Origin of the sequence: Abiotrophia sp. HMSC24B09 (genome assembly GCF_001815865.1) — a bacterium.
In the GTDB taxonomy this organism is placed as follows: domain Bacteria; phylum Bacillota; class Bacilli; order Lactobacillales; family Aerococcaceae; genus Abiotrophia.
This window is the reverse complement of record NZ_KV822214.1, coordinates 1-57,671: the sequence shown is the minus strand read 5'-3', so window position 1 is coordinate 57,671 and position 57,671 is coordinate 1. Positions and strand designations below refer to the sequence as shown.

General features: G+C 45.4%; 49 protein-coding genes (1 of these 49 running past the window's edge). 37 read left to right on the top strand and 12 right to left on the bottom strand.

Annotated features, from left to right (window positions below; translation table 11 throughout):
* From rpoC to tuf, 17 genes are all read left to right on the top strand, one after another.
* Positions 1-1,651 carry the final stretch of a DNA-directed RNA polymerase subunit beta' gene (gene rpoC, locus HMPREF3093_RS09005; protein ID WP_070756701.1) on the top strand. The gene continues 1,985 nt to the left of window position 1, outside the view, so only the last 1,651 of its 3,636 coding nucleotides appear in the window; the start codon falls outside the window, past its left edge; its stop codon occupies positions 1,649-1,651.
* Between the two features lie 255 nt (positions 1,652-1,906).
* Positions 1,907-2,698, top strand: a complete 792-nt coding sequence (locus tag HMPREF3093_RS09000) for a hypothetical protein (RefSeq protein ID WP_070756698.1) — start codon at positions 1,907-1,909, stop codon at positions 2,696-2,698.
* Positions 2,699-2,903: 205 nt separating this feature from the next.
* Positions 2,904-4,412, top strand: a complete 1,509-nt coding sequence (gene lysS / locus HMPREF3093_RS08995; protein WP_070756696.1) for a lysine--tRNA ligase — start codon at positions 2,904-2,906, stop codon at positions 4,410-4,412.
* A gap of 225 nt (positions 4,413-4,637) precedes the next feature.
* Positions 4,638-5,474 (top strand): glycerophosphodiester phosphodiesterase family protein, encoded by an 837-nt coding sequence (locus HMPREF3093_RS08990; protein ID WP_070756694.1) that lies wholly within the window; start codon positions 4,638-4,640, stop codon positions 5,472-5,474.
* Positions 5,475-5,485: 11 nt separating this feature from the next.
* The gene (locus HMPREF3093_RS08985) at positions 5,486-6,514 is read left to right on the top strand and encodes an extracellular solute-binding protein (RefSeq protein ID WP_023392505.1); all 1,029 of its coding nucleotides are present in this window, start codon (positions 5,486-5,488) and stop codon (positions 6,512-6,514) included.
* A gap of 39 nt (positions 6,515-6,553) precedes the next feature.
* The gene (locus HMPREF3093_RS08980; protein ID WP_023392504.1) at positions 6,554-7,561 is read left to right on the top strand and encodes an ABC transporter ATP-binding protein; all 1,008 of its coding nucleotides are present in this window, start codon (positions 6,554-6,556) and stop codon (positions 7,559-7,561) included.
* Between the two features lie 11 nt (positions 7,562-7,572).
* Positions 7,573-9,279 carry an ABC transporter permease gene (locus HMPREF3093_RS08975; protein WP_070756691.1) on the top strand — a complete coding sequence of 569 codons (1,707 nt, stop codon included), beginning with the start codon at positions 7,573-7,575 and terminating at the stop codon, positions 9,277-9,279.
* Between the two features lie 109 nt (positions 9,280-9,388).
* Positions 9,389-11,452: an extracellular solute-binding protein gene (locus HMPREF3093_RS08970; protein ID WP_070756689.1), complete on the top strand. Its 2,064-nt coding sequence runs from the start codon at positions 9,389-9,391 to the stop codon at positions 11,450-11,452.
* Between the two features lie 34 nt (positions 11,453-11,486).
* A complete protein-coding gene (locus HMPREF3093_RS08965) occupies positions 11,487-12,131 on the top strand; it encodes an MgtC/SapB family protein (protein WP_070756781.1) in 645 nt (214 codons plus the stop codon).
* A gap of 130 nt (positions 12,132-12,261) precedes the next feature.
* Positions 12,262-12,735, top strand: coding sequence for an ASCH domain-containing protein (locus tag HMPREF3093_RS08960; RefSeq protein WP_070756686.1), 474 nt, complete (start codon positions 12,262-12,264; stop codon positions 12,733-12,735).
* An 80-nt stretch (positions 12,736-12,815) separates the two neighbouring features.
* Positions 12,816-13,100, top strand: a complete 285-nt coding sequence (locus tag HMPREF3093_RS08955) for a GNAT family N-acetyltransferase (protein WP_070756683.1) — start codon at positions 12,816-12,818, stop codon at positions 13,098-13,100.
* A 4-nt stretch (positions 13,101-13,104) separates the two neighbouring features.
* Positions 13,105-13,629, top strand: a complete 525-nt coding sequence (locus tag HMPREF3093_RS08950) for an NUDIX hydrolase (protein WP_070756682.1) — start codon at positions 13,105-13,107, stop codon at positions 13,627-13,629.
* A complete protein-coding gene (locus HMPREF3093_RS08945) occupies positions 13,626-14,264 on the top strand; it encodes an MmcQ/YjbR family DNA-binding protein (protein WP_070756680.1) in 639 nt (212 codons plus the stop codon). Before HMPREF3093_RS08950 ends, HMPREF3093_RS08945 begins: the two co-directional genes overlap by 4 nt.
* 260 nt (positions 14,265-14,524) lie before the next feature.
* Positions 14,525-14,938, top strand: coding sequence for a 30S ribosomal protein S12 (gene rpsL, locus HMPREF3093_RS08940; RefSeq protein ID WP_070756678.1), 414 nt, complete (start codon positions 14,525-14,527; stop codon positions 14,936-14,938).
* Positions 14,939-14,976: 38 nt separating this feature from the next.
* Positions 14,977-15,447 (top strand): 30S ribosomal protein S7, encoded by a 471-nt coding sequence (gene rpsG, locus HMPREF3093_RS08935; protein WP_023392495.1) that lies wholly within the window; start codon positions 14,977-14,979, stop codon positions 15,445-15,447.
* A 92-nt stretch (positions 15,448-15,539) separates the two neighbouring features.
* Complete coding sequence (fusA, locus tag HMPREF3093_RS08930; protein WP_070756675.1) at positions 15,540-17,630, top strand: elongation factor G; 2,091 nt, start codon at positions 15,540-15,542, stop codon at positions 17,628-17,630.
* Positions 17,631-17,792: 162 nt separating this feature from the next.
* Entirely contained in the window at positions 17,793-18,980 is a 1,188-nt protein-coding gene (gene tuf, locus HMPREF3093_RS08925; RefSeq protein WP_070756672.1) for an elongation factor Tu, read from the top strand.
* A gap of 112 nt (positions 18,981-19,092) precedes the next feature.
* On the opposite strand, the gene HMPREF3093_RS08920 is transcribed toward tuf, so the two are convergent.
* The gene (locus HMPREF3093_RS08920) at positions 19,093-19,815 is read right to left on the bottom strand and encodes a lantibiotic ABC transporter permease (protein WP_070756670.1); all 723 of its coding nucleotides are present in this window, start codon (positions 19,813-19,815) and stop codon (positions 19,093-19,095) included.
* The gene (locus HMPREF3093_RS08915; protein WP_070756667.1) at positions 19,808-20,740 is read right to left on the bottom strand and encodes an ABC transporter ATP-binding protein; all 933 of its coding nucleotides are present in this window, start codon (positions 20,738-20,740) and stop codon (positions 19,808-19,810) included. The genes HMPREF3093_RS08920 and HMPREF3093_RS08915 overlap by 8 nt, the downstream gene beginning before the upstream one ends.
* Before the next feature lie 252 nt (positions 20,741-20,992).
* On the opposite strand from HMPREF3093_RS08915, the gene HMPREF3093_RS08910 reads away from it, so the two are divergent.
* From HMPREF3093_RS08910 to HMPREF3093_RS08900, 3 genes are read left to right on the top strand one after another with little or no spacing between them, the layout of a single operon-like run.
* Entirely contained in the window at positions 20,993-21,739 is a 747-nt protein-coding gene (locus tag HMPREF3093_RS08910; protein WP_070756664.1) for a DeoR/GlpR family DNA-binding transcription regulator, read from the top strand.
* 5 nt (positions 21,740-21,744) lie between these two features.
* Positions 21,745-22,662, top strand: a complete 918-nt coding sequence (pfkB, locus tag HMPREF3093_RS08905) for a 1-phosphofructokinase (protein ID WP_070756661.1) — start codon at positions 21,745-21,747, stop codon at positions 22,660-22,662.
* A gap of 28 nt (positions 22,663-22,690) precedes the next feature.
* Positions 22,691-24,637, top strand: a complete 1,947-nt coding sequence (locus tag HMPREF3093_RS08900) for a PTS fructose transporter subunit IIABC (protein WP_070756659.1) — start codon at positions 22,691-22,693, stop codon at positions 24,635-24,637.
* A 107-nt stretch (positions 24,638-24,744) separates the two neighbouring features.
* Here the strand turns inward: HMPREF3093_RS08900 and HMPREF3093_RS08895 are convergent, their stop codons facing one another.
* Positions 24,745-25,704, bottom strand: coding sequence for an L-lactate dehydrogenase (locus tag HMPREF3093_RS08895; RefSeq protein ID WP_023392487.1), 960 nt, complete (start codon positions 25,702-25,704; stop codon positions 24,745-24,747).
* A 181-nt stretch (positions 25,705-25,885) separates the two neighbouring features.
* Between HMPREF3093_RS08895 and pth the strand changes: the two genes are divergently transcribed.
* The 10 genes from pth to dusB all read left to right on the top strand — a co-directional run bounded on the left by pth (position 25,886) and on the right by dusB (position 37,918).
* Positions 25,886-26,446 carry an aminoacyl-tRNA hydrolase gene (pth, locus tag HMPREF3093_RS08890; protein WP_070756657.1) on the top strand — a complete coding sequence of 187 codons (561 nt, stop codon included), beginning with the start codon at positions 25,886-25,888 and terminating at the stop codon, positions 26,444-26,446.
* A gap of 124 nt (positions 26,447-26,570) precedes the next feature.
* Positions 26,571-30,122 carry a transcription-repair coupling factor gene (mfd, locus tag HMPREF3093_RS08885; protein ID WP_070756654.1) on the top strand — a complete coding sequence of 1,184 codons (3,552 nt, stop codon included), beginning with the start codon at positions 26,571-26,573 and terminating at the stop codon, positions 30,120-30,122.
* A 1-nt stretch (position 30,123) separates the two neighbouring features.
* A complete protein-coding gene (locus tag HMPREF3093_RS08880) occupies positions 30,124-30,414 on the top strand; it encodes an RNA-binding S4 domain-containing protein (protein ID WP_070756651.1) in 291 nt (96 codons plus the stop codon).
* A gap of 138 nt (positions 30,415-30,552) precedes the next feature.
* Positions 30,553-30,918, top strand: coding sequence for an FtsB family cell division protein (locus tag HMPREF3093_RS08875; RefSeq protein WP_070756648.1), 366 nt, complete (start codon positions 30,553-30,555; stop codon positions 30,916-30,918).
* A gap of 62 nt (positions 30,919-30,980) precedes the next feature.
* A complete protein-coding gene (locus HMPREF3093_RS08870; protein ID WP_070756646.1) occupies positions 30,981-31,481 on the top strand; it encodes a S1 domain-containing RNA-binding protein in 501 nt (166 codons plus the stop codon).
* 99 nt (positions 31,482-31,580) lie between these two features.
* Entirely contained in the window at positions 31,581-33,044 is a 1,464-nt protein-coding gene (gene tilS / locus HMPREF3093_RS08865; RefSeq protein WP_070756643.1) for a tRNA lysidine(34) synthetase TilS, read from the top strand.
* A 29-nt stretch (positions 33,045-33,073) separates the two neighbouring features.
* The gene (hpt, locus tag HMPREF3093_RS08860; RefSeq protein WP_070756641.1) at positions 33,074-33,619 is read left to right on the top strand and encodes a hypoxanthine phosphoribosyltransferase; all 546 of its coding nucleotides are present in this window, start codon (positions 33,074-33,076) and stop codon (positions 33,617-33,619) included.
* A 168-nt stretch (positions 33,620-33,787) separates the two neighbouring features.
* The gene (ftsH, locus tag HMPREF3093_RS08855; protein ID WP_070756639.1) at positions 33,788-35,839 is read left to right on the top strand and encodes an ATP-dependent zinc metalloprotease FtsH; all 2,052 of its coding nucleotides are present in this window, start codon (positions 33,788-33,790) and stop codon (positions 35,837-35,839) included.
* Between the two features lie 134 nt (positions 35,840-35,973).
* Positions 35,974-36,885 carry an Hsp33 family molecular chaperone HslO gene (hslO, locus tag HMPREF3093_RS08850; protein ID WP_070756636.1) on the top strand — a complete coding sequence of 304 codons (912 nt, stop codon included), beginning with the start codon at positions 35,974-35,976 and terminating at the stop codon, positions 36,883-36,885.
* Position 36,886: 1 nt separating this feature from the next.
* Positions 36,887-37,918, top strand: a complete 1,032-nt coding sequence (dusB, locus tag HMPREF3093_RS08845; RefSeq protein WP_035364950.1) for a tRNA dihydrouridine synthase DusB — start codon at positions 36,887-36,889, stop codon at positions 37,916-37,918.
* A 61-nt stretch (positions 37,919-37,979) separates the two neighbouring features.
* On the opposite strand, the gene HMPREF3093_RS09860 is transcribed toward dusB, so the two are convergent.
* The 4 genes from HMPREF3093_RS09860 to HMPREF3093_RS08830 form a co-directional block, all read right to left on the bottom strand.
* Entirely contained in the window at positions 37,980-38,147 is a 168-nt protein-coding gene (locus HMPREF3093_RS09860; protein ID WP_180363304.1) for a hypothetical protein, read from the bottom strand.
* 77 nt (positions 38,148-38,224) lie between these two features.
* Positions 38,225-39,244 carry a galactose ABC transporter substrate-binding protein gene (locus HMPREF3093_RS08840; RefSeq protein ID WP_070756634.1) on the bottom strand — a complete coding sequence of 340 codons (1,020 nt, stop codon included), beginning with the start codon at positions 39,242-39,244 and terminating at the stop codon, positions 38,225-38,227.
* Positions 39,245-39,350: 106 nt separating this feature from the next.
* Positions 39,351-40,385, bottom strand: a complete 1,035-nt coding sequence (gene mglC / locus HMPREF3093_RS08835; protein ID WP_070756632.1) for a galactose/methyl galactoside ABC transporter permease MglC — start codon at positions 40,383-40,385, stop codon at positions 39,351-39,353.
* Positions 40,386-40,398: 13 nt separating this feature from the next.
* Positions 40,399-41,907, bottom strand: a complete 1,509-nt coding sequence (locus tag HMPREF3093_RS08830; RefSeq protein WP_023392473.1) for an ATP-binding cassette domain-containing protein — start codon at positions 41,905-41,907, stop codon at positions 40,399-40,401.
* 166 nt (positions 41,908-42,073) lie between these two features.
* On the opposite strand from HMPREF3093_RS08830, the gene tyrS reads away from it, so the two are divergent.
* A complete protein-coding gene (tyrS, locus tag HMPREF3093_RS08825) occupies positions 42,074-43,342 on the top strand; it encodes a tyrosine--tRNA ligase (protein ID WP_070756630.1) in 1,269 nt (422 codons plus the stop codon).
* 506 nt (positions 43,343-43,848) lie between these two features.
* Positions 43,849-45,324: a C40 family peptidase gene (locus HMPREF3093_RS10000; protein WP_070756628.1), complete on the top strand. Its 1,476-nt coding sequence runs from the start codon at positions 43,849-43,851 to the stop codon at positions 45,322-45,324.
* A gap of 118 nt (positions 45,325-45,442) precedes the next feature.
* Here the strand turns inward: HMPREF3093_RS10000 and HMPREF3093_RS08815 are convergent, their stop codons facing one another.
* The 5 genes from HMPREF3093_RS08815 to HMPREF3093_RS08795 all read right to left on the bottom strand — a co-directional run bounded on the left by HMPREF3093_RS08815 (position 45,443) and on the right by HMPREF3093_RS08795 (position 52,332).
* Complete coding sequence (locus HMPREF3093_RS08815; RefSeq protein WP_070756626.1) at positions 45,443-46,396, bottom strand: substrate-binding domain-containing protein; 954 nt, start codon at positions 46,394-46,396, stop codon at positions 45,443-45,445.
* The gene (locus HMPREF3093_RS08810; protein ID WP_070756624.1) at positions 46,393-48,120 is read right to left on the bottom strand and encodes a cache domain-containing sensor histidine kinase; all 1,728 of its coding nucleotides are present in this window, start codon (positions 48,118-48,120) and stop codon (positions 46,393-46,395) included. The genes HMPREF3093_RS08815 and HMPREF3093_RS08810 overlap by 4 nt, the downstream gene beginning before the upstream one ends.
* Positions 48,117-49,775 (bottom strand): response regulator transcription factor, encoded by a 1,659-nt coding sequence (locus HMPREF3093_RS08805; protein ID WP_070756622.1) that lies wholly within the window; start codon positions 49,773-49,775, stop codon positions 48,117-48,119. Before HMPREF3093_RS08805 ends, HMPREF3093_RS08810 begins: the two co-directional genes overlap by 4 nt.
* Positions 49,776-49,902: 127 nt before the next feature.
* A complete protein-coding gene (locus HMPREF3093_RS08800) occupies positions 49,903-51,120 on the bottom strand; it encodes a hypothetical protein (protein ID WP_070756620.1) in 1,218 nt (405 codons plus the stop codon).
* Between the two features lie 72 nt (positions 51,121-51,192).
* Positions 51,193-52,332, bottom strand: coding sequence for an acyl-CoA dehydrogenase family protein (locus HMPREF3093_RS08795; RefSeq protein ID WP_070756618.1), 1,140 nt, complete (start codon positions 52,330-52,332; stop codon positions 51,193-51,195).
* Positions 52,333-52,492: 160 nt separating this feature from the next.
* On the opposite strand from HMPREF3093_RS08795, the gene HMPREF3093_RS08790 reads away from it, so the two are divergent.
* The 5 genes from HMPREF3093_RS08790 (at position 52,493) to HMPREF3093_RS08770 (ending at position 57,358) form a co-directional block, all read left to right on the top strand.
* The gene (locus tag HMPREF3093_RS08790; RefSeq protein ID WP_070756616.1) at positions 52,493-53,170 is read left to right on the top strand and encodes a response regulator transcription factor; all 678 of its coding nucleotides are present in this window, start codon (positions 52,493-52,495) and stop codon (positions 53,168-53,170) included.
* The gene (locus HMPREF3093_RS08785; protein WP_070756614.1) at positions 53,163-54,407 is read left to right on the top strand and encodes a sensor histidine kinase; all 1,245 of its coding nucleotides are present in this window, start codon (positions 53,163-53,165) and stop codon (positions 54,405-54,407) included. Before HMPREF3093_RS08790 ends, HMPREF3093_RS08785 begins: the two co-directional genes overlap by 8 nt.
* Before the next feature lie 89 nt (positions 54,408-54,496).
* Positions 54,497-55,579 (top strand): M42 family metallopeptidase, encoded by a 1,083-nt coding sequence (locus HMPREF3093_RS08780; RefSeq protein ID WP_070756612.1) that lies wholly within the window; start codon positions 54,497-54,499, stop codon positions 55,577-55,579.
* A 12-nt stretch (positions 55,580-55,591) separates the two neighbouring features.
* Positions 55,592-56,335: an MBL fold metallo-hydrolase gene (locus HMPREF3093_RS08775; protein ID WP_070756610.1), complete on the top strand. Its 744-nt coding sequence runs from the start codon at positions 55,592-55,594 to the stop codon at positions 56,333-56,335.
* Between the two features lie 15 nt (positions 56,336-56,350).
* The gene (locus HMPREF3093_RS08770; RefSeq protein ID WP_070756608.1) at positions 56,351-57,358 is read left to right on the top strand and encodes a lipoate--protein ligase; all 1,008 of its coding nucleotides are present in this window, start codon (positions 56,351-56,353) and stop codon (positions 57,356-57,358) included.
* Positions 57,359-57,671 lie beyond the last annotated feature (313 nt).

Sequence of the window (57,671 nt, the reverse complement as noted above, 5' to 3'; positions counted from 1 at the left end):
CGTATTACGTCTGGAATCTAAGGGTGAAATCTTAGAGAAAGCCCACAGCCGTGTTGACAACATTACCAAGCAATACCGTCGTGGTTTGATTACAGACGACGAGCGTTACGAATCCGTTATTCGGACATGGGAACAAGCTAAGGATCAAATTCAAGAAGAATTGCGTAAGTCCTTGCCACGCTTGAACCCAATCGCGATGATGTCTGACTCCGGGGCCCGTGGTAACATCTCTAACTTTACCCAGTTAGCTGGGATGCGGGGGAACATGGCGGCGCCATCTGGTCGAATCATTGAATTGCCTATCACCTCTAACTTCCGTGAGGGTTTGTCTGTCTTGGAAATGTTTATCTCGACCCACGGGGCGCGTAAAGGGATGACCGATACGGCCTTGAAGACCGCCGACTCTGGTTACTTAACTCGTCGTTTGGTTGACGTGGCGCAAGATGTCATCATCCGTGAAGACGACTGTGGTACCGACCGTGGTATGACGGTTCGTGCCATTATGGATGGTAACTCCGTCATTGAATCTCTGGAAGAACGTTTGATTGGGCGTTACGCACGTAAAACGGTTCGTCACCCAGAAACAGGCCAAGTATTAGTAGAAGCTAACCACATTATTACGGAAGACATGGCAGATGCCATCGTGGCAGCAGGGATTGAAGAAGTAACCATTCGTTCAGTCTTCACCTGTGATACCAACCACGGGGTATGTAAGAAGTGTTATGGTCGCAACTTAGCGACTGGTTCTGAAGTGGAAGTCGGCGAAGCAGTGGGTACCATTGCCGCTCAATCCATCGGGGAACCTGGTACCCAGCTGACCATGCGTACCTTCCACACCGGTGGGGTTGCGGGTGGTGGCGATATCACCCAAGGTTTGCCACGTATTCAAGAAATCTTCGAAGCTCGTCATCCAAAAGGGCAAGCAACGATTACTGAAGTGGCCGGGATTATTGAATCAATTGTTGAGAAAGAATCCGACCGTAGCCGTGACATCACAGTTAAGGGCGTGACGGATACCCGTACTTACAATGTGCCTTACACTTCCCGTCTCAAGGTTGCGGAAGGCGACAGCGTAGAACGTGGTCAAGCCTTAACTGAAGGTTCAATCGATCCTAAGGAATTACTCCGCGTAACCGATGTCTTGACCGTAGAAAACTACTTGCTCCGCGAGGTTCAAGCAGTATACCGTGGTCAAGGGGTAGAAATCGGCGACAAACACGTCGAAGTAATGGTTCGTCAAATGTTGCGTAAGGTTCGTGTTATGGACCCTGCTTCAACTGACATCTTGCCAGGTGCCTTACTGGATATCTCAGACTTCGCCAAGGCCAACACCAACGCTATTCAAGCCGGTGAAGTGCCAGCGACAGCTCGCCCAGTCCTCATGGGGATTACCAAGGCTGCCTTGGAAACTAAGTCCTTCATCTCTGCTGCATCCTTCCAAGAGACAACTCGTGTCTTGACTGATGCTGCTATCCGTGGTAAGAAAGACGCTCTCCTTGGTCTTAAGGAGAACGTTACAATTGGTAAGTTGATTCCAGCCGGGACCGGGATGACCCGTTACCGTAAGTTGGAAACCAACATTCAACCACCTGTTGTCGAAGCGGAAGACGAAGACATTGAATTAGAAAATCAAGCACCTGCTAAGGCCTAGACCTTCAAGTGCTAAGCCAATAGGCTGGGAATCTTCCCAGCCTATTTTTGTATTGGAAAGGGCCTGAATTTTCCCTAGGAAATCGAGTTTTAGAGACAGGATGTTGTCCGAAAGATAGTGGAACCGATTCTCTAAAAGTTCCAAAAACACGCAACATTATACGGACGATCAGGCAGAAAAATGGCCTAATTTTCGAGTATGTCAGTGTTATTTTGCTAGTGATATGCTATAATAGAGGCAAAGGGAGGTGCTCACATGGTAACAAAAGAGCTGATTCAACAACGCACTGTTTTCCTAAGTACCCTTTGTCGAGATTTGGAGCAGGAGCCCTGGGTGAGAGGTATTTTTCTGGCTGGCCATGCGCTTCAAGATCAGGATGATCCCTGCTCGGATATTGATCTTCGCTTAATTGTCATCGACAAAAAAGCCAAACGCCAAGTCTATGAATGGTTGGCGACCTGGTCACCTGATTTGCTCTTTATTGAAGAGCTAAACGATGTCAATGCCTCCTTTTACTTTGAACATTTTATCAAGTTGAAAGTGCTGGCCTATTATGCTTCAGAACTTGAGCCAAGCATCTGGTTCAAACAAATTCAAGTCATTTGGGACCCGGAAGGCATGATTGAACCGATGCGACAATCTTCCTTGGCCTTGGAATTGTCAGTCAATCAGGCCATGATTGACTACTATCTGACCAAGTACTACGCCCACCTCCATACCTTATGCAGAGGTATGATGCGAGGCGAGATTAACTACTGCATGCAATGTATCTTGATGATGCGCAATATTCTGTCGGCCCTCTGGTGCCTAGAAAAAGGCCACTTGCCCAACGATATTGGCGACTGGTCTCGCTATGAAGGTGCCCGCTCAGTTCTCAGCCAATCCCAACAGCAATGGATGCAGAAGGTGATTTCGCTAGACAAGCAGTCGGTCCGTCATTTCTGCCTGGATGCTAATCAACAAATCAAACAGGTCTTGGTACGATTTGGTTATGATACCCACCAGTTTGACCGGCTGACCCTCCATGTCTTGGAAGAGACTCACTAATTGGCTTATTCTCTTACGCCCACCTAGCTTGCTAGGCCAATCGGATGCCCCCGTATTGGTCTGCAAGCTAGGTGGTTTACTTGTCTCCCGCTATTTTTGTCTGCTTAGGTGAAAAAGTCATGACATTTAGGCTTTTTTCAGGTACAATAAAGACGTATGGGCTTTTTTGATAAGAGCCGTCAAGATAGCACTAGGAGGAAATTAAATGACTGAACAACATCAAGATGTCCAGGCTGAACTTAACGACCAGCTTTTGGTTCGTCGTGAGAAAATGGCTCAAATGGCAGAAGCGGGTGTGAACCCTTTTGCAGCGGGCTTTAGCCGGGATCATTTATCTGCCCAAATCTTGCACGAATACAGTGAGATTGACAAAGAAACCTTAGAAGAAAAGAAAATCCCTGTTCGTGTGGCAGGCCGTATGGTCTCCAAACGTGGTAAGGGTAAGGCTGGTTTTGCCCATCTCTTAGACATGGATGGCAAGATTCAAATTTACGTCCGCCAAGATTCAGTAGGTGAAGATAGTTACCAATGGTTTAAGGCCGCAGACTTGGGCGACATTGTCGGCGTTGTCGGCTATGTCTTCAAGACCAATACAGGTGAGCTTTCGGTCTTCGCCCAAGAATTCCATCCCCTAACCAAGGCTTTACGTCCTCTGCCAGATAAATACCATGGCTTAACCAATGTAGAGCAACGTTACCGCCAACGTTACTTGGACCTTATTAGTAACGAAGAAAGCCGCGAACGCTTTATCTTGCGTTCTAAGATTGTGCGCGAAATCCGCCGTTTCTTAGACGACCAAGGTTACTTGGAAGTTGAAACACCAGTTCTGCATACCATCGCGGGTGGGGCAACCGCTCGTCCATTCGTAACCCACCACAATGCCTTGGATATGGAGCTCTATCTCCGCATCGCGACTGAGTTGCACCTCAAACGCTTGGTAGTTGGTGGGATTGAGAAGGTTTATGAGTTAGGGCGGATCTTCCGTAATGAAGGGATTGATACCACCCACAACCCAGAATTTACCACTATCGAATGTTATACGGCTTACCAAGTTTATACAGATGTCATGGACTTGATTGAAGGCATGCTGAAGAAGGTAGCTGAGCGTGTCCTCAACAAGACTAGCTTGGAGTATCACGGTCACACTATTGAGTTAGGTCAACCTTGGGCTCGTCGCCATATGGTAGACTTGATTAAAGAAGTTACAGGTGTGGACTTCTGGCAAGCCATGGACTTCGACCAAGCCAAAGCTTTGGCTAAGGAACATGGCGTGGAACTCAACGACCACGATACTACTGTGGGTCATGTCATCAATGCCTTCTTCGAAGAGCACTGTGAAGATAAGTGTATCCAACCAACCTTCGTTTACGGCCACCCAGTGGAAGTATCGCCATTGGCACGTAAGAACGAAGAAGACCCACGCTTCACTGACCGTTTCGAGCTCTTTATTGTAGGGAAAGAATACGCCAACGCCTTCACAGAGTTGAGTGATCCAATTGATCAACGCCAACGTTTTGAAGCGCAAATGGAAGAAAAGAACAAAGGGAACGATGAAGCTCAGCCAATGGATGATGAGTTCATTGAAGCGCTAGAATATGGGATGCCTCCAACTGGTGGTTGGGGCTTAGGGATTGACCGTCTGGTAATGCTCTTCACGGGCGCTACTGCTATCCGCGACGTCCTCCTCTTCCCAACTATGCGCCACCATTCATAAAACAAGTGTATCAAAAGAGGACTTATATAGAAGTCCTCTTTTTTACTTGAAGTAAGAGGGCGGTTAACGAATATACTTGGAAATTAGCGCTATAAACACGATAGTTAGGATCTTTACCCGCACTCAAGAATACCCTTACAAAAAATAGTTGACACGAGTCAAAAATACGTGTAAAATGAATTCGTAGACAATTGTTAGCGTTTTCTGTTTTAAGGAGGAGTATTGATGAAGGATACATTATTTCATCAACGGTTAAGAGAAAAAGGATTCTTAATCTTAACCCATCGTGGTATGAGAGGAGGAAACATCCCTGAAAATACGATAAAGTCTACTCAGTTGGCCTATCAGTTAGGTTCAGATTTAGTAGAAGTTGATATTGCCCGTTCTAAAGATGGGGTCTACTATTTGTTCCATCATAACAACGAGAAAAGATTACTGGGGGTAGAAAATGGCACATTAGAAAAATTGACTAGCGCTGAGATTGATGCACTCGCTTATTTGAATGGGATTGGTGATGATTCGGGATATCATCTAGAGAAGCTGAGTGATTTTCTTGCTTGGTTGCCAGCTGATGGGCTGGTAAACATTGACCGTTCATGGTTTTATTGGGACGACCCAGCTTTTATGAGACTATTTGTAGATACACAAACACTAGATCGCGTATTCTTCAAAAGTCCACTAGAAGATGAACTGTTGGATAAGTTGAATTCGCATAGACTCGATGTGTTTTACATGCCGATTTTACGCGAACAAATGGACATGTCCTATTTTGATGCTTATCCTTATGTTCATTGTATTGGAGCGGAGTTATTGCCGACAGAGGAAAATTCACCTCTGCTTGCTGCTGATTGGCGATCTTCGCTCCGTGAAGCTGGATACCTAGTGTTACTTAACGGTATTAATATTGGAGTAAGACACAATCTTTTTTATCAATTTGACGAGGACCAAGCCGTTCTCAATCCATCAGAGGGATGGGGACATATTGTGGCACATCGTCCAGATGTTATTCAAACAGACTGGCCATTTCTGCTCGCAGCTTATCGCCAGAACTGCCAAAAATAAGGAGGATTAAAATGTTTAAGAAGTTAAAGATGTTGTTTGCTGGGTTAGCAGTATTCTCAACGGTTGCAAGTGTTACTGCAGTTCAAGCTGAAGCAGACAAGTCGCAAGAGCTCGTTGTTTACTCGAATGCAGTATCTAGCGGACGTGGCGATTGGTTAATTGAAAAAGCTGCAGAAGCAGGTTTTAAAATTAAAATTGTTGAAGTTCCCGGTGGGGAGATTGCTGATAGATTAATTGGGGAAAAAAATAATTCAATTGCAGATGTAACTTTTGGCTTAAATGTTATCGAATATAATAAGCTTAAAAAAGAAGATGTTTTGAAACCATATAAGCCGGCTTGGGCAGATGAAGTAACTGAGGGGCTCGCAGACCCAGACGGAAACTATTGGCCAATTACGGTCGTGCCATTGGTTTTGATGGGGAATGAATCGCAAACTATGCCGAAAGACTGGACTGATTTAACAGATCCTAAGTATAAAGATCAGTACGGGATTTTTGCTCTCTCAGGTGGGACGCCAAAAATGATTTTGGCTAGTATCCTAGCGCGTTACGCAGACAAAGATGGTGAGCTTGGAGTATCAGAAGAAGGATGGGAAGTAGTTAAGAAATATATTCAAAATGCCCATATCTATACTGAAGGGGAAGATCACCGCACCGCCATTATTGAAGGTAAGTACAAGTACGGTCAAATGTGGGGGAACGGCTTACTTCAACTAGAGAAAGAACGCAACGTTAAAATGCAATTTATGCAACCAGAAATCGGGATGCCTTTCGTTTCTGAACATTTAGGGATTGTTAAAAACTCTAAGAAAGCAGAATTAGCTGAGGAATTCATCAATTGGTTCGGTAGCGCCGAAACACAATTGGCTTGGAGCAATCAATTCGGTACAATTCCTGCGAATAAGAAGGCTTTGGAAAAAGCTCCAGATTACGTTAAAGAGTTTGCTTCAAAGACTAAACAACAAGATATTGACTGGGAATTTGTTGGTCAACACATTGACCAATGGGTAGAAAAGGTTACCCTAGAATTTATCCAATAATCAACGTTTAGGCTATAAACAAGAAGAGGAGATTACACAATGATCAAGTTCACAGATATCCAAATCAGTTATGGTGATTTTGTGGCTGTGGACAACCTGAATTTAGAGATTCAAGAAGGTGAATTTTTCACCTTCTTGGGCCCTTCAGGTTGTGGCAAGTCAACGACCTTGCGCGCCCTGGTGGGCTTTAATATTCCAACGCGTGGTAAGATTGAAGTAGGTGGCCGAGATGTCACGCGATTAGAGCCTGAAGCCCGAGAGATTGGGATTGTCTTCCAGTCATATGCCCTCTTCCCAACTATGACAGTATACGAAAATATTGCTTTTGGTCTCAAAGTCAAGAAGATGAAACCGGAAATTATCCGTGAGAAAGTAAATGAAGTTGCTAAGAAAATTAAAATTACCGAGAAGCAATTGCAGCGCAATGTCTCGGAACTATCTGGGGGACAACAACAACGTGTGGCGCTAGCGCGTGCACTTGTTTTAGAGCCTAAGATTCTCTGCCTTGATGAACCTCTATCCAACTTAGATGCTAAGCTTCGGGTTGATTTGCGTAAGGAACTCAAGAGGCTCCAAAAGGACTTCAAAATTACGACTTTGTATGTTACGCATGATCAAGAAGAGGCCTTGACACTTTCTGACCGCATAGCCGTTTTCGATAACGGGAAAATTGAACAAGTCGGGACACCGAGTGAAGTTTATAACGCATCTCAAACAGAGTTTGTTTGTGACTTTATTGGAGACAACAATCGTCTTGATGAGGGCACTATGCTGATGCTAAGCCAATCTTCAGGCCATACCTTTAAGGATAAGGCCGGCTATATTAGATTGGAACGTGTACGTTTCAATCGAGACTATCCAAATGATGTGGAGACTAAAGGGGTTGTCTTGGATATGGAATTTGATGGTATTCTTCTCAAGTACACCGTCAAGTTAACCAATGGGAAGCATATTCATATTATTGATAAAAATGATGGATTCTCTAAACGTGAGATTGGGTCTGAAATTTCTGTCTTTATGAATCCTGCAGATATTCTGCAGTTTTAGGAGGTACTCCTATGAAATTCGACCGTAAAATCGTACAGAAGATTGCTTTGCGCTTATTGCTAGTTTGGCTGATTCTGGCCTTTATTGTCTTGCCTAACTTTAATTTGCTCTATACAGTCTTCGTCAATAACGGACAAGTATCCTTTAGAGCGATTGAAAAAGTCCTGAAATCTGAACGAGCTCTAAAGAGTATTTTTAATAGTTTTATTTTAGCGTGCTCTATGGTGGTCACTATTAATGTGGTAGGGACTTTAGTAGTTCTATTTACCGAGTACTGGGATCTGAAAGGGGCAAAAATGCTTAAGATAGGCTATATGACCTCTTTGATATATGGTGGAGTAGTCTTGGTTACGGGCTATAAATTCCTGTATGGGGATACTGGCTTCTTAACTAATGCGATGGCAAGCTTTATTCCGGGATTTAATCGGCAATGGTTTGTAGGATTCGCAGCTGTACTCTTTGTAGCAACTTTTTCTAGTACTTCCAACCATATTATGTTTTTAACTAGCGCAGTTCGAAACGTAGACTATCACACAATTGAAGCAGCGCGAAATATGGGGGCTAAGCCTTTCACAGTTTTCTGGAAGATAGTTTTACCAACCCTGAAACCAACTCTCTTTGCCTTGACGATCTTTACTTTCTTATCGGGGCTATCGGCTGTTTCGGCGCCGCTGATTGTAGGGGGAGCGGACTTCCAAACTATTAACCCTATGATTATCACTTTTGCTAAGTCTAGTAGTTCAAAAGATATTGCAGCGGTTTTAGCAATTTTCTTAGCTATTATGACAATTACACTTCTAGTAGTACTAAGTCGTATTGAACGGAATGGGAATTACATCTCAATAAGCAAGACGAAGGCTCGGCTCAAAAAGCAAAAGATTGAATCTCCTCTGTGGAATGTAATTGCTCATTTAGTGGCATATGTTCTGTTCTTAATCTACATGCTACCGGTGGTGTTAATTATCTTGTTCTCCTTCCAAGACCCAGTGGCTATTGAAAAAGGGCAACTTGATTTTAGTAATTTCACCTTAAAAAATTATAGCCAACTCTTTACCAATGCGGAATCCTTTATGCCATATGTAGTCAGCATTGTGTATGCTGCTTTGGCTGCAGTGATTGTGACGCTCTTGGGGGTTGTTATTGCCCGGTTAGTTCATAAGGCTGAGTACAAAGTAGACAAGCTATTTCAATGGGGCGCTTTAATGCCATGGATTTTGCCAAACACCATGATTGCTGTAGCCTTTCTCTTTTATTTCAATAACCCGCAAGCTGTTGTTTTCAATCGAGTGCTGATTGGAACCTTGGCGATTATGCTAATTGCATATGTAGTAGTGAAAATGCCATTTTCATATCGGATGACGAGGGCTGCTTTTTTCAGTATTGATAATAATATGGAAGAGGCCGCTAAGAGCATGGGGGCATCAACCTTCTATACCATGACGCGGGTGATTATTCCATTCTTGCTACCGGTGCTCATGTCAGTGATGGCGCTCAATTTTAATTCTCTGTTAGCGGATTACGACCTATCCGTTTTCCTTTACCATCCGCTTTTCACTCCGTTAGGGATTGTCGTGCGGTCGGCAAGTACGGAAACGGCTACAACTAGTGCCAAGGCCATGATTTTTGTCTATACAGTGGTCTTAATGATTATGACATCAACCTCATTATACTTAACGCGTACTAAGGATCGGAAAACTCCGAAGAAAGAAAGTAAGTAATTGGTGATTGATTCAGTAATATGAGCGATAAATCGGCATAACTGCAGCTGTAGTTATGCTGATTTTTTCATAAGGGCGTGCTATAATTTGTGTTAGTGAGGTGATGGGAATGGCAACGATGGATGATATTGCGCGAAAAGCTGGCGTATCACATGGAACGGTTTCAAATGTCTTAAATAAGCGCGGAAATGTGAGCGCTAAGAAAATTAAGCTGGTTGAGGATGCTGCTAGAGCATTAGGATATTATGTCAACGAGTCAGCGCAAACCTTACGTAAGGGGATGTCAAAGGTTATCCATTTGATTATCCCATTTGAATTGAGACGAAAATATGATTCCTTTGTTTCTGGTGCCTATCTCGCTATAAGTGGCACCGACTATAAAATTGAATTGACCTATTTTCGGATGCGTCAAGACTTAGATAACCTTGTAGAACAGTTGGCTACTGCAATACCGAGCGCAATTTTTTGCCTTGGGGCGGCGCCGAAGCAGGCAATTTTGGATAATTATAAAGCTGACACCCCGTTACTTTTGGTAGACTGTCTAATAGCGGAGCAACCTCTATCCTCTCGCGTATACTATCTCGATTTTAATCAGGAGATGGTTGGTCATATGCTAAGAGCTTGGGTTGATGGGAACCAGCGAGTGGTTGTATTGAGTGATCGTCAGGGCTTTCAATTCGCCTATGAATCTTTGATTCAGTCACTTTTACCTGAAAGTGAGATAACTGTCATTGGAATTGAAGGAGATTATAAGTGGATTGAACTAGCCGATATACTTGACGACTTGACAGAAAATGACATAGTAGTTGCATTGAGCCCTAGTTACAAGGAGCAGCTGGAAGAGCTGAGTAATTGGTTGTATTTACCGCTTAAGTGCTCTGTGATTGTGTTAGGTGAACCTACGCCCTTTCATGAGTGCCCAGGTGGTGCATTAAACTTGAAACAACTGGGATATCGCGCTCTACAACAGGTATGCCGACAAGTTTACCAATCCGAAATTTTGCCAGTTGATATTTCAGTTGTATCTAGCCCGTCCATATTAAAAGAAAGCAAGCCATTGCGTTTTCTGACCATTGGAACGCCCATGACTCAAGCAATTAAGAAGATTGCCCAACGCTATAAGAAAGTGTATGGGGTTCCTGTTCAGGTTGAAGAATTGGGCTACGAGGCTATGTATGCTCTCCTAAATCAATATGGACCGATTGATGCAGATATTGTCCGTTTGGATATAGCGGGAATGCGAAGTGTGGATTGGTCCGCTTTTGCTCGCTTAGATTCTATACCTCAAGTGGCAAGGATTAACCAATCTCTAATAGAAGGGATCCCTAAGGAATATACCCATGTGTCGGGATATCAGTACGCCTTGCCGCTAGATATCAGTTTGCAAATGTTGTTCTACCATAAGCAGTTTTTTGAAGATAAATTAATACAACGAGAGTATTTTGAACGTTATCGAGAGCAATTAGCAGTGCCAACGACTTTTGCGGCTTTTGACCGAATTAGCCAATTCATACAGGAAGCTCAATTTAAGAAAGGGCTCGTTGGGCATTCGCTTATCCAGGGTGGCCCCCTAATTACCTATGCAGACTTCGTTCCGCGTTTACTAGAGAAAGCCCATCAGTTAGATGAAACCACACCTGAGACGGAAATCTTCTTAGAGTGTTTAAAAGCATATCAAGAGAGTCTTGCGAATAGCGCACAGGTTTTCGATGGTTGGTGGGGAGATGCGGCAGCAAACTTTGCCAGTGGGAATTCTGTTATGGAAATCATTTTCTCCAACTACGGGAGTGATTTAGTAGGGAGTGCGTCGCATTTCCATTCGAGTGATATTGGTGTTTCAGCCATTCCAGGAGGGCGCCCACTCTTAGGTGGCGGAGTACTTTGCGTGTCTAAACCTGCTATTAAACGTCCAGAAGTAGGACACTTTCTTGAGTGGCTCTATAGTGATGAAGTAGCCAAACCTCTTGCATTACTAGGTGGGCTATTGCCAACTAGTTCAGTTGTCGATAATCCTGTTATCCAAGCTGAATATCCGTGGTTAAGTCAATTAAGGGCCAATCTTCAGACTGGTTCTCGCTTTGGTATATGGGCAGAAGAATATGCCTTACAAAATGAAGTGAATCTAGGTGCTGCGGTAGCGCAAGCCATAGAAAAGCAAAGAAAGAAGGAATAAAGTGGATTATCAAGTGGTTAGTCTGCGACTTTTTATGGCGATTCTGTGTGCCGGATTAATAGGATATGACCGGCAGAAGAAGAACCGTCCAGCTGGTTTGCGGACACATATTTTGGTATGTATTGGTGCAGCAGCAATTTCGATGATTCAAGCAGCTGTTTTCTATGAAAAATTACAAGTGCATCCAGAGATTAGAGTAGACCAAGTGAGACTCTTAGCACCCATTGTCAGCGGGATTGGTTTCCTTGGTGGCGGGACTATTATCGTTACTAAGCAACGTGTAGCAGGATTGACTACGGCAGCCTCATTGTGGACGACAGCCGGAATGGGGATTGCGATCGGCATGGGATATTATGAGATTGCTCTTTTGACTTGTGCGGCAGTTATGTTTTCGCTTACAATTATTCGACGTATTGTTCATATGCCCAATGTTAAGCGACTAGAAATAAAATACATTCATCGAGTGGCAACCAAGGAGTTTCTGACTCAGTTCTTTGAATCACGAGGAATTGAGGTGACAGATATTCTATTTGATGTAGAAAATTCAGAAGGGCGCCGACTTTATCGTAATATTTTTACGGTTCATGTCCCTGAAGAATTATCTTTGCCCCGATTAATTGAAGAACTAGCTGCCCACCCAGATATCCGGAAAATTCGTTTGGTATCTATATCGGAATAAGCCATTTACCGACTAAGTGCATCGCGCTTAGTCGTTTTTGTGAGATTGAATGAACAGATTTGAAGTAGTTATGGATATTTACAATGTAAAACATGCTATAATAAGAGAAAAGAATCAGGAGGCGAGCGAGATGCGCAGTGAAGTCATGTGGCAGGATTTTTGTAGGCGTCAGGGGCTGGCAAAGGATACGCCCTATGAGGCTTTTAGTTTCGGTGGACCGGGCAGTGTCATTGCGGACCCCTTGGCTCAGCTGGTCATGGCGGGCAAGAAGACGGCCACCTGCTCAGCCAAATTGCTCTATGAGGTAGAGGATGAGCCCCTGCCGGAAGTTGGAAGCTATAGCGTGATTCTGAATAGCCGTAACCAGGCTCAATGTGTCATTCAGACCACGGGGGTGGTCACCATGCCCTATGAAGAAGTGACCGAAGCTTGGGCTAGAAAAGAAGGAGAGGGCGACCTTAGCCTAGAATATTGGCGCCAGGCCCATTGGTCTTTCTTTGAAGCAGAATTTCGCTTAGTCGGTCAGGTTTTTACCCCTGAACAGGAACTGGTTTTCGAAGAGTTCCAGGTAGTTTACCGCTTGCCAGAGGCGAGCTTAGGCTGATTTACTGGCTCGAAAAATCTAGACAGAAAAAGACCAATATATCATATATGATATATTGGGAAAATAAGGAGGACGTCAGAATGGAATTTGTAAGAACAGAAAGAGGATTTGAAGGCTATAATGCAGCAGGAGAAGTCGTAGCTGAGATTACTTATCGGCCGACAGACGATCCCAAGGTGGTCATTGCCGACCATACTTTTGTGGACGATAGTTTGCGTGGCCAGGGTGTCGCCCAAGAACTCTTGGACACCTTAGTAGCGACTATGAAGGCTGAAGGCAAAAAGATTAAGGCAGAATGCTCTTATGTAGTAGCTAAGTTCCAACGTGACTCGCAGTATGATGCGGTCAATGCCGATAAGGACTAGTCGGATGCCAGAAGTATGGGAACTAGTCGATGTCAATAAGCAATTGACTGGCATCAGACATTTGAGGGGGCAAGAAGCCCTCATCCCACCAGGTCATTATCATCTGGTGGCGCGCGTTTTGGTAATGGATGCAAAGGGTCAGATTCTACTGACCCAGCGTAGTCATGGTAAGGCCCATTATCCTAATAATTGGGAATTTGGCGCCAATGGCTCAGTTTTGGCAGGCGAAAGCTCGGAACTTGCTGCTTGTCGCGAGTTATGGGAGGAGACAGGGATTAAGGTGACGCCCCATGACTTAGTCTGGTTGGAGGACTATCGCTATGACAATTGGTGGCTAGATATTTACGGAATTGTTTTAGCGGATCTGGCGCCCGCCCTTGTTCTGGACCCAGAGGAAAGCCAGGACTGGCTTTGGCTAGCGCCAGACCAGTTGGAGCAATGGCAGGCAAAACTTGTGCCGGGCGACTGGGAACGTTGGCAGGCGATTGCTAGCAAACTGCTAGAACTAAGAGAGGAGACTGACAAATGAAGATAAAACTAGGTCAGCCTTTGAGCCAGGCCACGCTAGCAGAATGGGGTTTTGAAAATGGTCAGGCGCGCCATGTCTTGGCCGAAGGGGAATTTGAGCTTCGAATGACTATGTCAGACCATGAGCTAGAACTGGTGGTCTATGATTTGGCCATGGAAGAACCCTACACCTTATTTGAGGTAGCCAGTGCCAGTGGGGCGCTGGTAACAGCCCTACGCCAGCAGGTGGATGATATTCTCAATCGGATTTTAGGCCAGCAGATTCAAGACAATCCGCTAGTAGAGCGATTGGTGGAGCATGTGAAGGCGACTTACGGGCTGGCACCAGCCCATCCCTTTAAGCGCCATCCGGAAATAATAGGCTTCAAGGTGCCGACGGTCGATAAGCTATTTGGTATCTTTTTGCCGGTCGACTATTGTCGGCTAGATAAAACGAGTTTGCGGACTGACCAGGTGTTGGTGCTTAATCTCAAGGGCAAGCCCGAGCATATTGTGGAGCGCATCGATAACTGCCGCTATTTTCCTGCCTATCATATGAACAAGAAACATTGGTTTAGTGTCTTACTAGATGCACAGACGGATTGGGATCAGCTGACCAGTATGTTAGCGGAAAGCTATCGCTTAGTTAAGAAATAAGGACATAAGAAGCCCTGCTTATGAGTAGGGCTTTTTGCTTTTAACAGGACTGCTCAAAAAAATCAAGCCAATCGCAAAAAAAGTCGCCATACCCCCTTGACGAAAGGGGATTTTATTGGTACATTAGTAGAGGTGTTTTTATACGAGATTCCTGAAATTCAGTCGTGCTGACTGGTATAGAAGCAACATTATTATTTTTCCATAAAAATGGCACACTTGGATGTGTGGACTAGATTAAAGCAAAGGGAGGAGGAGCTTGGATGCCAACTATTAACCAATTAGTTAATAAACCTCGTAAAACCAAAGTCGTTAAGTCAAACTCACCTGCATTAAACAAAGGGTACAACAGTTTCAAAAAGACCCAAACGGACAACAACTCTCCACAAAAACGTGGGGTATGTACTCGTGTGGGGACCATGACACCGAAGAAACCTAACTCAGCTTTACGTAAATATGCCCGTGTACGTTTGTCTAACTTGATGGAAGTGACAGCTTACATCCCAGGGATCGGTCACAACTTACAAGAACACAGCGTTGTTTTAATCCGCGGTGGTCGTGTAAAAGACTTACCAGGGGTACGTTACCACATCGTTCGTGGTGCGCTTGACACTGCTGGTGTTAACGATCGTAAACAAGGCCGTTCTAAATACGGTACCAAACGTCCTAAAGGCTAAGAGCCTCATCATTAAACATTCAGAAAGGAGGATTTTGAATGCCTCGTAAAGGTGCAATCGCAAAACGCGAAGTTTTGCCAGATCCACTCTACAATTCAAAATTAGTTACTCGCACAATTAACCGTTTAATGCTCGATGGTAAACGCGGTAAAGCTGCTACTATCTTATATGCTGCTTTCGATATCGTGCGCGAACAAACCGGTCAAGACCCAATGGAAGTTTTCGAACAAGCAATCGAAAACATCATGCCATTATTAGAAGTTAAAGCTCGCCGTGTGGGGGGTTCTAACTACCAAGTACCAGTTGAAGTACGTCCAGAACGTCGTTACACCTTAGCCATCCGTTGGTTGGTAAGCTACTCTCGCTTACGTGGTGAAAAGACCATGGAATTACGTTTAGCACGCGAAATCATGGATGCAGCTAACAACACTGGTGCATCAGTTAAGAAACGCGAAGACATGCATAAAATGGCAGAAGCCAACAAAGCATTCGCTCATTACCGTTGGTAAGATTTTCAGTCATATCACTAGCTGTTATAAGCTAGTGGTTTTTGACTACTATGCACACTCTCAAAACAACTGAAAAGGGGTAAAACAAAAAGATGGCAAAAAGAGAATTTTCGCTAGAGAAAACTCGTAATATTGGTATCATGGCCCACATCGATGCTGGTAAAACCACCACGACTGAACGTGTCTTGTACTATACCGGCCGTATCCACAAAATTGGTGAAACCCACGAAGGGGCTTCCCAAATGGACTGGATGGAGCAAGAACAAGAACGTGGGATTACCATCACCTCTGCCGCAACTACTGCGCAATGGGCTAACCACCGGATTAACATCATCGACACACCAGGGCACGTGGACTTCACTGTCGAAGTAGAACGTTCTCTCCGGGTTCTTGATGGTGCCGTTGCCTTATTGGATGCTCAGTCTGGGGTAGAACCTCAAACTGAAACCGTATGGCGTCAAGCTACCACTTACGGTGTTCCTCGCTTGGTCTTCATCAACAAGATGGACAAGATTGGTGCGGACTTCTTATACTCTGTAAGAACCTTGCACGAACGCTTACAAGCAAACGCTCATCCAGTTCAATTACCAATTGGTGCTGAAGATGAGTTCTCAGGTATCATTGACTTAGTGGAAATGAAAGCCTACAACTACACTAACGACTTAGGGACTGACATTGAAGAAATCGAAATCCCAGGTGACTTACAAGATTTAGCTGAAGAATGGCGTACTAAGTTAGTTGAAGCAGTTGCTGAAACTGACGAAGAACTCATGATGGCTTACTTGGAAGGCGAAGAAATCGACGTACCTACCTTGAAAGCAGCAATCCGTAAAGCAACTGTTGCAGCGGACTTCTACCCAGTATTCTGTGGTTCTGCCTTCAAGAACAAAGGGGTTCAATTAATGTTGGATGGGGTTATCGACTACCTTCCATCTCCATTAGACGTTCCAGCGATCAAAGGGATTGACCCTGATACTGACGCTGAAGTAGAACGTCATGCAAGCGATGAAGAGCCATTCTCTGCTTTGGCCTTCAAAGTTATGACTGACCCATTCGTAGGTCGTTTAACCTTCTTCCGTGTTTACTCTGGTACTTTACAATCCGGTTCTTACGTTCAAAACGCTACTAAAGGCAAACGTGAACGTGTCGGCCGTATCTTACAAATGCATGCCAACCACCGTCAAGAAATTCCTGAAGTATTCTCTGGGGATATCGCAGCAGCTGTTGGTTTGAAAGACACTACTACTGGGGACACTCTTTGTGACGAGAAGAACGAAGTAATCCTCGAGTCTATGGAATTCCCAGAACCAGTTATCGAAGTAGCGATTGAGCCTAAATCAAAAGCTGACCAAGATAAGATGGGTGTAGCCTTACAAAAATTGGCTGAAGAAGACCCAACCTTCCGTGCTTACACTAACCAAGAAACTGGCGAAACAGTTATCGCAGGTATGGGTGAGTTACACTTGGATATCATCGTTGACCGTATGCGTCGTGAATTCAAGGTAGAAGCTAACGTGGGTGCTCCACAAGTTTCTTACCGTGAAACCTTCCGTGCTGCAACTCAAGCAGAAGGTAAGTTCGTTCGTCAGTCTGGTGGTAAAGGTCAATACGGTCACGTATGGATCGAATTTACACCAAACGAAGAAGGTGCTGGTTTCGAATTCGAAAACGCAATCGTCGGTGGTGTGGTTCCTCGTGAATACATCCCAGCGGTTGAAGCTGGTTTGAAAGACGCTATGGAAAATGGTGTCCTCGCAGGCTTCCCAATGGTAGATATCAAAGCTAAGCTTTACGATGGTTCTTACCACGATGTCGACTCTTCTGAAACTGCCTTTAAGGTAGCGGCGTCCTTAGCACTCCGTGCAGCTGCTAAGAAAGCTAACCCAAGCATCTTGGAACCTATGATGGCAGTTGAAATCACTGTACCTGAAGAATACTTCGGGGACGTTATGGGTCACGTGAACTCTCGTCGCGGTCGCGTTGAAGGTTCTGAAGTACGCGGTAACGCTCAAATCGTTAAAGGTATGATTCCATTGTCTGAAATGTTCGGTTACGCAACTACCTTGCGTTCTGCAACTCAAGGGCGTGGTACCTTCTCTATGACCTTCGACCACTATGAAGATGTGCCGAAGTCAATCGCAGAAGAAATCATCAAGAAATACGGCGGCAAGTCAGAAGACTAATCTGATAGGACTTGCTTGGAATAACGAATAAGCGTTATTCCCAAAGCCTAGAAAATGGTGCAAAATCTTGAATTTTGCCCCATTTCTAGGTATAATACTACTGATAGATTTAATTGAAATCTATAAAACAAACTCAACTATTTTTAGGAGGCAGAAATTAAAATGGCAAAACAAAAATTTGACCGTTCTAAACCACACGTAAACATTGGTACAATTGGTCACGTTGACCATGGTAAAACTACCTTATCAGCTGCAATCGCAACTGTATTAGCTAAACAAGGTTTCGGTGAAGCTCGTTCATACGACCAAATCGATAACGCTCCAGAAGAAAAAGAACGTGGGATCACAATCAACACTTCTCACATCGAGTACGAAACAGCTAACCGTCACTACGCTCACGTTGACTGCCCAGGTCACGCGGACTACGTTAAAAACATGATCACTGGTGCTGCTCAAATGGACGGCGCGATCCTCGTTGTATCTGCTGCTGACGGCCCAATGCCACAAACTCGTGAACACATCCTCTTGTCTCGTCAAGTTGGTGTTCCTTACATCGTAGTATTCTTGAACAAAGTTGACATGGTTGACGACGAAGAATTGCTCGAATTAGTTGAAATGGAAGTTCGTGACCTCTTGTCTGAATACGACTTCCCAGGCGACGACACTCCAGTTATCGCTGGTTCAGCTTTGAAAGCTTTAGAAGGCGACGCTAACTACGAAGCTAAGGTTTTAGAATTGATGGAACAAGTTGATGCTTACATTCCAGAACCAGAACGTGACACTGACAAGCCATTCATGATGCCAGTCGAAGACGTATTCTCTATCACTGGTCGTGGTACTGTTGCAACTGGTCGTGTTGAACGTGGTCAAGTTCGCGTTGGTGACGAAGTTGAAATCGTTGGTATCGAAGAAGAAACTTCTAAGACTACCGTTACCGGTGTTGAAATGTTCCGTAAGTTATTGGATTACGCTGAAGCTGGGGACAACGTTGGTACCTTGTTACGTGGTGTAACTCGTGACCAAATCCAACGTGGTCAAGTATTATCTAAACCAGGTTCAATCACTCCACACACTAAGTTCGAAGCTGAAGTGTACGTATTGTCTAAAGAAGAAGGTGGTCGTCACACTCCATTCTTCTCAAACTACCGTCCACAATTCTACTTCCGTACAACTGACGTAACTGGTGTTGTTACTTTACCAGAAGGTACTGAAATGGTTATGCCAGGCGACAACGTACAAATGGTTGTTGAATTGATCCACCCAATCGCGATCGAAGAAGGGACTAAGTTCTCTATTCGTGAAGGTGGCCGTACTGTAGGTGCCGGTGTGGTATCTAAAGTCTTAGCTTAATTCTAAGCTTAATATGCCTTTCCAAAAGGGTCTCTTCGGAGGCCCTTTTTCTATATCCAAAATAAGCCCCCTGTGTCAGATGACATAGGGGGACTTTATTTGTAGATAGGTTTTAGAGGTCGCGGCGCTTGAAGGTATAGATGCCGGCGAGTGTAAAGATGAGACTTAAGGCCAAGGCGAAAATAGCAGTCTTACTAGTCATACTAAAGCTAGCTGTACTCTCATAGACAAATTCCATGACAATAGCCTTAAACCAATCATTATTTGGGTCAATCAATTCGCCAGGGATTTTCAAGAAGATAAAAACGGTAAAGTAGACAATAAAGACCATACTGTAGTTGCGGGTCAGGAAGAGGACGAAGCTGGTAACGCAGAACCAAGCATAGGTACAAAGGCACTGAATCAGGAAGGTAATCAGAAACTTAGGCCAAAAATCTGCTGGTAGACTACCCATCTGGCCTCCTGACCGTAAGAATTCAATGACGTAACCTGCTGCGTAGAGAAGGAAAAATTGTAAGAGAATAAGACTAGCAATGGTCAGAGACTTAGCTAGGTAATACTGGCCACGGGTTTTGCCAGTAGTCAGATTATTATGGTAGAGTTTGTTGTTAAGGTCGACTCCTAAGAGTAGGGTGGTCACCACATTGCAGGCGATAAAAAGTAGGCCTATGTTATAAGATACGGCATCCATGGCGAAGCAGAAGCCAGAACTAGAAGTAGTAACTCGCGAAGTAAAAATGGCTAGCAGAATGCCCAGGACACAGAAGGCTTGAATGCCCCAAAATCCGACGGAGCGGACTAGACGGTAATAATCAGCTTTGATACTATTAAGCATACTGTTTTCCCCCTTGAACCTGAATTAAATCGGTAAAGTATCGCTCTAAATCTTTATGGGCGTAGTAAATTGCACTGATTGGAATGTCAGCTAAAACTAAGGCCTTAGCAAGTTCTGGTATCTCCTCAGCTTTGCCGATTAACTGTAATTGGTCGGTCTGATGGCTCGATTTAAGTCTAAAACCTAGTTGTTTTTGGACAAAGTCCTTAGCCATCTGAGCCTTTTGGGACTGGAGGATAATATAATCGCCACTTTCGCGGTCGAAGTCCTCCTTGGAAAGCTCTTGGATGAGCCGTCCTTGATGAATGAAACCAAAGCGGCTAGCCACCAAGTATAATTCTGACAAGATATGGCTAGAAATAATCAGGGTCATGCCAAGCTCGCAGTTAAGGCGGAGGACCATCTCGCGAAACTCTTGAATGCCGACAGGGTCCAGACCATTGATAGGCTCGTCCAAGATGAGTAAATCAGGCCGAGATAGAATGGCAATGGCGATACCCAGACGTTGTTTCATTCCCAGAGAGAAGTCCCGAAATTTTTTGGCGCCAGTTTGGCTTAAGCCGACATAGTCCAAGGTTTCCTTAATCCGACTATCTGGTTTTTTGATACCACGATCCAAGCAGTAAAAGCGAAGATTGTCGTAGGCAGATAGATGTTGGTGTGCCACAGGTGTTTCAATGACAGAACCCACATGTTGGAGGGAACTAGTCCATTCTTTAGGGGTTCGAGAGCCCAAAATGGAGACGGTGCCTTGACTTGGTGCGATTATTTGGGTAATTAATTTGATTAAGGTGCTTTTACCCGCTCCGTTTTGACCGATTAGGCCATAGATTTCTCCTTTCTTTAGCTTGAGGCTGAGCGAGTCCAAAGCCACTTGGTCGCCATAATGCTTACTAAGATTTTGAATGACTAAGATATCTTCCATGATCTTACTCCTTTGCTTATTTCTTATCTATAGCTTATCAAGTGAATTTCAAATATCTCTCAAGCAAATCTCAAATCTTTCTAAAGTTTTGGGAGAGAGCAAGAGTGTTTTCTGAAAGCAAAAAATTATACCAAAGTGAGGTGCCGGCAAATTTGCATTTGAATGAAAATGACCGGTTTATGATTGAAAATGACAGAAAACGCTTGAAAGGTGACCGAAAGCGGTGTATAATCTGGGTGTGAGGTGATAAGAGTGTTAACTCAAACGCGACATCAACTAATTCTATCAGAACTAGAGCAAGCGCATGTTGTCAGCCTACAAGATTTGATGGCCAAGCTATCAGTATCAGAGTCCACTATACGGCGGGATTTATCTCAGTTGGAAGAAGCAGGACGCCTGGTGCGAGTTCGTGGCGGTGCCAAACGCGTCTATCATTTGGATCGCGAATCTAGCTATAAGGAAAAGCTAGGGCGGAACAGTAGTGACAAGGCCCTTATTGCTGAGACAGCAGCCGCACAGGTGACAGCAGGCCAGGTCATCTACCTAGACGCAGGTACCACGACCTTGGCTATGATACCGCATTTGGTTGGGCAGGGTGTGACGGTGGTTACCAATGGACTCAGTCAAGCTGACTTGCTGTGTGACTATGGCGAGTCCGTCATCTTGTTAGGTGGCCAAGTTAAGCCCAAGACGCGGGCCATAATTGGAGCGCAAGCTCAGGCTCAATTAGCACGCTATCGTTTTGACCATGTTTTTATGGGCATGAACGGGGTGGATGCGGAATGGGGCTATACGACGCCAGACCAGGAGGAGGCAGCCCTTAAGCAACAAGCCATGCAGCAGGCCAACCAAGTCTATGTTTTGGCGGATGCTTCCAAGATGGGACGGGTCAGTTTCTGTCATGTCGCCAATTTGGAAGAGGCGATTCTTATCACTCATGCCTTAACAGAGGGGCAACGGGCACCTCTTGTGCAAGTCACGACAGTGAAGGAGTGTTAAATTTCGTGATTTATACGATTACCTTTAACCCTGCCGTCGATCTCGTCATCCAGGTTGACCAATGTCAGCTAGGAGAGTTGAATCGATCCAAGGGAGAGGCCTATGTTGCCGGAGGTAAGGGAATCAACGCATCCCTTGTCTTACAGCGCTTAGGGCATGTCAACTACGCGACTGGATTCGTAGGTGGATTTACCGGTCAATATATCAAAGACACCCTCATTCAAGAAGGTGTCAAACCACTTTTTGTTGAAGTGGATGGCATTACGCGGGTTAATGTCAAAGTCAAGTCTCAAGAAGAGACAGAAATCAATGCTGCAGGCCCCCAAGTGAGTCCGGAAAAGTTTGCGGAATTATTGGCAATTTTTGAGCGAGACTTAAGCTCAGATGATGTGGTCTTCTTAGCAGGGAATGCGGCCCCTGGACTTGACGTCAAGGCCTATATTGCTTTCGCCAAACTCTGCCAAGAGCGGGGCGCAAAATTTGTGCTGGATACCAACAAGCAACTCTTAACCGAATGCTTGCCTTATCGACCTTTTGTCATCAAGCCTAATCATCATGAATTAGGTGAGATTTTTGGGGTTAGCTTGAAGGATGAGGCAGAAATAATCCATTATGCCAAGAAACTTCAGGAATTAGGAGCACGTCACATTATTGTATCTCGCGGTGGTGAGGGCGCCTTACTTCTAACTGAGGATGGCCAAGTCTTTAGCTCAGATATCCCTAAGGGAAGAGTGGTTAACTCAGTCGGGGCAGGCGATTCTATGTTGGCAGGTTTTGTGGCCACCTACTTGGAGACAGGCGATTTTGCTCAATCTCTAAAACGTGGTGCTGCTACCGGGAGTGCGACAGCCTATTCGGTTTGGATAGCTGAACGTCAATTGATTGATGACCTAGTAAATCAAATTCATGTTGTCGCGCATTAGCCTAGGAAATTCAAAGGAGAAATAGAAAGTGAAATTATCAGAATTATTTGTTAAAGAGGCTATGGACCTCCAATTGAGTACAACAGATAAGCCATCAACGCTTAAGTATTTGGCAGAGCGCTTCCACCAAGCAGGTGGCGTCTCCGACGTTGACGCTTACGTAGCTGCTTTAGAAGCCCGCGAAGCCCAATCAACAACGGGTGTTGGTGACGAGATTGCCATTCCTCATGCCCAACATGAATCAATCAAATCAGCAGCTATCGTCTTTGGGCGTAGTGACGCAGGGATTGACTGGGAGAGCTTTGATGGCCAAGCTGCCAAATTTGTCTTCATGATTGCAGCACCTGCAGGTGGTGGTGGCGAGCACTTGCAAGCCTTAGCTAAATTATCTTCTGTCCTCATGCAACCAGCAACTAAAGCAGCTTTAGCAGCCGCAAAAACCCCTGAAGAAGTAGTGGCAGTTTTTACCGCAGCTGAAGCAGAAGAAACAGCCCAAGCTCCTGCGGCTGAGCCAGTAAGTCCTGTGCAAGAAGATGTCTATGTCTTGGCCGTAACAGCTTGCCCAACTGGGATTGCCCATACTTTTATGGCAGAAGAAAAGCTCAAACAAGCCGGGAAAGCCGCAGGTATCAAGATTAAAGTTGAAACCAACGGGCAGGCCGGTGTCGGCAACCGTTTGACTGTTGACGACATCAAAAAGGCGACAGCCATTATCGTAGCAGCGGATAAGCAAGTTGAAATGGCGCGCTTTAACGGCAAACCAGTCATTGTCACTAAAGTAGCAGATGGTATCCACAAAGCTGATGAATTAGTAGCTAAAGCGGCAAAAGCAGAGGCGCCAATCTACCACGCAGCAGAAGGTGCTGGCGCCGCAGATCTTGAAGTCGGTAAAGAATCCATTGGTCGTCAATTCTACAAGCACTTAATGAACGGGGTTTCTCATATGTTGCCGTTTGTGGTATCTGGTGGGATTTTAATTGCCTTGTCCTTCTTCTGGGGGATTAATTCCTTTAACCCTGAAGATGCTAGCTATAATCAAATAGCGCAATTCCTCTTTGTAACAGGTAAACTAGCTTTTGCTATGATGTTGCCAATGTTAGCTGGTTTTATCGGTCATTCAATTGCTGACCGTCCTGGTTTGGTTGTTGGTTTTATGGGTGGGATTTTAGCTAATCCATCTGTCTTGTCTGACTTTGGAGCGGTAGGTCTCTTTGAGAAAAGCATTCCGTCAGGTTTCTTAGGCGCCTTAGTAGCCGGCTTCTTGGCTGGTGGGATTATCTATGTCCTCCGTCTAGCTTTTGCTTGGCTACCAAAATCACTTGAAGGTTTGAAACCAATCTTCCTCTTCCCAGTTTTTGGGGTCCTGATTATGTCCTTCCTCATGCTCTTCGTTGTGAACGGCCCAATGGGGGCTGTTATGCAAGGATTGCAAGACTTCCTCAACGGTATGAGCACAGGTTCAGCCTTAGTCTTAGGTTTCTTAGTCGGTGCCATGATGTCAATTGATATGGGTGGTCCAATTAACAAGGCCGCTTACGTTACAGGGACTGCCTTAGTGACACAATCAGCAGGCGCAGGTTCAAACGTTATGGCAGCCGTTATGGTTGGTGGGATGGTGCCACCGTTGGCGATTGCCTTGGCAGCAACCCTCAACAAAAACCTCTGGCCAGAAGAAGAACGTAACTCAGCTCTAGTTAACTATGTCATGGGTGCAGCCTTCATCACGGAAGGGGCTATTCCATTTGCTGCAGCCAACCCATTGAAGGTTATTCCTCCATTGGCAGTTTCTGCCGGTGTAGCGGGTGCCTTAAGCATGCTCTTTGGTATCGTCAGCAAGGTGCCACACGGCGGGGTCTTCGCTATGTTAGCGGGTGGTGTAACGAATCCATTGCTCTATTTAGCGATTTGGGTTGGTGCCAGCTTCTTAGGGGCCTTCCTCTTGAGCTTGACCTTACGTAACCAAAACAAAAAATAAGCTCAAACAGCCAAGACTGCGGTCTTGGCTTCTTTTTTATGGCTTCATTAAGCCTAAAAAAGCACCTGGCAAGGAGCCAGGTGCGGATAATCGATTTGATAGGGAGATTAGTTTTCTTCTAAGCGAGCAAAACCATCGGCAGTAACTGCTTTGAGGGTGCTTGCAGAAGCATTCATCTTGTCCAACTCAGAGTCGTTAAGTGGGATTTCAATGACAGAAACAACCCCTTCGCGACCCAAGATAGCTGGAGCCCCGATGTAGAGGTCTGATTGACCATACTCACCGTCTAAGTAGACAGAGAGAGGGAAGATTGCCTTTTCATCGTCTAAGATAGCACGGCAGATACGAGCCAAGGTAACAGCAATCCCGTAGTAGGTTGCGCCTTTTTTAGAGATGATTTCGTAAGCAGCGTCACGAACTTTGAAGAACATTTCAACTAAGGCTTGTTCGTCAGTGTCTGGGTGGTTTTTGACCCATTCATAGATAGTCAAGCCACCCACGTTAGCGTGAGACCAAACAGGGAATTCAGTATCCCCGTGTTCACCTAAGATATAACCGTGGACGTTACGCGCATCAACACCGATAAGTTGTGCGATTTCTTGACGGAAACGAGCGGTGTCTAAGGTAGTCCCAGAACCGATAACGCGCTCTTTAGGGAAACCGGAGAACTTCCAGGTTGCATAAGTTAAGATATCCACTGGGTTGGCAGCAACCAAGAAAATACCGTTAAAACCAGAGTCTACGATTTGTTTAATAACTGATTTGTAGATGCTTAAGTTTTTGTGAACGAGATCCAAGCGAGTTTCACCTGGTTTTTGTGCTGCACCAGCTGTTAATACGACGATATCTGCGTCACCGCAGTCGCTGTATTCAGCAGAGTAAATTTCCTTAGGTGAAGTGAAGGCTAAGGCGTGAGAGAGGTCTAAAGCGTCCCCGACTGTCTTGTCCTTGTTGATATCAATGATGCCGAGTTCACGGCCGATGTTTTGGTTAACGAGAGAGAAAGCAAAGCTAGATCCGACTGCGCCATCACCGACTAAAATAATCTTGTTCTTTGGTTGTTTCATAGTGAATATCTCCTTTCTATCACTTGGCTATATTATACCACTCTTTTCAAAAATGTGAAGAGGAAATTTTTTGAGTAGTACAGTTTATTGTGGTGAATAATACAGTTCGCCTAGTGAATCTTTCTGTTAGTGACATGCTCCAAACATGTGTTATAATAGAAAATGCAGAGGAGGGAGCAGGATGAAGTTAATCGTTGGATTAGGGAACCCTGGTGATAAGTATCAGGGGACGCGCCATAATGTGGGTTTTGATGTCATTGATGCTTTGGCGCGTCAAGAAGGTTTGAAATTGACCGACCAAAAATTTCGTGCCGATTATACTATTTGGCGAGTGGGAGACGAAAAGGTGCTCTTGGTCAAACCTTATACCTTTATGAACCTATCGGGTGAAGCTGTCTTGCCTCTTATGTCCTATTATAATATTAGCCCTGACGAGCTTGTGGTGGTTTATGATGACTTGGATTTGGATCCTGGCAAGTTGCGTCTACGCCAGTCAGGTAGTGCGGGTGGCCACAATGGGGTGAAGAGCATTATCGAAATGCTAGGGACCCAAGATTTCAAGCGGGTCAAGATTGGCATTGGCCGCCCTCAATATGGACGCAAGGTTGTGGACCATGTTCTACAACGTTTCGATACAGATGACCGCCCTTTAATAGAACAGAAAATTGACCAGACAACCGACTTGTTGAGGGCCTGGGCTAAGGGCGAAACTTTCGTTCAATTAATGAACCAATATAACTAAAAGACACGATAAACCTTAAGATAGGTTGCGACTCTCCCAGGGGTGGGTAGACGTTGCAGCCTCTTGTGGCATTAGCTGACTCAAATCTCTGAGCCAGTTTTACTAGAGAGAAAGTAGGAAAAACATGGAATTTGCGCAAGATGCTTTTCTGACGGCGATTAAGGCCATCAATCAAATAGAGGCGGGCAGCTTACCCCAGTTAGTGACTGGAATTGATGATAGTGCTCGTGCCGTCATGCTGGCTCAGCTTTTCCAAGCTCGTCCCCGGCCACTCTTGATTGTGGAGCCCATTGCTAGCAAGTTGGGACAGTTAGTAGATGATTTAACACAGCTTCTGCCCCAGGTGCCCGTGCAGGCTTTTGTAGTGGAGGAGGCTCTGGCCATTGAATTTGCCTTTGCTTCGGAGGATCAGATGCGGGACCGGATTCAGATCCTTAACCAACTAGCTCACGGCGAGCCCTGTATTGTAGTTACTAATGTAGCCGGTTTACGAAAACAATTGACTCACCCTAATCAATGGCGTCAAGCTCAACATACTCTTGAACTTGGAGATAACTGGGAACGACGCCAGCTAGAAAGTGTCTTGACCGCTTGGGGTTATCATCGGGCTAGCTTGGTAGAACAACCGGGTGAGTTTAGCGTACGCGGGAGTATCATTGACTTCTTCCCAGTATCCGCCGAATATCCGATTCGTTTGGATTTCTTTGATACCGAGCTGGATTCTATTCGGGCCTTTAATGCTGAGACCCAGTCCTCGATTGAAAATCTAGACTCTGTCCAAATCCTGCCAGCTCAAGATGTCTTATTTGGCCTAGAAGCACAACAAGCCCTCTTACCACGTTTAGAGGATATGAAGGCGCGCGCCCTGAAGAAAGTGAAGGATCAAGAATTAAGAGAGGCCATGGAAGCGGGTCTCAGCAATCAGTTGGATCAGTTGCGCCATGGCGAGCCTCTCAAGTATCCGCATGCTTATCTGAGCTTGGCTCAGGATGACCAAGTGGTGACGCTCCTTGATTATTTAGGAGAGCAAGGACTTTTAGTTCTGTCAGAATTTGATAAGCTACAGCAACAGGCTCTTCATCTGGTTGAGGAAGATCAGTTTTGGATTGAACAGGAGACTCAGAAAGGTCTGCTGATACCTGGATTGGCTGTTAAAGCAGATTTTCAATCCTGTGTGCGAGCTTACTCAGGTGCCTTGCTCTATCTGTCGGTCATGCATCGAGGGTTGGGACATCAGTCTTTAGGAGCAGTGCATTCCTTCCAGTATCGCACCCTCAACCCTTTCTTTAACCAAATGCCTCTCGTCAAAACGGAGATGGATCACTGGCTGAAACAAGGCTATACCATTCAAGTAGCTGTAGGGAGTTTGGAACAAGCCCGGAAGGTTGAAGCGCTTTTCGAGGAATTTCATATCGGCCCTAGCGTGGTAACAGAAGGGCAAGCCCAAGCCAAGGTTATCAATATTGGCGTAGGAGCTCTATCAAATGGTTTTGAACTGCCTGTCTTGAAGTGGGTAGTGGTAACTGAAAAAGAACTCTTCAATAAATTGAAAAAGCGTCAGGCTCGTCAATCTCGCACTAAGCTAACCAATGCTGAACGGATTAAGAGTTACTCGGAATTAGAAGTTGGTGACTATGTAGTCCATGTTCATCATGGGATTGGTCAATTCCGTGGTATGGATACCATTGAAATGAATGGCATTCATAAGGATCTCTTGTCAGTTGTTTATCAAGATGACTCACGCATTCTGATACCAGTCGATCAAATTCATCTGCTACAAAAATATGTTGCCTCAGAAGCCAAGACACCTAAGCTTAACAAGCTAGGGGGCACTGAGTGGGCTAAGACTAAGCGCAAGGTAGCGGCTAAAATTGAAGACATTGCGGATGAATTAATCGCCCTCTACGCTAAGCGAGAACGAGAAGTTGGGTATGCTTTTGGGCCTGATACACCAGAACAGAGTGAGTTCGAGTCAGCCTTTGCATATGTGGAGACCGAGGACCAACTTCGATCCGCTATGGAAATCAAGGCGGATATGGAAAAAAGTAAGCCCATGGACCGCCTACTAGTCGGTGACGTAGGTTACGGCAAGACCGAAGTAGCCATGCGGGCCATTTTCAAGGCGGTCATGGACGGCAAGCAAGTAGCCTTTTTGGTCCCTACTACGATTTTAGCTCAGCAACACTATAATTCTTTGGTTCAGCGTTTTGCTGATTACCCTTTTGAAATTCGACTTATGAGTCGTTTTGTATCTAAAAAGCAACAAGACCAGACCATTGATGACTTGCTAACGGGGGCCGTAAATATTGTGGTCGGGACTCATCGCTTGGTCTCTAAAGATGTCCAGTTTCAGGATTTAGGCCTGTTGATTGTCGATGAGGAGCAACGTTTTGGGGTCAAGCACAAGGAACGGCTCAAGCAACTCAAGTCACAGGTTGATGTCTTAACCTTGACGGCGACGCCAATTCCTCGCACCTTGCATATGTCCATGATAGGTGTTCGCGACTTGTCCTTGATTGAGACACCACCCAATAACCGTTTCCCCGTCCAGACCTATGTCATGGAGCGCAATGATGGAGCGATTAAGTCAGGTATTGAACGTGAGCTAGCACGCGAAGGTCAGGTCTTCTATCTCTATAATCGAGTGGCGACTATTGAGCGTCGGGCCATGGAAATCCAGGCTTTGGTGCCAGAGGCTAGGGTAGCTTATGCTCACGGTCAGATGTCGGAAGTGGAATTGGAGACGGTGCTAGTGGACTTTATCCAAGGGGCTTACGATGTCCTGGTGACTACCACCATAATTGAGACAGGGGTTGATATTCCTAATGTTAATACCCTTTTTGTTGAAGATGCGGACCATATGGGTTTATCCACGCTTTACCAATTACGTGGGCGGGTAGGGCGCACCAATCGAGTGGCCTATGCTTATTTGATGTATGAGCCATTTAAGTCACTCAGTGAGGTCAGTGAGAAAAGATTGCAGGCTGTCCGCGAATTTACAGAGTTGGGATCAGGCTTTAAGATTGCTATGCGGGACCTGTCCATTCGAGGGGCAGGGAATCTGCTGGGTAAACAACAATCCGGCTTTATTGATTCTGTCGGGTTTGACCTTTATTCCCAAATGCTTAAAGAAGCTGTTGATATTAAGCGGGGTAAGAAAATTGGGCAAACACCAAGTCAGGCTAGCAACCAGATTGAATGGCATCTGCTAATCGACGCCTATATTCCAGCCAGCTATATCGCCGATGAACGGCAAAAGATTTCGGTCTATAAGCAAATTCAACAGATTGATTCTGAAGAAGCCTATCGTAATCTGCAAGATCAGTTGATTGACCGCTATGGTGAATTCCCAGATGAGGTGGCGGATTTATTGGAAATTGCCTTGATTAAACATTATGGGCTCGAAGCTGGCATTGTTAAAATTCAGCAGACTCCACGTCATGTCAAGGTCAGCTTCAACCAGGTGGCCTCAGAACAATTACGAGGCGCCAAGCTCTTTGAAGCCTTGGCTGGCATTTCCCAGAAATCCACCGTGTCTCAAGAGGGTTCGCGCCAGGTGATTAGCTTGGATATCCTAGAGCAGCCATCCTATGTTTGGCTAGGAGCCCTTAAGCAATTAGCTCGTCAGGTAGCCAGTCTTTTGTTAGACGACACTAGTAAGAATAAGGAGAAGTAAGATGAGATTAGATAAGTATTTAAAGGTTTCGCGTTTGATTAAGCGTCGGACCATTGCCAAAGAAGTGGCGGACCAAGGTCGTATTACCTTGAATGGCCAAGTAGCTAAATCTAGCTCTGCTGTGAAGGTAGGCGATGAGTTGGTGATTCGCTTTGGTAACCGACTATTAACAGTACGAGTGACCGACCTCAAAGAAAACACCAAGAAAGAAGAAGCAAGTAATCTCTACGAAATCTTGGGTGAAGAGCGCCTTAATAATGAAGTTCGTCAAGTAGACGAGTTTCTAGCTTAAAATAGGGCTTGGCTAGGGCCTCAGCTATGCTACCTCGAGCCAAGCTCGCAAAAAAACTTGGAAAAACGACAAGTTTGAATGGAAATTAGGCGCGAATATTGATATACTCAAACTAGGTTTATCATGGAGGTGAAAAGAATGAATTATAAATTAGATCCACAGGAATCTGTTCAGACTTCCTCACCCCGTCAGACAAAACATCCGCACTCTCACGGACGACGCCTGATATTTCATGTCATTCTGATTGGAGCTCTTGCCTTCGCAGGGATTCCATTATGGCGGGCTTATCAGGATCAAGTGACTGCCGAGCAAGCCCATCAAGAGGCCAAGGCGGACCAGGAGCAAGCCGTTAAAGAGAACCGTGAAGTTTTCCAAGCAACTCAGCAAATGAAGGATCCAGCCTATCTAGAGGATGTGGCGCGACGTGATTATTACTACACCAAGCCAGGTGAGATTATTTTCGAGTTAGGATCTTCGCATCAGGAAGATACCAAGCATCCGTAAGGGATGAGAGTTACTGAATAGAATATAAGGATGAAAGAACTTAAGGGAGGATAAGACATCGTATGTCAATCGAAGTAGGGCAAAAAATCACAGGGAAAGTCACAGGGATTACACACTTTGGGGCTTTTATTAGCTTGCCAGATAATAAAACAGGTTTAGTTCACATTAGTGAGGTTTCAGACGGCTATGTTAAGGAGATTAGTTCCGTCTTAACAGTCGGCCAAGAAGTTGCGGTGAAGGTCTTATCCATCGCTGACGACGGTAAAATTAGCCTGTCTATTCGTCAAGCCAGTGATCGACCTGCAGAGGCACCTGCACGTCCTAAACGTGAACGTCAAGAAGGCGCTGCACCACATAATCAACGTGCCCCACGCTTCAAGAGTCGTCAAGATGAGGGTGGGAATCGCCCTAACTTCAACAATGCGGGAAATAATAACAGCCGTAAGTTGGATGATTTTGACCAATTAATGAGTAACTTCCTAAAGGACAGCGAAGATCGTCTGTCCTCATTAAGACGTAACACCGAAGGCAAACGCGGCGGTCGTGGCGGCCGACGTAGCTAGGGATGTCTTGCTAACGCGCGATAGTTTTCTTGTCGTGCGCTAATACAGGATATAAGAGCAGCCTTTTAGGCTGCTTTTTGTATCTAAAGGAGAATCTAGATGGAAAAATTAATGCGGGAAGTCAAGGCTCAGCTAGAGTCATGGCCAGCTTGGCTAGAGGCTAAGACGGTGGTCTTAGCTGTATCCGGCGGGGTTGATTCCATGGTCATGCTTAGATTGATGCATGAATTGAATCAGTTGCGACAATATGCTCATCTGCAGTTGGTCGTCGCCCATTTCAATCACAAGTTGCGACCAGAATCAGACAATGAGGCCGTCGCTATTAAGGAAATTGTGGCAGAATATGGCTGTATTTATTTTGCGACGGAGTGGGGCGAACCGGCTGCCACTAATGTGGAAGCTCAGGCGCGTGACGCCCGTTATCAATTTTTCGCAGAAGTGATTCGGACAACTGAAGCGGATATTTTGATGACCGCCCATCATCTTAATGATGTGGCTGAGACCTTCTTAATGCGGATGACACGTGGCACCTCCATTCGTGGCTTGCAAGGTATTCGAGGCTGTTATCAGCGCCTGATGAGTGACCCAAGTGGTCATACTGTCATGCCAACCATAATGAGGCCCTTTATTGGGGTGACCAAGGCGGAACTAGAGGCTTATGCTGAGAAGTTCAATGTGACTTATTTTGAAGATGCTTCTAACTACATGGATCACTTTGTACGCAATCGATTCCGTCATACCTATATCCCGCAACTGATGCAGGAGAATCCTCAGTTACTACAAAATCTTTTGACCATTCAGCAACAGATTCAAGATTCCTACACCGTCCAGTATGCGGATTATCTGAATCTTGAGCCTCAGCTACTCATGTATTCGACTAATCATTATTGGTTGCTTTATATTCCAGCCTTTCTGGCTTTGCCAGAGGCAAAATTCAATATGTACCTGCGAATTTTCTTTGAGGAACGCCTAATCGAAGATGTGCCCGCTTATAATCGCGATTTAGTAGGTCAATTGCAGCAGATGATGCGTAACCGTCGTGATCCTAATCAACGTTTGCAGTTAGGACATGGTTGGGTAGCAGTCAAACGCTATGATTACGTCCAAATCTTACCAGAAGAGGCGGGACCAAAAGCTTATTTTGGTCAACGTTTAATCTTAAGTCGACTCAACCACTGGTATGCCCTAGATGGTAGTTCAGAAGCGGGGATTTTTGCAGCTCATCAGGTGTCACCGGAAATGCGTGAAGCGGCTGAAGGTTGGGCAGGCCTACATTTAAGTCAGGCCCAGGAGACGGCCCCACTCAATTTCCAGCTAAGACAGAGACAAGACGGTGACCAAGTTGCAATATGCGACGAATTAGGTCAAGTCTATCATAAGAAAGTTGGCAGAATCCTCATGGACCTTAAGTTGCCTAGCGATGAGCGAAATCAAATCAAAGTTCTTGTAGATGAAAAAGATGAAATCGTATGGTTGGGGCCAGTTAGCAATTCCCCATTGTCTCGCGGGCCACAAACTGATAAAATAACTCATATATTCCTTTATCGGAAGACACGGCAGTAAGACACTAGATAAAAAGGAGAGAAAGCTCAATGTTAGAGAAAGACATTTTAAAAGTACTAGTAACCCAAGAAGAAATTGCAGAAGCAGTGGCCCGTCTAGGCAAAACCTTAACGGAAGACTACAAAGATAAAGAAGTAGTGGTCGTTGGGATTTTACGAGGGGCAGCAATTTTTATGGCTGACATTATTCGTGCTATGGATTGCTACTTGACCATTGATTTCATGGACGTATCGAGTTATGGTGAAGCCCTCCAGTCATCGGGTGAAGTCAAGATTGTCAAAGACTTAGATACTCGTGTCGAAGGTAAGGATATTCTGATTGTGGAAGATATCATCGATACCGGGCAAACCCTTAAGTACATTGTGGACCTGCTCCACTATCGTAAGGCTAATTCTGTTAAAGTATGTACCCTCTTGGATAAGAAAGAGCGTCGTGTCAACAATATGGAAGCAGATTATGTGGGCTTAGATATTCCCAATGAATTCGTAGTGGGATATGGCTTGGACTATAAACAAGAGTACCGTAACCTTCCTTATATCGGTGTCTTATCACCTGCCGTCTACGAAAGCAAATAGGCCATGTGCCAGACCCTAGACTGTGATCTAGGGTCTTTTGGCGAAAACAAACCTTAAATATTGGTAAAGCCCAGCCTTACAGGGACCTTCCATTAGGACCCTATGGCAAAATATGATAAAATACAAGAATGAACAGAATGATCAAGACAAAGGAGTCGAACAGCATCTATGCAAAACCCAAATCGTAATTCGACGCGGAACATTCTGACATCTATGATGGCATTAGCCATGCTCTTTATGCTCTTCCATGCCCTATCAGGGGCTCTAGGGGGCGGCCAAGTCAAGGAACTCACCCAGAGTGAGTTGATGACAGAGATTGCGGACGGCAAGATTGCCGAGATGGATGTCCAGATTGGTTCCGGTGTTTATAATGTCAAAGGTAAATACAAGACCGGGACAACACGCTCAGAACAAACCAACTTTGTGGCCCTCTTCCAAGGTGGAAGTGAGACTGCCACTCAATTCACCAGCCGAGTGCTAGGTAACGATAGCACGCTTAAGTTATTGACGGAAATAGCGACCCAACAAGGGGTCAAGATGAAGACCTTGGCCGAATCCAATATGGTACTGTGGGCTAATATCCTACCAATGCTACTCTTAATGGGTATGATGGGCTTCTTCCTCTACAACATGTTCCAGAGTGGTGCTGGCGGTGGCGGTATGCGAGGGGCCATGAACTTTGGTAAGTCACGCTCCAAGGATATTTCCAAGCAGAAAGTCAAAGTCCGCTTCAGTGATGTAGCGGGTGCTGAAGAAGAAAAGCAAGAACTGGTAGAGGTAGTAGAATTCCTTAAGGATCCTAAACGTTTCACCAAGTTGGGGGCGCGTATCCCAGCCGGTGTCTTACTGGAGGGCCCTCCAGGGACGGGTAAAACTCTCTTAGCCAAGGCAGTAGCCGGTGAAGCGGGGGTTCCCTTCTTCACCATGTCAGGTTCTGAATTCGTCGAGATGTTCGTCGGGGTCGGGGCTAGCCGGGTACGGGATCTCTTCGAGAATGCTAAAAAGAATGCCCCAGCTATTATCTTCATTGATGAAATTGATGCTGTGGGTCGTCAACGGGGCGCAGGTCTCGGGGGCGGACATGATGAACGTGAACAAACCCTTAACCAATTGCTGGTTGAGATGGACGGTTTCGAAGGGAACGAAGGGGTCATCGTCATTGCGGCGACTAACCGTTCGGATGTTCTCGACCCAGCCCTCTTACGTCCAGGTCGTTTTGACCGTCAGATTTTAGTGGGTAACCCAGATGTTAAGGGGCGGGAACAGATTCTTCAAGTCCATGCCCGTAACAAGAAATTAGAAACAGAAGTTGACCTTAAGGTTGTGGCACAACAAACGCCTGGCTTCTCAGGTGCTGAGTTGGAAAACTTACTGAACGAAGCAGCTTTAGTAGCAGCACGTTTTGACCATAAGGCGATTACCCAAGCGGACATCGCAGAAGCCCATGACCGGGTTATTGCGGGGCCAGCTAAGAAGGATCGTGTGATTTCTGAACAACAACGCCGTACCGTGGCTTACCACGAGGCGGGGCATACCATCATTGGGATGGTCTTAAGTGACGCACGTGTTGTTCATAAGGTGACCATCGTGCCACGCGGACGTGCAGGTGGTTATGCGGTCATGTTACCTCGTGAAGATGCTTATATTGTGACTCGTAAGGAACTCTACGATCAAATGGTAGGGCTCCTGGGTGGTCGTGCTGCCGAAGAGATTGTCTTCAACACTCAATCTACTGGGGCTAGCAATGACTTCCAACAAGCGACTAAGATTGCGCGTAGTATGGTCACTGAATATGGGATGTCTGACCGCTTAGGGCCGGTTCAATACGAAGGCAACCATACCGTCTTCGTTGGTCGTGACTATGGCCAGAAACCTGCTTATTCTGATCAGGTAGCCTATGAGATTGACAACGAAGTGCGTCAATTATTGAACCAAGCTCATGAAGAGGCACACCGCATTATCAATGAGCACCGCGAGCAACTCAACCTGATTGCAGAGAAACTGCTTGAAGTTGAGACCTTAGAAGCGGCGCAAATTGAGTCTCTCTTCAAGACTGGGAAGATGCCTGAGCAAGTAGCAAAGTCTGAAGAAACAGACACTCCTACTTCGGCCGAAAGTCAAGATCAAAAAGCGACTCCTTCACGTGTAGAAGAAGCGCTGGAAGCTGGCGACCGTATCATTGCAGATGACCAAGTGCCGTCTGAACATCATCAAGCCTAATAAGGAAAATCAGACCTCATGGGTCTGATTTTTTTGCCTATTAGCACTAGGCCAAAGACTTGCTAAACTGGTGGGGTCTGATATACTTAGAAACGGAATATAATGACTCCCATTGGGAGATGGAGGAAGCAAACATGTCAGATCAATTATTAACAGCCTTGGCATTCGATGGCCAATTGCGAGTTTTGGTTTTGGATGCTACTGGGGTTGTCCAAGAAGCAGTCAATCGGCACAAAACTTGGCATACCGCAACAGCTGTCTTAGGTCGGACCCTGGTGGGGACCCTTTTACTAGCAGCTAATTCTAAGGGAGACGAACGTTTGCGAGTAGAAATTCTCGGAACGGGACCAGTAGGCCGGATTATTGCGGAAGGAGATGCCTACGGTCATGTACGTGGCTTTGTATCTAATCCGCAGGTGGCCTTAGAACTCAATGCCATTGGCAAGTTAGACGTTGCTAGGGCAGTGGGTATGCCGGGCAATATGGCTGTACGCAAACTCTTAGGTAATAAGGAGCTTTTCGCAGGGCAAGTGCCACTGGTGAGCGGGGAATTGGCAGAAGATTTCACCTATTATATGGCTGTGTCTGAACAAACGGCTTCTTGTATTGGACTCTCTGTCTTGGTTAATCCGGATGAGTCAGTGGCTAAATCTGGTGGTTTTATGATTCAAGTGATGCCTGGGGCCACTGATGAAACCATTGACTTCATTGAAAAACGCATTGCGGATTTAGGCCGTTTCTCCGATCTCTTGGAGTCACAACCAAGCTTAGAGGCTCTATTGGATCTCTTAGTTGGGCATGGTAATTCTGAAGTCCTTTCTAAGAAAGATGTCTCTTTCTATTGCGGTTGCTCTAAGGAAGCCTATGGACACGGTATTCAGTCCTTAGGTCGTAAGGAAATCCAAGCTATGATTGATGAAGATGGGGGCGCTGAAGTAGTCTGCCATTATTGTGAGAACCACTACGACTATAGTGTTCAAGAATTAGAGGCCATCATCGCAGCAGGTGAAGCTGCAGGGCAAGAAGCAGACGCAGAGGAGGTATAGCTTGTTCAAAATTAGAGAAATTGAGATTCCAAACCCGGTAGTGGTAGCACCCATGGCGGGAGTATCAAATGCGGCCTTTCGGACCATTGTAAAACAATTTGGTGCGGGCCTAGTTGTTTGCGAGATGATTAGTGACAAGGGGATTCAGTTCCGTAATGACAAGACCTTGAGCATGCTACACATTGAGCCAAATGAGTATCCTCTCAGCATTCAAATAATGGGAGGTAATAAAGAAACTTTGGTAGAGGCGGCTAAATATGTTGCTGAAAATACTGAGTGTGCCATTATTGATATTAATATGGGTTGTCCTGTCAACAAGGTCATTAAGGCAGAAGCAGGAGCGCGTTGGCTCTTAGACCCGAACAAGGTTTATGAAATGGTTGCAGCAGTAGTGGATGCTGTTCAGAAGCCAGTCACAGTAAAAATGCGGACTGGTTGGGATGATGAACATCTTTACGCCATTGAAAATGCCTTAGCAGCTGAACGCGCAGGTGCTTCCATGGTGGCCATGCACGGCCGGACCCGGGTACAGATGTATGAAGGCAAGGCCAACTGGGATATTTTGGCGCAAGTTAAGAAAGAACTTAAAACCATTCCTTTTGTTGGGAATGGGGATGTTAGAACGCCTGAAGAACTCAAATACTTGCTTGATACGACGGGTGTAGATGGTGTCATGGTGGGGCGTGCAGCTCTAGGCAATCCATGGGTTATCCAGCAGATGGTCCACTATGTTGAGACCGGTGAACTCTTGCCGGCAATGACGGCGAGACAGAAAATTGATACGGCCATCGACCATCTAGAACGCTTGGTAGACCTCAAGGGTGATCGGACTGCAACGCGAGAATTTCGGACCCAAGCCCATTACTATCTTAAAGGTATTCCGCGATCTTCTAAGGTTAAGGTGGCGGTCAATGAGACTGAAGATCCAACTGTTGTGAAGCAACTTCTACGTGATTTTGTAGATCAGGTGGAAGAACGTGAAGCTAAAGAATTAGCGCGCAAGGCTAGCCAAGAGACGGTAGTCGAAGCTTAGTCCTTGTATGTAGATAAAAAAATAGGCTGAGACTTTTGTCTCAGCCTATTTTTTGTCTGCCTTAACGCGGTAAGGCGAAGTAGAGGGTTAGAGCCAACAACCCGATAATCATACCGATGATGATATTGAGGGTGCGCTCGGATAGATGAATGCCCTCATATAGATTGGTGCGTCTGGGTGAAGTTTTGCCTACCTCAGGCTTGTTTTCGGTGGACTCTTGGGTGGTCATTGCGTGCCTCCTAGTGTTGATAAAGCAAGGCAAGCCCCAGAGGAACTTGCCTAAAGGAAATACCCTTCGATAATAGCCTATTGGCCGTTGAAGGCTTGGTAAGGAATACGTACAGCGACTTGCGTGTCGTCGTACTTGTAGTCAGTGCCGTCTAAGAAGTCTTTGCCTTGACCTGCATTGTAAGAGAGTGCGAAGACAGCTTTAGCCATCCCTTCAGCATCTTGTTTTACAGTACCAGTCATAATGCCACGAGCAATGAGGTCTACTGCTTCTTCAGTCGCATCTACCCCAAATACAGGAATCTTCTTGTCTGCTTTAGCATCAGTGTTGAAGCCGGCGCCTTGGAGAGCAGCAATAGCACCAGAAGCCATTGAGTCGTTATTAGAGATGATGACGTCGATGTTGTCAGCGTCTTTAGCTAACCAAGCGTCAGTTGCAGTTTTTGCTTTGTCTGGATCCCAGTTAGCAACTTGGTCACCTAATTTGTTCACTTCAATCTTAGCTTCGGTTAAAGTATCAACAGCATATTTTGTACGAGCGATTGCTTCTGGGTTTTCTGGGTCACCGATTAACATAACGTAATCTAATTTGCCGTTACCATTGCGGTCATATTTCTTGTCAGATTTCCAGAGTTCCGCAATCATCTTACCTTGGATAATCCCAGCTTCTTTAGCGGTTGTCCCAACGAAACGAGCTTTGTCGTAAGCTTTAACAACGTCAGTTGCTGGTTCACGGTTGAAGAGCACGAGTGGAATATTCGCGTCTTTAGCTTTTTGAACGACTGCTTCTGCTGCCCCGGTGTCTACCACGTTAATCAAGAGGACATCCACGCCCTTTTGAATCATGACATCGATTTGGTCGTTTTGTTTAGCTTGGTCGTTTTGAGAGTCATTGACGATGAGTTCAACGTTGGGATGCTCTTTGGCGATTTTTTCAAGCGCTACACGTACAGAAGACATATAAGCGTCATCGTATTTGTAGAAAGCTACCCCAATTTTGATGTTCTTATCTTCGGCTTGAACTTTAGGGCTGAGGCTAGGAACTAGCGCTAAGCAGAATAGGCAGAAGATGGCGCACCATGTAATGACTTTTTTCATAAAGATCGACTCCTTTAAGGATTTTATTTTGTTGAATTGAGTATAACACGGTGTGTAAAACGATTACATTGATTTTTTTACACTCCAGGTTAGAAAATTTACGGTCTTATTTGCGCTTGATGTATTTACGTACGTCGATTGCTACCGCCAAGATAATGATCAAGCCCTTGATGATGTATTGGTAGTTAGGGTTAACGCCTACATAAGCCAAACCATAGTTGATGAATTGGAGGATGATCGCCCCGATAATAACGCCAGGAATGGTCCCAATCCCACCAGAGAAGGAGACCCCCCCGATAACGGAAGCAGAGATGGCATCGAGATCGTAGTTAAGACCGGTGTTAGAGGTAGTAGACCCTACCCGAGCAGCTTCCAGATAGCCAGCTAAGCCATAGAGAATCCCTGAAATCAGGAAAATGATGAGGATATTCTTAACGATATTAACCCCGGAAACTTCAGCTGCTTCGATGTTGCCCCCGATAGCATACATGTTCTTACCAAGTTGGGTTTTATTCCAGATAATCCACATAATCACGCAGACGACAATGGCGTAGAAGACTACATAAGGGATTTGAATATCTTTGGTAAAGTTGACGGTGCCGTTAACTAAATTACGGTAGCGGTCGTCAAAGTTAGCAATCGGTTGTGCGCCCCCTGCTTGTTGTTGTTGATAAATCAAGGCGATCCCGTAAGCTACTAATTGAGTCCCTAAGGTAATAATGAAGGCGTGGACTTTAAGAACAGCTACCCCAAAACCGTTAATCAAACCGAAGATCCCGCCGACTACAATAACGATAATGAGTGGCAACCAGAGTGGTAATTGGGGTAGATCGGGATACATACGTGAAGCGTAGGTAGTTGATTGAAGGAGGGAGGCAGCAATCAGGGAAGTTAAACCCAAGACGCGGCCGGCAGATAAGTCTGTCCCGCCTAAGATGATAAGCCCGGCAGCCCCGCAGGCCATAATGATCCGAGTGGAGGCTTGAGCTAAGATATTAATGAAGTTTTTTGGTGAAACGAAAGAAGTATCCATCGAAATAATGATGGCGATTAAAGCAGCAAGCACAATATAAAGAGAAAAGTCTAATAATAGCTCGCGCGGTGTTTTATTGGTGAAGCGTAGTTTTTTACTTAGTTCCATAGAGACATCCTCCTTAGAGATAGAGTGCACTCAAGCGAAGTATTTCTTCTTGGGTGAGTGATTCGGTCTTTTCGACGCCAGCCAAACGACCATTAGACATGACTGCAATGCGGTCAGTGATACCGAGCAACTCGGTCATTTCACTGGAGACAACGATAACGGTCTTGCCTTTCTTAGCTAAGTCTAAAATTATTTGGTAGATTTCGTACTTGGCTCCGACGTCAATCCCCCGCGTTGGTTCGTCGAAGAGATAGATATCCGCATCGGTTAGTAGCCAACGGCCAATAATTACCTTCTGCTGGTTACCACCTGATAAGGAGCGGATTTGTGTTCGTTGACTTGGTGTCTTGATGGCCATGGCATCAATCATGCGTTGGGTATCGCTACCCATGGAAGCATTGCGAATCAGACCTAACTTACCGCGATAGTGCCGCATGTTAGAGATAACCGTGTTAAAACGAATGTCCGCGATTGGGAAAATCCCAGTTGCCCGGCGTTCTTCTGTCACTAAGGCAAAGCCATTTTTGATAGCGTCGCGGGAGTTGTTATTATGAATTAACTTACCATTCTTGTAAATCTCGCCACTGGCTAGGGTTGCAATCCCGAAGATACATTCAATTAATTCAGTCCGACGAGAACCCACTAAACCGGCAATCCCCAAAACTTCACCTTCGTGAACAGTTAAGGATACGTCTTGAATGCTTGGTTGATATTTAGCGGTCAAATTGCGCACCTCTAAGGTTACCTGGCCAGGATGATTGTTGCGAGGTGGGAAGCGATGGCCGATATCCCGCCCTACCATGAGTTGAATGATACGTTCCATGGTTAAGTCTTTAGCTGCTTCTGTCGCAATCCATTGGCCGTCTCGCATAATGGTCACTTCATCAGAAATGGCTAAAATTTCTTCCATTTTATGGGAGATATAAACCAAGCCACAACCTTGATCCTTGAGTTGGTTCATGATGCGGAAGAGGTGCTGAACTTCTTGCTCCGTTAGAGAGGAAGTTGGCTCGTCTAGGATAATTACCTTGGCATCGTAGCTGACTGCCTTGGCAATCTCAATCATCTGACGTTGGGAGACGGAGAGTTTACCAATGATAGTCCGTGGATCAATATCCAAGTTGAGTTGCTGGAAGATGGCCTTGGTATCTTGGTACATCTTATGCTCGTCAATCAGGCCAAGTTTGGTTTTTGGGAAGCGGCCCAACCAGATATTTTCCATGACGCTACGTTTAAGAACCTGATTCAGTTCCTGATGGACCATGGAGACGCCTTGTTCCAATGCTTGTTTTGGGTTGTTAAAGCGTACGGGTTGGCCATTGAGTTTGATACTACCGGAGTCCTCGATATAGATACCGAAGAGACATTTCATCATAGTTGATTTACCAGCACCGTTCTCACCCATGAGGGCGTGAATGGTGCCTGGGCGAACTTTAAGTCGTGCACCGTCCAAGGCTTTGACCCCTGGAAACTCCTTGACGATATCTTCAATATCCAATAGGTACTCTGCGATTTGTGTCATAATGTCACCACCTTATAGGATTTGAGTCTATTCTACCTCCAATGGCGAAACGCTTACATAGAATAATTTACGCATAAGGTTCGAAAATTTACGCTATTGCTAGATTGATTCAGACTTATAATCGCGTTATAATAGGAAGATAGAAAATACATAAGGAGGAAAGAAGATGTCAATTTTAGATGATTTAACATGGCGTGGTGCCATCAATCAGCAGACTAACGCTCAAGGCTTAGAAGAACTAGTAAATAAGAAGGCGATTGGCTTATATTGTGGCGTCGACCCAACAGGGGATTCCATGCACATTGGACATTTAATTCCCTTTATGATTCTTAAGCGCTTCCAGCTGGCTGGGCATAAACCAGTAGTGCTAATTGGGGGCGGCACAGGCTCAATTGGCGACCCGAGTGGGCGCAATAGCGAGCGGACCTTGCAAACCATGGATGTGGTAAAGGAAAACGCGCGTAAATTAGCAGACCAGATGAACCGTCTCTTCCTAAAAGGGGATGTTCAAGCGAGTGGTTTCCGGATTGTAAATAACTACGACTGGCTTAGCCAGATCTCGCTCTTAGATTTCTTGCGTGACTATGGTAAACATTTCAACATTAATAATATGTTGGCTAAGGATGTTGTCGCGTCTCGACTAGAGGTAGGGATTTCCTTTACTGAGTTTAGCTACCAGATCCTTCAATCTATTGACTTTGCCCATCTATATAAAGAATACGATGTTCAATTACAAATTGGCGGCGCCGATCAATGGGGCAACATTACGGCCGGATTGGATTTTATTCGTCGGACTGAAGGCCATGAGACTGAAGTCTATGGGCTGACCATTCCGCTTATGCTCAAATCTGATGGCACTAAGTTTGGTAAAACAGCAGGTGGGGCAGTTTGGTTGGATCCAGAGAAAACAACGCCATTTGAGTTCTACCAATTCTGGCTCAATCAACAAGATGGTGATGTGGTTAAATTCCTTAAGTACTTTACCTTCTTATCTCATGAAGAGATTGATGCCTTGGCTGTCGAAATTGAGACTCAGCCTCACTTGCGGGTTGCCCACAAGCGTTTGGCTGAAGAAGTAACGCGCTTTGTTCACGGGCAAGAGGCTCTAGATGAAGCCATTCGGATTACAGAAGCTTTATTTACAGGCGAGGTGGGTTCGCTCACGGTTCATGAAATCGAGCAAGGTTTTAGAAATATGCCGCAAGCTAGCACCTCAAGAGAGCAAGCTAACCTAGCTGTTTGGTTAGTAGATATTGGTATTGTTAAATCTCGTCGTGAAGCCAGAGAATTTATTTCTAATGGCGCGATTACCTTGAATGGCACCAAGGTAACCGATGTGGAAGCTGTGATTACGCCTCAAGATGCTATTGGGGGTAAATATGTGGTCGTACGCCGGGGTAAGAAAAATTACACACTCGTTACCTATCAAGATTAAGATGTGAGAAGCAGGCTTTTGGGCCTGCTTTTTTTTGCGCGCGAGTAAGGCGGGGTGAGCAAGTAGGTGGGGGATTGTCTCAATTCCAGGGCAGAAAAGGTCCCCAAAAATAACCGCGAAATAATATCGATGTTGCGTCAATATAACAACCTTTAGGTTTACTATATGTATAGCACCATCTTCAAGACTATCTTTTAGGATAGCTAAATCAGGCTAAAGGTCTAGACAAAAGTAAAAATCAGCTCTGTAGCTCTATTTCGTCAGTTGTAGAACGTCGAAAGGGAGGTATATTTGCCTATCTATTGTGGCAAAAAAGAGTCAAAAAACGAAAAATAACCAAGTAAAATTACAGCTATGTTACAGATGCTATACGAATCGTCGAAAAACCGCACCTTAGCAAAAACTTGTGGTATCATGTAAGCATGTCATAAAAAGATAAACCAAAGCCTGTGTCCAACACAAGCGTGATATACAAAATTACGAGACTAAAAGGAGTCAAATCGCTTATGAACAAGAGATTATTCAAAACGTTATTAACTTCAGCCGTCGTATTAGGGAGCGTAGCTGCACCTGTGGCTGCTTTCGCACAAGACTACGATTCATTAATCGGGCAAAGTGAAAGCCAAATCGAAAACTTATCGGCTGCTCAAGCACAACTTTACGCACAATTAGCAAGTTCTTATGCTAAGTTGCAAGAAGTTCAAGCGCAAGCAACTACTCTTCAAGGGAATATCCAAGAAAATGACGCAGCAATTGCAAGCTTACAAGCAGAAATCAAAGACTTAGAAGTAGCAATTGGCAAACGCGAAAGCCTCTTGGCAGATCAAGCTCGTGCTGTTCAAGCAACAGGTGGGGCAGAAAACTATGTTAACGTTGTAGCTTCTTCTAAATCTGTTAGCGACTTTGTTGGCCGTGTAGACGTTGTGAAGAAGATGGTTTCAGCTAACAAAACACTTTTAGGCCAACAAAAGGCTGATAAAGAAGCTGTTGAAACTAAGAAATCTGCAGTAGAAACGACTAAAGCAGACAACGTTGCTAAGCATGTACAATTAGAAGCTCTTAAAGGTGCTTTGACTGAAGAGCAAGCTAACAACGAAGCAGTATACAACCAATTGACTTCTGACTTATCATTAGCACAAAATGCTCGTGAAGCTTTAATTGCTGAAAAGGCTGCTTACCAACAGCGTCAAGCAGAGATTGCAGCAGCACAACAAGCAGCGGCTGAACAAGCTGCCGCAGAAGCTCAAGCACAAGCTTTAGCACAACAACAAGCACAAGCAGAAGCAGCTGCCCAAGAACAAGCGGCTCAAGAGCAAGCAACTCGTGAATCTCAATTAGCTGAGCAACCAGCACCAGCAGCTGAAGAAGCAAAACCAGCTGCACCAACTACAGAAGCTGAAGCAACTAGCCAAGCAGAAGCAACTGAAAGTCAAGCGCCTGAAGCTCCTGCATCTGAAACTCCAGCAGCTGAAGAGTCAACTGTTGCAGAAACTCCTTCAACTCAAGAAGAAGAGTCAACAACACCAGCTCCACAACCTGCTCAAGAAGCACCAGCAGCTGAGGAAGAACCAGAAGCTCCAGCAGCTACTACTGAAGAAGAACCAGCCGCAGCAGCTCCAGCAGCTTCAACTTACGGCGATGTTTTATCAACAGCTGCTAAATACGTAGGGACTCCTTATGTATGGGGCGGTAAGAGCCCAAGTGGTTTTGACTGCTCAGGTTTCGTACAATATGTCTTCAAAGAAGCATACGGTATCGATGTAGGTAGCTGGACAGTACCACAAGAATCTGCAGGGACTCGTATCTCTGTATCAGAAGCACAAGCGGGTGACCTCTACTTCTGGGGTGACGCAGGTTCAACTTACCACGTAGCGATTGCAACTGGTGGCGGGAACTTCATTCATGCTTCTCAACCAGGTACTCCATTAGGCTACAACAACATCCAAAACTTCACACCACAATTTGCAGTGCGTGTACGTTAATAAGAAGTATATTAAAAGCTGGGATTTGTATCCCAGCTTTTTTGTTACTATATATAATAGAAGAGAGTTGGCAAGGACCAACTCTCTTTTGTATATGTTGCTTACTGCAAGCAGTATTTTATTCCAAAGGGAAGAGCCAACTGGCAAATTGGGGATTGAAGAGGTCTTGCGCCTCAATCCATTGATAGGTAAGCTTAGTGGTTACATCACTAGCCTTATCAGGTTGATTTTGACCAGTTTGCCCTGCTGCATAGCCTAAAGCATAGGGGTTGGGCGTGAGATTACGGCGGATGTCCCCTGCTTCGATAGCGCTAAATACCTGAGGTTGATAGCCGATGCTGTAGATGTCAGGAATAGCTAAACTTTGATGCAAGTAACGGGCCAGCTCTTGTATAGAGACTTGATCGAGTAAGACGACAGCCGGTTTGGAAGCTAAGGCTTCAACGGCACGAAGCATAGCCTGTTGATTTTCGAGTTTGTCGCCTTCTAAAGCAAGTGTCTGGTAGGCTTGGCCAGACTGATCTAGGACGTCCTGAGCTCCTTTTAGGCGCTCGATGCTTTCTTGGTTGTGTGCCTGATAGGCTAAAATGAGAGGGGTCTCTGTCCCACTATTGGCTTTCAATGCTTGTGCTAAGGCCTGGCCTTGCTCCAGAGGCGCCCAACCAAGTTGGCTTGCTTGGGATAGTTGGACTTTTGGACTATCGATTAAGGACACTTTAACTCCTTGCTTAAGCCAGTTTTCCAATTGAGATGTTAACTCAAGGCTATAGGTAGAGTGAAGTATCACCTGATCGCCTGTTAGGAGTTTTTGCTGGCTTAAGAGGGCCACTTGTTCATCAAGATTTTCTGGTAAAGCTAGGGTCTGAATCTCTATGTCGTCAGATGGATTGATTGAGGCTTTGAGCCCTGCCAAAAGTTGTTGGTTGTAGGGCTGGCTCAAGGCTTTACTGCTAGCAAACAAGATGCGATGTGTAATGGTCTGAGTAGGTTGACCAAGCCAAAGGCTCAATGCTAAAAGGCTAGCTAAACTGACTAGGATAAGTCCTAATAATATAGTAGAAAGTTTTCTCATGATGGCAAGTCCTCCCAATCTAAGCAAGGAATCGAGAGGCTGACGCAGGTTCCTTGGTCTTCTTGGCTATCAATTGTTAGCCCGTATTCTGGCCCAAAATAAATCTGCAAGCGCTCATGGACATTTCGCAAGCCAATGCCCGCTACATCAGATGGCTGTTTTAGCTCTCGGCGTAGTTCTTCCAAACGCTCCACACTCATGCCTTGGCCGTTGTCTTTAATTTGGATTAGAATACCTTTTTCTGTCTGCTTAGCTTCAATAGTTAGCAAGCCAGGTTCATAGAGGTTGGCCAAGCCGTGAATAATGGCGTTTTCCACAATAGGCTGTAGGATTAGTTTGATAGTAGGGCATGAGCCGACTTTCTCTGGTAGCTGGAGTTGATAGGTAAATTGTTGATTGTATCGGATTTGCTGAATCTCTAGATAGTTAGTGACGTGTTCAAATTCACGTTCCAAGGGAATATACTCTTTGCCCTTGCTTAAGGTAATGCGAAGCAGACGACCTAAAGCGGTCACCATATGCGAAGCATCTCTGGTATTTTGACTTTCTATCATCCACAGGATAGACTCCAAAGTATTATAGAGAAAATGAGGTTGGATTTGGGCTTCTAAGACATTTCGCTCACTTTTGCGTAAAGCGGCTTCTTCAAGTTTAATTTGCTCCATGAGTTGGTCCACTTGGTTTAGCAGTTGGTGGTAGGCCTGATAGAGCTCATTGGCCTCATCGTAACCAGACGTCTCATAGTGACCAGTCGGAAGATCCTGAAAGTCTTGCATATGGAGCGCAAGGCGACGAATAGGACGGGCAATAAAACGAGCTAGTAAGTAGGCCAGAACGTTAATTAAGAAGGTCAAGGCTAAGAAGAGAATAAGCGAGGTCTGTAGAATTCGTGACAGACCACTAGCCAACACTTCTTGTAGGTAGGTCTTTCCGACAACGCGCCAATGGGTACCGGCCATAACCTGACTGGCTAATACGACATGGTTATCCTTATCTAATTGGACCTTTGTGGGCTCAGTTCCTAAATCTGGAATAGTTTCCCGCTTGAGTTCAGCGGTCATCAGGGCTTGGTGGGGATGGTAGATGAGTTCTTGTTGATCATCTATCAAGTAAGTGTAGCCTTGCTTGCCAATCCCTCCGGTCTCAAAGAAACGCTGGAAGGTTTTGATTTTATAGTCGATAAGTAGAAGGCATCGCTTGCCTTGATGGTTGAAGGGGATAGTATTAGAGATAACCCAAGGAAACTCTCCTTGGAAAAGGTGTTGAATATGAGGTTTAGAATAGAGCGTCTGATCGTGCTGTGCTTCCTTTTGATACCAATCGGGAGATAAAACCGGATGTTGGCTATTCGTTTTAAGTTGAAAACGGCTAGGTGCAAAATCTAGTACTTGGCCCTGTTCATCTAGCACTGCGATAGATTGGATATCTCGGTTAAGGGTGACGCTAGAATCAAGCAAATCATGCAAAGCTTGAGGTGTTAGGCTTTCGAGTGTGATGCGGCGGATGATTGCCTCGTTGGCAACATCCATTGTGGCAATCATGGTTTCCAAGGCTTCTGTCGAGCGCGCCACGTGTTGTTCGGTTAGGGTCATGGTCTGCTTAATTAAGAGATCGCGTGCAATTTGATAATGGCCCCAGAGACTAATGCCTAGAATAGAAGTTGACAAGAGGAAGCAAGTTAAATAAATCACTCGGTGCAAGGGTTGACGCTTGGTAGGGGTCATAGTGAGGGGCTCCCTTCTTGGGCGGCTTCACGAATTTGGCGCGGAGATAGGCCAAAGTAGCGCTTAGTACTATAGGAGAAGTAGTGAGTGTCGGTATAGCCGACGGCTAAGGCTACTTCTTGGACCTTGGCTGAGCTAGTTAGTAAGAGCTCTTTAGCCTTATTCATACGAATTTGAATCAAGTGTTCCTTGAAAGATTGTCCTGTCTCGCGAGTGAATAGAGAGCTGAGATAGTTAGGGCTGACATGCATTAACTGAGCTAAACGTTTGCCTGTAAAAAGTGGGTCTTGATAATGTTGTTGCATTAAACGCAAGCCTTGCTGGGTTAAAGATTCTTTGAGAGTTTGGCGTTCGCTCTGGATTAAGAGTAGTAACTTTTTGCTGTGAGCCAGGAAGGTCTGCATTAAATCCGCTACTGGGGCTTGGCTAGCTACTACCATTTGAGACATAAAGGACTCAATCAACGGTGAGTTTTGGATGCCGGTGAGGTTTTGACTGATGCGAATAACCCGAGAAGTTAATTCTAGGAAAAAGAGATAGTCGGCCGAAGGAGTAGAGGATTGGAGATGACTTTGGTTAATTAAGCTCACAATGTAATCCTCAAACTCAGGATAGGAAGCAATCTTGATCAAAGACAAGAGACGTTGATCAGGGGTTGCATCGTAGTCTAGGTTTGATTCCATCTCGACACTGAAATCGCCATAGTAACATAGGGCAGTATTTGGCGCCGATTGGCAGTAATCATAAGCCTGAAGCGCCTGATGGTAGAGGCGCTTTAAGTCCATCAAGTGTGAGGATGCTTGACTAATACCCAGGTAGAGGGTGCGCCGATAATTTTTCAGGAAGGTTTGCTGGATATCTTGCAGCAAAAGGTCGAGGCTAGCTGAGATATCGGGCTTATCATGGCTAAGGATGATGATTAACTTACCAGCAAAAGGGAAGGCTTCGGCCGGCAAATATTTATGACAGACCTCTAGGACGGTCTTGCGATAGGAGACCCAACTAAGCTCTTCGGCAAAGAGAATGTCTCGCATATCCGGGCTGATGGCGTGGATAGGGCTAGAAGACTGGCGTGGACAGAGGCTAATGACGGTATAATGAGGGCCGGGAATTTCTAATTGATAGAGATTAATACGGTTTTGCCAGTAAGAGGTATCTTCCAGGGATAAAGGCTCGGTTACAAGGCTAATAAGCAAACTCCGACGTGAGGCCTCAATGGTTGTCATATACTCCCGTGTCATTTCCTGCATATCCAGAGCACGCTGGCGCTGAGCGTCTAGGTTCTGGCTAACACGGGATAGAGCGGCTTGGATATCTGTAGGAGGGATAGGTTTCAATAGATATTCTTGAATATTTAGACGAATAGCATTCTGAGCATAGTCGAATTTGTCGTGGCCACTGATAAAGATAATCTTGATAGTGGGATCAAATTCGTAGATGGCTTGACTCAATTCAAAGCCGTCCATGAGTGGCATGCAAATGTCGGTAATGACAACATCGGGACAAGTTTCTTCGATAATGGCTAGGGCTTCTTGGCCATTGCTGGCAGTGCCTACTAGTTCATAGCCCAAAGAAGTCCAATCCATTAGGTTGACAATGGACTGGAGCACAAAAGTCTCGTCATCTACAAATACAAGTTTTCGTCGGGTGGTCATGCAAGTCCCTCCTGAGGACATAAAATAGGTAACGCTTTCTATCAGTTTAACACAATTTTTGGGGATAGCATAGGGCCCTATATAAAAAGCCACAAGTCATCAGACCTGTGGCTTTCTAGTTTTAAGCTTATTTTTTAAGTTGGAAGGTAATATCGCCGGATTTAGTTAAGGACTTAAAGTCTTTGTCATAGAGGTTGACGTTCAAAGTAAGTGAGCGATCTTTGTAGAGATCGTAGTCATCCTTGCTGTAGACGAATGCTAAGTGGTAAGTATACTCTTGGCCAGGTTCTACTACTTCCTTATCTTTGGCCGGCTCAACTTCAACCATGCCTTCGTGCATTAATTTTAGTTGGTCATTGAAAACTAAGTTACCAGCGGTCTGACGTGCGTTCAAGGCAACTTTACCCTTGTTCTTAACGGTAATTTCAGCAGTTAAGACTACCACACCACCTTTAAGTTTTTCGAAACGGCTAGCTTGATCTTCATTAGGCTTGAAGTCAACCAATTGGTAGCCGTTCAAAGTCACATCATAGCCTTCAAAGTTAGCGTTTTGCTTATCAGTACTTGAGCTAATGAGGGTCTTAGTTCCCCAGTTTTCAGCAGTCAGTTTGTCAGGGTAGAATTTGCTAGCCGCTGAGCGTTTTTCTTCCCCTTCTTTAGACGTTGGCAGAATAGTAGATGCCGTAGGTACAATAGCATCCGTAAGTTTGTCCCCTTGATTAGCTAATACAACGAGGGTATCGAATGATAACGCGCCATTTTTGTTTAATTGTTTGAGGGCGTCGCCACCAATTGTTAGGACAACGAAGCCGCGAAGCTCAGTTTTAGCCTTAAGTACTTGCTTGGCGTCTACAACAGCCTTAGTTAGGTCTTTCGTCTCGTCTAGTAAGTTGTTGTTGTGGCTCACTGCTCTGTTATAGCCTACAATGGAGCCAGAGAAACCGCCGGTAATGTAAGCATCTTTATCTGAGTCATTCTTAAGGGAGACATCAAGTACAAGAACAGCGCCAGTTTGGGTATTGCCACCAAAAGGAATCTCTAAGTCTTTGGAAAAATCTTTGAGGGAGATTAAGCTGTAGGCATGGATGGTTTCCGTAACAGGAGCCTTGCCTAAGGTAATAGGGGTTGAGTTTGTGTAAGTTACGCTAGCTTCTTTAGCAGAAGCTGCAGTCTTGATAGCCTCCGTTACCGCCTTGAAGTCTGTGCTAGATTCTGAACTAGCGGTACTTTCTTGGCTACTAGCGCTTGACTCGCTGCTTGAAGATTCTGCCAAAGCGATTGATGGTCCTGCTAAGAGGGCCGTTAACGATAAGCTGCATAGGAAAATGCGTAAAGTTTTTTTCATTTCATTACCTCCATTAGTAAATCCTAGTCATATTATAATACAGAATGGATAGGCATGCAAAGTTGTCTAGTGCTATGACTTGATAGGGCCCAAGAGCATGCTAGCCCAAGCTTCATGGAGTGATTCTTGATCGGAAGGTTGGAAGAGGCCAGCCAAGACGTCGCGATAGAGGCGAGAAAGTTCGTTTTGGCTGAAGTAGGCTTGTCCTCCACAAGCGCGAATCACCTCTTCGACTGCTATTTTAGAGGCTTCAACGGAACGGTTTTTTAGGGCGGACAGGCGTGGTAACCAGCTCAAATCATAAGGTTGACCTTGATCTAAAGCTTGGCAGAAATGATTAAGTTGAGGTGGGATGGCATCCAGTTGGATAGCGGCTTCGGCCAAACGCCAACGAATGTTTTTGTCCTGGTCGTAGGTCGTCTGATTGCTGACGGAATAACGCTTTTTGACCGTTTCTAGGCCTAGTTCGAGGGCTCGTTGCCCAATGCCTAAATAGGTAGCGGCAAGTAGAATCTCGAAATAAGCGAAAATACCGAAAACGGTGGGGTCTAAACTTGGACCAGGAGCTAGTTTGGCCAAGATTTGTTCAGGTCTTACTTGCAGACCTTTGAGCGTCACGCTGTGTGATTGAGTGGCACGCATACCGAGCGTATCCCAGTTTTCGTGAATCTCTAATTGATTATCTTGTTTGTGGGCATAGGCAAAGACAGACTGGGCTTGTTCTTGGCTGGAATCGGTCGCAAAGGTCACGAAACGGCTGCAGGCTTTAATCATCGACAGGAAGACCTTGTCGCCGTAGAAAAGATAGCCCCCATCTGATTGGGGTTGAGCCTGGCAGATAGAGCCGAAGAGAACGCGGTCGTTAGAAGGTTCCGAGATACCAAAGGCCAGGAGGTGACCTTCAGCCGCGTCTTTTAGGATTTGTTGACCTGCAGCTTGGCCGTGAGCTACTAGATGACGGCCCAAGCCTACAATGATCTGGTGCATATTAATGCCTAGGGCAGTCCCAGGTGCTGCCTTGGCTAGGCGGGTTTGTTCCTGCGCGATTTCTTGAAGTGTGAGACCGTGCCCGCCAAATTCTTTGGGTACAAAGGCCTTGTAGTAGCCAGCTTCTTTGAGAGCTTGATAGTCTAGCTCAGGAAATTCGTTACTTCGGTCGTAATGGTCTGCGCGTTGATGGATAGAATCGAGTAGTGAATCAGATAAAAACATAGCGGACACTCCTTGGAAAGTAGTTAGTAAAATAGATGGATGCTTGATTTCCTTCCTTATTATAACATGATTGCTGTGTGTCGCCTTGCTAAACGCTTGCAAATAGCGACTGACGAGGCAAATGTGATACAATGAGAATAGCAAAAGGAGGGCGAGAAAGATGAGATTGTTGCTAGCAGAAGATGAATTAGATTTAGCCAAGGGGATTCAGGCTATTCTCAAGCATCATCATTATGATGTGGATCATGTAGCAGATGGAGAAGAAGCCCTCATGTATGCACGTTCTATGGAGTATGATGGCCTGATATTAGATGTCAAGATGCCTAAGAAATCGGGTTTCGATGTCCTAACGGCTTTACGGAGCGAGGGTTCTCAAGTGCCAACCTTGCTTTTAACGGCCAAAAACCAAATTGAAGACAAGGTTCAGGGTCTTGACTTAGGGGCGGATGATTATTTAACTAAGCCCTTTGATATGCAGGAACTTCTAGCCCGTATTCGGTCTATGTTGCGACGTCCGGCCAACTTGGTAGAGAATGATTTGCGTTATGGTGATTTAACCCTCTACCGGCAACGGGCCAGTCTAGCGGTAGGGACGGCTGAACTCGCCTTAAATAAGCGAGAGTTTCAACTGATGGAGATGTTCATGCTGAATCAGCAGCAGGTTCTGGCCACCGATTTAATCATGGAAAGAATCTGGGGCTTAGACTCTGACGCGGAGATTAATGTGGTCTGGGTCAATATTTCGTCCTTACGCAAAAAATTACAGCAGCTGGGATCTAAAGTGACGATTAAAGCCTCGCGAGGCCTGGGTTATCAGCTGGAGGTGGCGCATGATTAAAGAGATGCAAGGCCGTTTTGTCCGAATCGCCATGCTATCTTTTACGGCTGTGCTCTTGTGCCTGCTCCTGGGTTTGAATGGGCTCAACTATTGGCAGACGGTTCAAGAGCTAGATGGCGAAGCAAGTCACCTAATAGACCAGAGCCAGAATCAGCATCAGGGCAATCAGGAAAGACCGCCTCTGCCGAAGAATCAGGGCTTTGATTGGGCTAGACTCTGGCAGAGCTATCAGGAACCGAATTATCACACGGCTCGTTATATATACGCTAAAACCGATGCCGATGGTAAGTTAGTGACTAGCCAATTAGACCGCATGGATGATTATGACCAGGGGACTTTGGCGAATATGCTCAGTCCACTCTTGAAATCTTCTAAAAACCGGGGCTGGATTGGCGTACTGCGCTACTATCAGCGGACGAATTCGCAAGGAGAAAAGGAATGGCTCTTTGTAGATGCGGGACGGCAGCTTCAGGCGGTGACTCGCTTGGCCATGATTTCGCTGGGTATCTTGGTTTTGACCTTACTCATCGTCTATGGTCTACTTCGATACTTTTCTAATAGAGCCATTCGGCCTTTGATTAACAATATTAAACGTCAACAGGAATTTATTAGTAATGCCAGCCACGAGATTAAGACCCCTTTAGCGGTTCTGGCTACCAATAACGATGTCTTGGAATTGACAGGATGCAAGAATGAATGGACCCAAAGTAATCGCAGGCAAATCCAACGCTTAAATGCCTTAGTGGAGCAGATGCTGCAATTAGCTCGCTATGACGAAGGCCGAGTCGCGCTAAATCCGGAGTCTCTGGATTTAGTCGCCTTGTTAAAACAAGCGTTGGGTGATCTTGGGGGATTGCTTGAAGCAAATCGGGCGCAGGTTTCCTTGAATTTGCCTGATAGCATTCTATTAACTATCGACAGGGCTTCTTTTCAACAGGTCAGCCAGGTTCTACTCGAAAATGCCCTTCAGTATCATCTGGCAGGGACAGAGATTGAGGTTGGCTGGCGACAAACTGACAAGAGCTTGTTTGTGGCCAATCATTGTCAGGAAATGAGTCAAGAGCAGGCAGAGCGCTTATTCGAGCGTTTCTATCGGCCAGACCAAGGGCGCCAACGTGACCAAGGAGGAAGTGGGATGGGCTTGTCCTTAGCCCAAGCGGTAGCAGAACGCAATGGTTGGCATTTAAAAGTCGGCATGCGTTCAGAGACTGAAATAGAATTTACTATTCGATTCTAGCTAGGCGAGCAATCCTGCTTGAAGTCGCTAGGGCAGAGTACTAAAATAGGAAGTGCGATACATATTATATAGTAGAAAGAAGGAATAGGATGGAAATCAATGAAACTTTGTTGCGTGCCTTGAGTGAAGTCAATGGGATTGCGGGTAATGAAGGTGCGGTTCGCCAACTTTTCAAAGAAGAAACGGCACCTTATGCGCAAGGCTACGTTCAAGATGGTCTTGGTGGCTTATTTGCGGAGCATATTGGGGATGCCAGCGGTCCGCGGATTATGATGGCTGCTCACTTTGATGAAGTGGGGTTTATGGTTAGTCAGATTACGGATAAGGGCTTCCTAAAGTTTGTGCCGATTGGTGGTTGGTGGAGCCAGGTAGTTTTGGCCCAGCAAGTGACCATTACGACGCGAGACGGCAAAACCTACCATGGTGTGACGGGCTCTAAGCCTCCACATGTTCTGCCTGCGGAAGCACGCAAGATGGCGGTCGATATAGCGGATGTCTTTGTCGATTTAGGAGCGACTTCTAAGGAAGAAGTGCTAGAGTGGGGTATTCGTCCGGGGGACATGATTACGCCGTATATCGAATATCGTCGTCTCAATGGTGGACCTTTTCTCTTGGGGAAAGCTTGGGATAACCGCATCGGCGTTGCAGTTGCGATTGAAGTATTAAAATATGCAGCCAGCCAAGATCATGCTAGCCAGCTCTTTATCGGGGCGAATGTTCAGGAAGAAGTTGGTTTGCGTGGCGCTAAGGGCGCGACCCACAAACTGAATCCTGCTATTAGTTTTGCATTAGATACAGGGACTGCGGGTGATACACCGGGTATGACACCTAAAGAAGCAGATAGCGAATTAGGCAAAGGGCCTCAAGTTTTAATCTATGATGCGTCCATGATTCCGCACAAAGGCTTGCGTGACTTCGTGATTGATGTGGCGGAAGAAGAAGGCATTCCATTCCAATTCACCAGCATAAAGGGTGGCGGAACGGATGCTGGGGCACAGCACCAAAGTCTTGATGGCGTGCCATCCATTGCTATTACCATTCCGGTTCGCTACTTACATTCCCATACTTCGATTATTCACGAAGATGACTTCAAACATACAGTGGCGCTGATGACCGCCTTGCTAAAACGTCTCAACAGTCAGACGGTTGCCGATATTGTGGCTAATGTCTAGGGGGGAGGGCATATGCATATTCATTGTTTAGGATGTGCCGGAGGTTACCCAATGGGAGACAATGGCACGACTGCTTTTGTGGTTTCAAGTCAGGACCGGTCCTATCATATTTTGCTTGATGCAGGGAGTGGCGCTGCACGCGCCTTAGAAAATTATCTAGATGTACTAGAGCTTAATGCTGTTATTATTTCCCATGACCATGCTGATCATGTGGCGGATTTAGGTACTATCCAGCATTTATTAATGTTGAAACCTTCAGGTGCTAAACATGCGCCAGTGCCTATTTATTTGCATGACCAATCGGTATTTCCGCCTTTGGCCATTGAGGACAAGACCAGCCAATTGATGACTTATGGGGCGGATAGCGTCTTAGAATGTGGGCCTTTCCGCGTAAGTTTTTGCCAGACGGTCCATCCACTTGTTTGCTATGCTATGCGCGTGGAAGAGATGGAGACAGGGCAAGTCTTAGTCTTTACGGCTGATACTGGCTGGTGCCCAGAATTGATTGAATTCAGCCAGGGCGCCCATGTGCTAATTGCTGATTCAGCCTTTACTAACGAACGGGGGCGAAACGAGATTCATATGACGGCTAGTGAAGTCGCGCAATTGGCCAATCAGGCTCATGTGCGAACCCTGGTCGCTAGTCATATGGCGCCTCATGCGGATCAAACACTCATCCTCCAACAAATAGCGACGGACCTGAGTGCCGACATTAACTTAGTTCATTGTCAGCCGGGACTGACTTTATCACTTTAAGAGGGAGACTATAAAATGTATTTTGTTGATAATGGCAACAACTATGATGCAAGTTTGAATATTGCTTTGGAAACTTATTTGGTGGAAAACCGATTGGTCGATGAGCCAATCTTGCTCTTCTACATCAATGATCCTTCTATTATAGTAGGAAGAAACCAAAACACCATTGAAGAAGTAAACCAAGCCTATGTAGAAGAAAAAGGAATTCGAGTGGTTCGCCGTATGTCCGGCGGTGGGGCTGTCTACCATGATCGAGGAAACTTTTCGTTTTGCTTCATTAAAGACGATGACGGCTCCTTCCGGGATTTCGCCAGCTTCACGCAACCGGTAATTCAAGCTCTACATAAAATGGGAGCAAAAGGAGCGGAGCTCAAAGGGCGAAATGATCTGCTGATTGAGGACAAGAAGTTTTCAGGTAATGCCATGTATGCCAAGAATGGGCGTATGACCGCTCATGGGACTATCTTATTCGATGCGGATCTTGATGAAGTGACCAAGGCGCTTAAACCCCGAAAGGAAAAATTTGAATCTAAGGGGATTAAGTCAGTCCGTAGTCGTGTAACTAATATTAAACCTTATGTGTCAACGGAATATCAAAAACTCACTACCGAGCAGTTCCGTGATTTACTCTTGCTTGAAATCTTTGGGGTAGAAAGACGGGATCAAGTTAAAGAACTCAAGTTAACAGATGAAGATTGGAATAAGGTTCGAGCAATTCAGGCTGAACGCTTCGGCAACTGGGACTGGAACTACGGTCAATCACCAGCCTTTGCTATCCAAATGAGTCAGAAGTTCCCATTTGGCTTTGTCGATTTCCGCTTCAATGTGGAGCAAGGAGTTATTAAGGAAGTTAAAGTCTATGGCGACTTCTTTGGACTTGGAGACATTAGCGATGTAGAAGACGCACTAGTTGGCGTACGCTTCGAGCGCGAGGCTGTCAACCAGGTATTTGAGAACTTAGACTTCAATAAATATTTTGGTCGAGTAACAGCAGAAGAAATTCTGACCTTAATCTTTGGCTAGAATTGGCACTATATATAGGGGGAGCCACTTGGCTATACAACCTATATATAGTGTTTTTCTTTTGGGTCAAAAAAAGGACTGAAAAGTGGCTAGAAAGTGTTGACTTAGTGGGCTTAGTCATGGTATATTACATTATGTTCTTAGGAACACACGAACCATTTTCTAAAAATCGTCAAAAGCATTCGAAAAAGCTTTGACATGAGGAGAAGATGGTGCTAATATATAGAAGTTGTCGCTGAGACAACGGCCAAGCAAAAACTTCGAAAAAACTTCTGAAAAGTTATTGACAGGAAGTAAGGCTTGTGCTAATATA

Bases quoted from the DNA above. Each gene is read 5' to 3' on its own strand.
- HMPREF3093_RS09000 (WP_070756698.1), top strand. From the start codon at position 1,907: ATGGTAACAAAAGAGCTGATTCAACAACGCACTGTTTTCCTAAGTACC.
- lysS (WP_070756696.1), top strand. From the start codon at position 2,904: ATGACTGAACAACATCAAGATGTCCAGGCTGAACTTAACGACCAGCTT.
- HMPREF3093_RS08990 (WP_070756694.1), top strand. From the start codon at position 4,638: ATGAAGGATACATTATTTCATCAACGGTTAAGAGAAAAAGGATTCTTA.
- HMPREF3093_RS08985 (WP_023392505.1), top strand. From the start codon at position 5,486: ATGTTTAAGAAGTTAAAGATGTTGTTTGCTGGGTTAGCAGTATTCTCA.
- HMPREF3093_RS08980 (WP_023392504.1), top strand. From the start codon at position 6,554: ATGATCAAGTTCACAGATATCCAAATCAGTTATGGTGATTTTGTGGCT.
- HMPREF3093_RS08975 (WP_070756691.1), top strand. From the start codon at position 7,573: ATGAAATTCGACCGTAAAATCGTACAGAAGATTGCTTTGCGCTTATTG.
- HMPREF3093_RS08970 (WP_070756689.1), top strand. From the start codon at position 9,389: ATGGCAACGATGGATGATATTGCGCGAAAAGCTGGCGTATCACATGGA.
- HMPREF3093_RS08965 (WP_070756781.1), top strand. From the start codon at position 11,487: ATGGCGATTCTGTGTGCCGGATTAATAGGATATGACCGGCAGAAGAAG.
- HMPREF3093_RS08960 (WP_070756686.1), top strand. From the start codon at position 12,262: ATGCGCAGTGAAGTCATGTGGCAGGATTTTTGTAGGCGTCAGGGGCTG.
- HMPREF3093_RS08955 (WP_070756683.1), top strand. From the start codon at position 12,816: ATGGAATTTGTAAGAACAGAAAGAGGATTTGAAGGCTATAATGCAGCA.
- HMPREF3093_RS08950 (WP_070756682.1), top strand. From the start codon at position 13,105: ATGCCAGAAGTATGGGAACTAGTCGATGTCAATAAGCAATTGACTGGC.
- HMPREF3093_RS08945 (WP_070756680.1), top strand. From the start codon at position 13,626: ATGAAGATAAAACTAGGTCAGCCTTTGAGCCAGGCCACGCTAGCAGAA.
- rpsL (WP_070756678.1), top strand. From the start codon at position 14,525: ATGCCAACTATTAACCAATTAGTTAATAAACCTCGTAAAACCAAAGTC.
- rpsG (WP_023392495.1), top strand. From the start codon at position 14,977: ATGCCTCGTAAAGGTGCAATCGCAAAACGCGAAGTTTTGCCAGATCCA.
- fusA (WP_070756675.1), top strand. From the start codon at position 15,540: ATGGCAAAAAGAGAATTTTCGCTAGAGAAAACTCGTAATATTGGTATC.
- tuf (WP_070756672.1), top strand. From the start codon at position 17,793: ATGGCAAAACAAAAATTTGACCGTTCTAAACCACACGTAAACATTGGT.
- HMPREF3093_RS08920 (WP_070756670.1), bottom strand. From the start codon at position 19,815: ATGCTTAATAGTATCAAAGCTGATTATTACCGTCTAGTCCGCTCCGTC.
- HMPREF3093_RS08915 (WP_070756667.1), bottom strand. From the start codon at position 20,740: ATGGAAGATATCTTAGTCATTCAAAATCTTAGTAAGCATTATGGCGAC.
- HMPREF3093_RS08895 (WP_023392487.1), bottom strand. From the start codon at position 25,704: ATGAAACAACCAAAGAACAAGATTATTTTAGTCGGTGATGGCGCAGTC.
- pth (WP_070756657.1), top strand. From the start codon at position 25,886: ATGAAGTTAATCGTTGGATTAGGGAACCCTGGTGATAAGTATCAGGGG.
- mfd (WP_070756654.1), top strand. From the start codon at position 26,571: ATGGAATTTGCGCAAGATGCTTTTCTGACGGCGATTAAGGCCATCAAT.
- HMPREF3093_RS08880 (WP_070756651.1), top strand. From the start codon at position 30,124: ATGAGATTAGATAAGTATTTAAAGGTTTCGCGTTTGATTAAGCGTCGG.
- HMPREF3093_RS08875 (WP_070756648.1), top strand. From the start codon at position 30,553: ATGAATTATAAATTAGATCCACAGGAATCTGTTCAGACTTCCTCACCC.
- HMPREF3093_RS08870 (WP_070756646.1), top strand. From the start codon at position 30,981: ATGTCAATCGAAGTAGGGCAAAAAATCACAGGGAAAGTCACAGGGATT.
- tilS (WP_070756643.1), top strand. From the start codon at position 31,581: ATGGAAAAATTAATGCGGGAAGTCAAGGCTCAGCTAGAGTCATGGCCA.
- hpt (WP_070756641.1), top strand. From the start codon at position 33,074: ATGTTAGAGAAAGACATTTTAAAAGTACTAGTAACCCAAGAAGAAATT.
- ftsH (WP_070756639.1), top strand. From the start codon at position 33,788: ATGCAAAACCCAAATCGTAATTCGACGCGGAACATTCTGACATCTATG.
- hslO (WP_070756636.1), top strand. From the start codon at position 35,974: ATGTCAGATCAATTATTAACAGCCTTGGCATTCGATGGCCAATTGCGA.
- HMPREF3093_RS09860 (WP_180363304.1), bottom strand. From the start codon at position 38,147: ATGACCACCCAAGAGTCCACCGAAAACAAGCCTGAGGTAGGCAAAACT.
- HMPREF3093_RS08840 (WP_070756634.1), bottom strand. From the start codon at position 39,244: ATGAAAAAAGTCATTACATGGTGCGCCATCTTCTGCCTATTCTGCTTA.
- mglC (WP_070756632.1), bottom strand. From the start codon at position 40,385: ATGGAACTAAGTAAAAAACTACGCTTCACCAATAAAACACCGCGCGAG.
- HMPREF3093_RS08830 (WP_023392473.1), bottom strand. From the start codon at position 41,907: ATGACACAAATCGCAGAGTACCTATTGGATATTGAAGATATCGTCAAG.
- tyrS (WP_070756630.1), top strand. From the start codon at position 42,074: ATGTCAATTTTAGATGATTTAACATGGCGTGGTGCCATCAATCAGCAG.
- HMPREF3093_RS10000 (WP_070756628.1), top strand. From the start codon at position 43,849: ATGAACAAGAGATTATTCAAAACGTTATTAACTTCAGCCGTCGTATTA.
- HMPREF3093_RS08815 (WP_070756626.1), bottom strand. From the start codon at position 46,396: ATGAGAAAACTTTCTACTATATTATTAGGACTTATCCTAGTCAGTTTA.
- HMPREF3093_RS08810 (WP_070756624.1), bottom strand. From the start codon at position 48,120: ATGACCCCTACCAAGCGTCAACCCTTGCACCGAGTGATTTATTTAACT.
- HMPREF3093_RS08805 (WP_070756622.1), bottom strand. From the start codon at position 49,775: ATGACCACCCGACGAAAACTTGTATTTGTAGATGACGAGACTTTTGTG.
- HMPREF3093_RS08800 (WP_070756620.1), bottom strand. From the start codon at position 51,120: ATGAAAAAAACTTTACGCATTTTCCTATGCAGCTTATCGTTAACGGCC.
- HMPREF3093_RS08795 (WP_070756618.1), bottom strand. From the start codon at position 52,332: ATGTTTTTATCTGATTCACTACTCGATTCTATCCATCAACGCGCAGAC.
- HMPREF3093_RS08790 (WP_070756616.1), top strand. From the start codon at position 52,493: ATGAGATTGTTGCTAGCAGAAGATGAATTAGATTTAGCCAAGGGGATT.
- HMPREF3093_RS08785 (WP_070756614.1), top strand. From the start codon at position 53,163: ATGATTAAAGAGATGCAAGGCCGTTTTGTCCGAATCGCCATGCTATCT.
- HMPREF3093_RS08780 (WP_070756612.1), top strand. From the start codon at position 54,497: ATGGAAATCAATGAAACTTTGTTGCGTGCCTTGAGTGAAGTCAATGGG.
- HMPREF3093_RS08775 (WP_070756610.1), top strand. From the start codon at position 55,592: ATGCATATTCATTGTTTAGGATGTGCCGGAGGTTACCCAATGGGAGAC.
- HMPREF3093_RS08770 (WP_070756608.1), top strand. From the start codon at position 56,351: ATGTATTTTGTTGATAATGGCAACAACTATGATGCAAGTTTGAATATT.